At 68.0% G+C, this 55889-nt stretch carries 51 protein-coding genes and 1 riboswitch (1 of these 52 only partly in view); of the genes, 27 read left to right on the forward strand and 24 right to left on the reverse strand.

Annotated elements, in window-relative coordinates; all coding sequences use genetic code 11:
- Nucleotides 1-86: 86 nt before the first annotated feature.
- From ACFU5V_RS08305 to gcvP, 5 genes are read right to left on the reverse strand one after another with little or no spacing between them, the layout of a single operon-like run.
- Nucleotides 87-1469, reverse strand: coding sequence for an L-serine ammonia-lyase (locus tag ACFU5V_RS08305; RefSeq protein ID WP_378698314.1), 1383 nt, complete (start codon nucleotides 1467-1469; stop codon nucleotides 87-89).
- Nucleotides 1470-1471: 2 nt separating this feature from the next.
- The gene (gene glyA / locus ACFU5V_RS08310) at nucleotides 1472-2740 is read right to left on the reverse strand and encodes a serine hydroxymethyltransferase (RefSeq protein ID WP_378698316.1); all 1269 of its coding nucleotides are present in this window, start codon (nucleotides 2738-2740) and stop codon (nucleotides 1472-1474) included.
- On the reverse strand, nucleotides 2737-3141 hold the full coding sequence (gene gcvH, locus ACFU5V_RS08315; RefSeq protein ID WP_378698318.1) for a glycine cleavage system protein GcvH: 405 nt from the start codon (nucleotides 3139-3141) through the stop codon (nucleotides 2737-2739). The genes glyA and gcvH overlap by 4 nt, the downstream gene beginning before the upstream one ends.
- Before the next feature lie 38 nt (nucleotides 3142-3179).
- The gene (gene gcvT, locus ACFU5V_RS08320) at nucleotides 3180-4295 is read right to left on the reverse strand and encodes a glycine cleavage system aminomethyltransferase GcvT (RefSeq protein ID WP_378698320.1); all 1116 of its coding nucleotides are present in this window, start codon (nucleotides 4293-4295) and stop codon (nucleotides 3180-3182) included.
- Complete coding sequence (gene gcvP, locus ACFU5V_RS08325; protein ID WP_378698322.1) at nucleotides 4292-7234, reverse strand: aminomethyl-transferring glycine dehydrogenase; 2943 nt, start codon at nucleotides 7232-7234, stop codon at nucleotides 4292-4294. The genes gcvT and gcvP overlap by 4 nt, the downstream gene beginning before the upstream one ends.
- A gap of 122 nt (nucleotides 7235-7356) precedes the next feature.
- Nucleotides 7357-7448: riboswitch (glycine riboswitch) on the reverse strand.
- 296 nt (nucleotides 7449-7744) lie between these two features.
- On the opposite strand from gcvP, the gene lipA reads away from it, so the two are divergent.
- Complete coding sequence (gene lipA / locus ACFU5V_RS08330; protein ID WP_378698324.1) at nucleotides 7745-8674, forward strand: lipoyl synthase; 930 nt, start codon at nucleotides 7745-7747, stop codon at nucleotides 8672-8674.
- 35 nt (nucleotides 8675-8709) lie between these two features.
- Nucleotides 8710-10080 (forward strand): dihydrolipoyl dehydrogenase, encoded by a 1371-nt coding sequence (lpdA, locus tag ACFU5V_RS08335; protein ID WP_378698326.1) that lies wholly within the window; start codon nucleotides 8710-8712, stop codon nucleotides 10078-10080.
- Nucleotides 10081-10101: 21 nt separating this feature from the next.
- On the opposite strand, the gene ACFU5V_RS08340 is transcribed toward lpdA, so the two are convergent.
- The 3 genes from ACFU5V_RS08340 to ACFU5V_RS08350 form a co-directional block, all read right to left on the reverse strand.
- Complete coding sequence (locus ACFU5V_RS08340; protein ID WP_378698328.1) at nucleotides 10102-11454, reverse strand: MFS transporter; 1353 nt, start codon at nucleotides 11452-11454, stop codon at nucleotides 10102-10104.
- A gap of 151 nt (nucleotides 11455-11605) precedes the next feature.
- Nucleotides 11606-13099 carry a flavin-containing monooxygenase gene (locus ACFU5V_RS08345; protein WP_378698330.1) on the reverse strand — a complete coding sequence of 498 codons (1494 nt, stop codon included), beginning with the start codon at nucleotides 13097-13099 and terminating at the stop codon, nucleotides 11606-11608.
- 41 nt (nucleotides 13100-13140) lie between these two features.
- Nucleotides 13141-14022, reverse strand: a complete 882-nt coding sequence (locus tag ACFU5V_RS08350; RefSeq protein WP_378698332.1) for an SDR family oxidoreductase — start codon at nucleotides 14020-14022, stop codon at nucleotides 13141-13143.
- 76 nt (nucleotides 14023-14098) lie between these two features.
- On the opposite strand from ACFU5V_RS08350, the gene ACFU5V_RS08355 reads away from it, so the two are divergent.
- From ACFU5V_RS08355 to ACFU5V_RS08385, 7 genes are all read left to right on the forward strand, one after another.
- On the forward strand, nucleotides 14099-14746 hold the full coding sequence (locus tag ACFU5V_RS08355) for a TetR/AcrR family transcriptional regulator (protein ID WP_378698334.1): 648 nt from the start codon (nucleotides 14099-14101) through the stop codon (nucleotides 14744-14746).
- A 96-nt stretch (nucleotides 14747-14842) separates the two neighbouring features.
- Nucleotides 14843-16120, forward strand: coding sequence for a hypothetical protein (locus ACFU5V_RS08360; RefSeq protein WP_378698336.1), 1278 nt, complete (start codon nucleotides 14843-14845; stop codon nucleotides 16118-16120).
- Nucleotides 16121-16286: 166 nt separating this feature from the next.
- Nucleotides 16287-17639 (forward strand): MFS transporter, encoded by a 1353-nt coding sequence (locus ACFU5V_RS08365; RefSeq protein WP_378698338.1) that lies wholly within the window; start codon nucleotides 16287-16289, stop codon nucleotides 17637-17639.
- 18 nt (nucleotides 17640-17657) lie between these two features.
- Nucleotides 17658-18419: an IclR family transcriptional regulator gene (locus ACFU5V_RS08370; protein ID WP_095862047.1), complete on the forward strand. Its 762-nt coding sequence runs from the start codon at nucleotides 17658-17660 to the stop codon at nucleotides 18417-18419.
- 171 nt (nucleotides 18420-18590) lie between these two features.
- Nucleotides 18591-20324 carry an FAD-dependent oxidoreductase gene (locus tag ACFU5V_RS08375; RefSeq protein ID WP_378698341.1) on the forward strand — a complete coding sequence of 578 codons (1734 nt, stop codon included), beginning with the start codon at nucleotides 18591-18593 and terminating at the stop codon, nucleotides 20322-20324.
- A 1-nt stretch (nucleotide 20325) separates the two neighbouring features.
- The gene (locus tag ACFU5V_RS08380; RefSeq protein WP_378441280.1) at nucleotides 20326-20634 is read left to right on the forward strand and encodes a YciI family protein; all 309 of its coding nucleotides are present in this window, start codon (nucleotides 20326-20328) and stop codon (nucleotides 20632-20634) included.
- The gene (locus tag ACFU5V_RS08385) at nucleotides 20631-21383 is read left to right on the forward strand and encodes an SDR family NAD(P)-dependent oxidoreductase (protein ID WP_378441282.1); all 753 of its coding nucleotides are present in this window, start codon (nucleotides 20631-20633) and stop codon (nucleotides 21381-21383) included. Before ACFU5V_RS08380 ends, ACFU5V_RS08385 begins: the two co-directional genes overlap by 4 nt.
- Before the next feature lie 5 nt (nucleotides 21384-21388).
- Here the strand turns inward: ACFU5V_RS08385 and ACFU5V_RS08390 are convergent, their stop codons facing one another.
- The 3 genes from ACFU5V_RS08390 to ACFU5V_RS08400 all read right to left on the reverse strand — a co-directional run bounded on the left by ACFU5V_RS08390 (nucleotide 21389) and on the right by ACFU5V_RS08400 (nucleotide 24352).
- Complete coding sequence (locus ACFU5V_RS08390) at nucleotides 21389-21847, reverse strand: hypothetical protein (RefSeq protein ID WP_087559920.1); 459 nt, start codon at nucleotides 21845-21847, stop codon at nucleotides 21389-21391.
- 47 nt (nucleotides 21848-21894) lie between these two features.
- Nucleotides 21895-23286, reverse strand: coding sequence for an MFS transporter (locus tag ACFU5V_RS08395; RefSeq protein WP_378698344.1), 1392 nt, complete (start codon nucleotides 23284-23286; stop codon nucleotides 21895-21897).
- 139 nt (nucleotides 23287-23425) lie between these two features.
- On the reverse strand, nucleotides 23426-24352 hold the full coding sequence (locus ACFU5V_RS08400) for a LysR substrate-binding domain-containing protein (protein ID WP_378698346.1): 927 nt from the start codon (nucleotides 24350-24352) through the stop codon (nucleotides 23426-23428).
- A gap of 122 nt (nucleotides 24353-24474) precedes the next feature.
- Between ACFU5V_RS08400 and kdgD the strand changes: the two genes are divergently transcribed.
- Genes kdgD through ACFU5V_RS08415 form a run of 3 tightly spaced genes read left to right on the forward strand, consistent with a single transcriptional unit; the run spans nucleotide 24475 to nucleotide 28256 of the window.
- Entirely contained in the window at nucleotides 24475-25389 is a 915-nt protein-coding gene (kdgD, locus tag ACFU5V_RS08405; protein WP_378698348.1) for a 5-dehydro-4-deoxyglucarate dehydratase, read from the forward strand.
- A 2-nt stretch (nucleotides 25390-25391) separates the two neighbouring features.
- Nucleotides 25392-26996: an aldehyde dehydrogenase (NADP(+)) gene (locus tag ACFU5V_RS08410; RefSeq protein WP_378698350.1), complete on the forward strand. Its 1605-nt coding sequence runs from the start codon at nucleotides 25392-25394 to the stop codon at nucleotides 26994-26996.
- Nucleotides 26997-27047: 51 nt separating this feature from the next.
- Nucleotides 27048-28256: a mandelate racemase/muconate lactonizing enzyme family protein gene (locus tag ACFU5V_RS08415; protein WP_378698352.1), complete on the forward strand. Its 1209-nt coding sequence runs from the start codon at nucleotides 27048-27050 to the stop codon at nucleotides 28254-28256.
- Between the two features lie 61 nt (nucleotides 28257-28317).
- Here the strand turns inward: ACFU5V_RS08415 and ACFU5V_RS08420 are convergent, their stop codons facing one another.
- The 4 genes from ACFU5V_RS08420 to ACFU5V_RS08435 all read right to left on the reverse strand — a co-directional run bounded on the left by ACFU5V_RS08420 (nucleotide 28318) and on the right by ACFU5V_RS08435 (nucleotide 34486).
- A complete protein-coding gene (locus tag ACFU5V_RS08420) occupies nucleotides 28318-30189 on the reverse strand; it encodes a glycosyltransferase (RefSeq protein WP_378698354.1) in 1872 nt (623 codons plus the stop codon).
- Entirely contained in the window at nucleotides 30186-32105 is a 1920-nt protein-coding gene (locus tag ACFU5V_RS08425) for a hypothetical protein (protein WP_378698356.1), read from the reverse strand. Before ACFU5V_RS08425 ends, ACFU5V_RS08420 begins: the two co-directional genes overlap by 4 nt.
- Nucleotides 32102-33325 carry an NAD-dependent epimerase/dehydratase family protein gene (locus ACFU5V_RS08430; protein WP_378698437.1) on the reverse strand — a complete coding sequence of 408 codons (1224 nt, stop codon included), beginning with the start codon at nucleotides 33323-33325 and terminating at the stop codon, nucleotides 32102-32104. Before ACFU5V_RS08430 ends, ACFU5V_RS08425 begins: the two co-directional genes overlap by 4 nt.
- Nucleotides 33326-33565: 240 nt before the next feature.
- Nucleotides 33566-34486: a DUF389 domain-containing protein gene (locus tag ACFU5V_RS08435; protein ID WP_378698439.1), complete on the reverse strand. Its 921-nt coding sequence runs from the start codon at nucleotides 34484-34486 to the stop codon at nucleotides 33566-33568.
- 354 nt (nucleotides 34487-34840) lie between these two features.
- Between ACFU5V_RS08435 and ACFU5V_RS08440 the strand changes: the two genes are divergently transcribed.
- A complete protein-coding gene (locus ACFU5V_RS08440; RefSeq protein WP_378698359.1) occupies nucleotides 34841-35299 on the forward strand; it encodes a SulP family inorganic anion transporter in 459 nt (152 codons plus the stop codon).
- 58 nt (nucleotides 35300-35357) lie between these two features.
- On the opposite strand, the gene ACFU5V_RS08445 is transcribed toward ACFU5V_RS08440, so the two are convergent.
- From ACFU5V_RS08445 to ACFU5V_RS08455, 3 genes are read right to left on the reverse strand one after another with little or no spacing between them, the layout of a single operon-like run.
- Nucleotides 35358-36290 (reverse strand): enoyl-CoA hydratase-related protein, encoded by a 933-nt coding sequence (locus tag ACFU5V_RS08445; protein ID WP_378698361.1) that lies wholly within the window; start codon nucleotides 36288-36290, stop codon nucleotides 35358-35360.
- A gap of 52 nt (nucleotides 36291-36342) precedes the next feature.
- Complete coding sequence (locus tag ACFU5V_RS08450) at nucleotides 36343-36654, reverse strand: DUF202 domain-containing protein (RefSeq protein WP_378698363.1); 312 nt, start codon at nucleotides 36652-36654, stop codon at nucleotides 36343-36345.
- The gene (locus tag ACFU5V_RS08455; protein ID WP_378698365.1) at nucleotides 36651-37046 is read right to left on the reverse strand and encodes a YidH family protein; all 396 of its coding nucleotides are present in this window, start codon (nucleotides 37044-37046) and stop codon (nucleotides 36651-36653) included. The genes ACFU5V_RS08450 and ACFU5V_RS08455 overlap by 4 nt, the downstream gene beginning before the upstream one ends.
- Nucleotides 37047-37130: 84 nt before the next feature.
- On the opposite strand from ACFU5V_RS08455, the gene ACFU5V_RS08460 reads away from it, so the two are divergent.
- The 5 genes from ACFU5V_RS08460 to ACFU5V_RS08480 all read left to right on the forward strand — a co-directional run bounded on the left by ACFU5V_RS08460 (nucleotide 37131) and on the right by ACFU5V_RS08480 (nucleotide 42606).
- Nucleotides 37131-37655 (forward strand): MarR family winged helix-turn-helix transcriptional regulator, encoded by a 525-nt coding sequence (locus ACFU5V_RS08460; RefSeq protein ID WP_378698367.1) that lies wholly within the window; start codon nucleotides 37131-37133, stop codon nucleotides 37653-37655.
- A 149-nt stretch (nucleotides 37656-37804) separates the two neighbouring features.
- Nucleotides 37805-39151 carry an MFS transporter gene (locus ACFU5V_RS08465; protein WP_378698369.1) on the forward strand — a complete coding sequence of 449 codons (1347 nt, stop codon included), beginning with the start codon at nucleotides 37805-37807 and terminating at the stop codon, nucleotides 39149-39151.
- 5 nt (nucleotides 39152-39156) lie between these two features.
- Complete coding sequence (locus tag ACFU5V_RS08470) at nucleotides 39157-40374, forward strand: CaiB/BaiF CoA transferase family protein (RefSeq protein WP_378698371.1); 1218 nt, start codon at nucleotides 39157-39159, stop codon at nucleotides 40372-40374.
- The gene (locus tag ACFU5V_RS08475; protein WP_378698373.1) at nucleotides 40371-41564 is read left to right on the forward strand and encodes an acyl-CoA dehydrogenase family protein; all 1194 of its coding nucleotides are present in this window, start codon (nucleotides 40371-40373) and stop codon (nucleotides 41562-41564) included. The genes ACFU5V_RS08470 and ACFU5V_RS08475 overlap by 4 nt, the downstream gene beginning before the upstream one ends.
- A gap of 52 nt (nucleotides 41565-41616) precedes the next feature.
- Nucleotides 41617-42606, forward strand: a complete 990-nt coding sequence (locus ACFU5V_RS08480; protein ID WP_378698375.1) for a LysR family transcriptional regulator — start codon at nucleotides 41617-41619, stop codon at nucleotides 42604-42606.
- A 120-nt stretch (nucleotides 42607-42726) separates the two neighbouring features.
- Here ACFU5V_RS08480 and ACFU5V_RS08485 read toward each other — a convergent pair whose 3' ends face one another.
- Nucleotides 42727-43806: an Lrp/AsnC family transcriptional regulator gene (locus ACFU5V_RS08485; RefSeq protein ID WP_378698377.1), complete on the reverse strand. Its 1080-nt coding sequence runs from the start codon at nucleotides 43804-43806 to the stop codon at nucleotides 42727-42729.
- Between the two features lie 111 nt (nucleotides 43807-43917).
- On the opposite strand from ACFU5V_RS08485, the gene ACFU5V_RS08490 reads away from it, so the two are divergent.
- From ACFU5V_RS08490 to ACFU5V_RS08500, 3 genes are all read left to right on the forward strand, one after another.
- Nucleotides 43918-45219 (forward strand): MFS transporter, encoded by a 1302-nt coding sequence (locus ACFU5V_RS08490; protein ID WP_378698379.1) that lies wholly within the window; start codon nucleotides 43918-43920, stop codon nucleotides 45217-45219.
- A complete protein-coding gene (locus ACFU5V_RS08495) occupies nucleotides 45216-46517 on the forward strand; it encodes an amidohydrolase (protein WP_378698381.1) in 1302 nt (433 codons plus the stop codon). The genes ACFU5V_RS08490 and ACFU5V_RS08495 overlap by 4 nt, the downstream gene beginning before the upstream one ends.
- A gap of 141 nt (nucleotides 46518-46658) precedes the next feature.
- On the forward strand, nucleotides 46659-46862 hold the full coding sequence (locus ACFU5V_RS08500) for a three-helix bundle dimerization domain-containing protein (protein WP_378430184.1): 204 nt from the start codon (nucleotides 46659-46661) through the stop codon (nucleotides 46860-46862).
- An 18-nt stretch (nucleotides 46863-46880) separates the two neighbouring features.
- On the opposite strand, the gene ACFU5V_RS08505 is transcribed toward ACFU5V_RS08500, so the two are convergent.
- Together ACFU5V_RS08505 and ACFU5V_RS08510 are read right to left on the reverse strand one after the other, a co-directional pair.
- Nucleotides 46881-47546, reverse strand: coding sequence for a zf-HC2 domain-containing protein (locus tag ACFU5V_RS08505; RefSeq protein ID WP_378698383.1), 666 nt, complete (start codon nucleotides 47544-47546; stop codon nucleotides 46881-46883).
- Nucleotides 47536-48081, reverse strand: a complete 546-nt coding sequence (locus ACFU5V_RS08510) for a sigma-70 family RNA polymerase sigma factor (protein ID WP_378698385.1) — start codon at nucleotides 48079-48081, stop codon at nucleotides 47536-47538. Before ACFU5V_RS08510 ends, ACFU5V_RS08505 begins: the two co-directional genes overlap by 11 nt.
- Nucleotides 48082-48303: 222 nt before the next feature.
- On the opposite strand from ACFU5V_RS08510, the gene ACFU5V_RS08515 reads away from it, so the two are divergent.
- Genes ACFU5V_RS08515 through ACFU5V_RS08535 form a run of 5 tightly spaced genes read left to right on the forward strand, consistent with a single transcriptional unit; the run spans nucleotide 48304 to nucleotide 51544 of the window.
- Nucleotides 48304-48795: a hypothetical protein gene (locus tag ACFU5V_RS08515; RefSeq protein ID WP_378430187.1), complete on the forward strand. Its 492-nt coding sequence runs from the start codon at nucleotides 48304-48306 to the stop codon at nucleotides 48793-48795.
- Nucleotides 48779-49900 carry a catalase family peroxidase gene (locus ACFU5V_RS08520; RefSeq protein ID WP_378698386.1) on the forward strand — a complete coding sequence of 374 codons (1122 nt, stop codon included), beginning with the start codon at nucleotides 48779-48781 and terminating at the stop codon, nucleotides 49898-49900. Before ACFU5V_RS08515 ends, ACFU5V_RS08520 begins: the two co-directional genes overlap by 17 nt.
- A complete protein-coding gene (locus tag ACFU5V_RS08525; RefSeq protein WP_378698388.1) occupies nucleotides 49890-50489 on the forward strand; it encodes a cytochrome b in 600 nt (199 codons plus the stop codon). The genes ACFU5V_RS08520 and ACFU5V_RS08525 overlap by 11 nt, the downstream gene beginning before the upstream one ends.
- A gap of 27 nt (nucleotides 50490-50516) precedes the next feature.
- Entirely contained in the window at nucleotides 50517-50846 is a 330-nt protein-coding gene (locus tag ACFU5V_RS08530) for an ArsR/SmtB family transcription factor (RefSeq protein WP_378698390.1), read from the forward strand.
- The gene (locus ACFU5V_RS08535) at nucleotides 50846-51544 is read left to right on the forward strand and encodes a cation transporter (RefSeq protein ID WP_378698392.1); all 699 of its coding nucleotides are present in this window, start codon (nucleotides 50846-50848) and stop codon (nucleotides 51542-51544) included. Before ACFU5V_RS08530 ends, ACFU5V_RS08535 begins: the two co-directional genes overlap by 1 nt.
- An 18-nt stretch (nucleotides 51545-51562) precedes the next feature.
- On the opposite strand, the gene ACFU5V_RS08540 is transcribed toward ACFU5V_RS08535, so the two are convergent.
- Genes ACFU5V_RS08540 through ACFU5V_RS08550 form a run of 3 tightly spaced genes read right to left on the reverse strand, consistent with a single transcriptional unit; the run spans nucleotide 51563 to nucleotide 54652 of the window.
- Nucleotides 51563-52774, reverse strand: a complete 1212-nt coding sequence (locus tag ACFU5V_RS08540; protein ID WP_378698394.1) for a CoA transferase — start codon at nucleotides 52772-52774, stop codon at nucleotides 51563-51565.
- Between the two features lie 25 nt (nucleotides 52775-52799).
- Nucleotides 52800-53807 (reverse strand): MaoC family dehydratase, encoded by a 1008-nt coding sequence (locus tag ACFU5V_RS08545; protein WP_378698396.1) that lies wholly within the window; start codon nucleotides 53805-53807, stop codon nucleotides 52800-52802.
- The gene (locus tag ACFU5V_RS08550) at nucleotides 53804-54652 is read right to left on the reverse strand and encodes an HpcH/HpaI aldolase/citrate lyase family protein (RefSeq protein WP_378698398.1); all 849 of its coding nucleotides are present in this window, start codon (nucleotides 54650-54652) and stop codon (nucleotides 53804-53806) included. Before ACFU5V_RS08550 ends, ACFU5V_RS08545 begins: the two co-directional genes overlap by 4 nt.
- A gap of 181 nt (nucleotides 54653-54833) precedes the next feature.
- Between ACFU5V_RS08550 and ACFU5V_RS08555 the strand changes: the two genes are divergently transcribed.
- Nucleotides 54834-55889: the 5' portion of an acyl-CoA dehydrogenase family protein gene (locus ACFU5V_RS08555; protein ID WP_378432148.1), read on the forward strand. It continues 96 nt past the right edge of the window; 1056 of the gene's 1152 nt are visible here — the first part of the coding sequence; the start codon lies at nucleotides 54834-54836; the stop codon falls past the right edge of the window.

A 55889-nucleotide genomic window follows, 5' to 3' on the forward strand; every position in this document is an offset into this window, starting at 1 on the left:
TCCCTCCCTCCCTTTGCTGTTTCTTTGCCCCCCCCCCCCACCGTACCTTTTTTCTCGGCACCACCACTCCCCCCCCCCCCCCCGCGTCAGCATTCGACGAGGTTCACCGACACGTTGACGGCCAGACCGCCGGTGGACGTCTCCTTGTACTTCGAGCTCATGTCGGCACCGGTGGCCCGCATCGTCTCGATCACCTGATCGAGGCTGACGCGGTGGGTGCCGTCGCCGCGCAGTGCCATCCGGGCGGCGTTGATCGCCTTGCCCGCCGAGATGGCGTTGCGCTCGATGCACGGAATCTGCACCAGCCCCCCGATGGGATCGCACGTCAGACCGAGACTGTGTTCCATCGCGATCTCCGCCGAGTTCTCCACCTGAGCGGGGGTGCCGCCGAGGATCTCGGCGAGACCGGCGGCGGCCATCGACGCCGCGGAGCCGACCTCGCCCTGGCAGCCCACCTCGGCCCCGGAGATCGAGGCCCGCTCCTTGTACAGGGATCCGATTGCGCCTGCCGCCAACAGGAATCGCACCGACGTGCCGTCCGGATCCGCCTTCCCCGCCGGGGTGTAATGCAGTGCGAAGTGCAGCACCGCCGGGATGATGCCGGCCGCGCCGTTGGTGGGGGCGGTCACGATCCGCCCACCGGACGCGTTCTCCTCGTTGACGGCGAGGGCCACCAGATTCACCCAGTCCTCGGCGAACGCAGGATCACGGTGGGGGTCTTCCGCGTTCAGTCGCTCGTACCAGCCGCGGGCGCGTCGGCGCACCTGCAGATTGCCGGGCAGGTACCCGTCCCTGCTGATTCCGCGTTGCTGACACTCGACCATCACGTCCCGGATGTGCAGCAGTCGCGCCCGGACCTCCGACTCGGGCCGCAGAGCCCGTTCGTGCTCGAGCATCACCTCGCTGATGCCGAGTCCGTAGTGCTCGCTGAGTTCGAGCAATTCGCGCGCCGACCCGAACGACAACGAGTTCGCACCGGCGCCGACGGACACCGCCGGTTCGGCGCCGGTGACGACGAACCCGCCGCCGATCGAGAAGTACGTCTGCGCGTGCAGTTCGCGACCGTCCGCCCCGGTGGCGGTGAGCGTCATGCCGTTGGGGTGAAAATCCAGCACCGTCAACGGATGCAGCACCATCTCGTCCTCGGCGAGCGGGATGTCGACCGTTCCGGCGACGCGGATCCGCCGACTCGCTCGCACCGCAGCGAGCCGCGTCTCCATCTCGTCGGTGGCGATGGTCTCCGGCCGATACCCCTCGAGACCGAGGAGGATCGCCGACATGGTTCCGTGCCCCGCGCCGGTTGCCGCCAGCGAACCGTACAGGTCGACACGGACACCGGCGACGTCCCCGAGGTAGCCGAGTGCGCCGAGGTCGTCGACGAACGTCCCCGCCGCCCGCATCGGCCCGACCGTGTGTGAACTGGAGGGGCCGATGCCGACGGAGAAGAGGTCGAAGACGCTGATGGTCATCCCTACAGCTCCGGGTAGAGAGGGTATTTGTCGGCGAGCGCACGCACCTGGGCCGCGAGTGCCGACGTGTCGGCACCTTCGGCGGCGACGAGGGCCCGGGCGATCAGGTCGGCGACCGTCACGAAGTCGTCCCGGCCGAAACCGCGCGCCGCGAGTGCCGGCGTGCCGATGCGCAGGCCGGACGTCACCATCGGCGGCCGCGGGTCGAACGGAACGGCGTTGCGGTTGACGGTGATTCCGATCGCGTCGAGGCGGTCCTCGGCCTGCTGCCCGTCGATGTCGGCGTCCCGGAGGTCGACGAGGACGAGGTGCACGTCCGTGCCTCCGGTGAGGACGCTGATTCCGGCTTCCTTGACATCGGGGCGGCTGAGGCGCTCGGCGAGTACCTTCGCCCCGTCGAGGCAGCGTTCCTGGCGTTCCGCGAACTCGGGTTCGGCGGCCATCTTGAATGCCGTTGCCTTACCGGCGATCACGTGCTCGAGCGGGCCGCCCTGCTGGCCGGGGAAGACCGCCGAATTGATCTTCTTCGCGATGGCCGCGTCATTGGTCAGGATGATCCCCCCGCGGGGCCCGCCGAGCGTCTTGTGCGTCGTCGACGTCACGACGTGCGCGTGCGGCACCGGGGACGGGTGATATCCGGTGGCCACGAGGCCGGCGAAGTGGGCCATGTCGACCATCAGGTAGGCGCCGACCTCGTCCGCGATCTCCCGGAACCGGGCGAAGTCCAACTGACGCGGGTAGGCCGACCAGCCGGCGATGATCAGCTGCGGCCGGTGCTCACGCGCGGCCTTCGCGACCTCGTCCATGTCGATGAGATAGTCCTTCTCGGACACCCCGTACGCGGCCACGTTGTAGAGCTTGCCGGAGAAGTTCAGCCGCATGCCGTGGGTGAGGTGGCCGCCGTCGGCGAGGGACAGGCCGAGGATGGTGTCGCCCGGCTTGATCAGCGCGTGCATCACCGACGCGTTCGCGGTGGCGCCGGAATGCGGTTGCACGTTGGCGTATTCCGCGGCGAACAGGGCCTTGACGCGGTCGATGGCGAGCTGCTCGATCGAGTCGACGTGCTCGCAGCCGCCGTAGTAGCGGCGCCCCGGGTAGCCTTCCGCGTACTTGTTGGTCAGCACCGAGCCCTGCGCCTGCATGACCGCGAGCGGCGCGTGGTTCTCCGACGCGATCATCTCCAGGCCGGTGCGCTGACGGTCGAGTTCCTTACCGATCAGCGCGGCGACGGCCGGGTCGAAGTCCGCAAGGTCACGGCTGAGGACGCTCATGCGTTCGCTCCGTTCTTCTCGGCGTACTCGGCGGCGGTGAGGAGCTCGCCGGCCGCGGACGGCTGGACGGCGAACAGCCAGCCCTCCCCGTACGGGTCGGAGGTGACCAGGCCGGGGTCGTCGACGGCGGCAGTGTTGATCAGGGTCACCCGGCCGCTCACCGGCGGGTACAGCTCGGAGACGGTCTTGGTGGACTCGACCTCGCCGCACGATTCGCCGGCGACGATGGTCGTCCCGACCTCGGGCAGATCGACGAAGACGAGTTCGCCGAGCGAGTTGACGGCGACGGACGTGATGCCGACGCGGACGGGCTCGTCGGGCAGCTCGGCGCCCGGTTCGATCAGGACCCATTCGTGGTCGTCGGTGTAGCTGCGGTCGTCGGGGAAGGCTGCTGAAGACATGGCGGTACCTTTTTCGGGGCCGAAGGGAGTGGGAGGGTTCAGGAACGGCGGTAGAACGGCGATGCGGTGACCACGAACGGTTCCTTCTTGCCGCGGATGTCGACGGTCAGCTCGGTGCCGGGCTCACGGAACGCGATGTCGACGAACGCCAGCGCGATCGGATGTCCCAGCGTCGGGGACAGGGCGCCGGACGTGATCGTGCCGACGGCCGCTCCGCCGGTCGCGTCGTGAACGGTGTATTCGGCGCGGGCGGCGCGGCGTCCGGTGCCTGCGAGACCGACGAGCACCCGCTGCGGGGCCTGCTCCGACAACGTCTGCAGGGCGTCGCGGCCGACGAACGCCTTGTTCAGCCGGACCACCTTGCCGAGGCCGGCCTCGTACGGGTTCGTGTCGAGGGTCAGTTCGTGCCCGTACAGCGCCATTCCGGCCTCGAGCCGCAGGGTGTCGCGGCACGCGAGACCCGCGGGGACGCCGTCCCGCTCCGTGGTGGCGGCCAGCAGTGCACGCCACAACGCCACGGACTGCGCGTTCGGCACGTACAGTTCGAAGCCGTCCTCGCCGGTGTAGCCGGTGCGGGCCAGGAGGACGTCGATGCCGGCGACGACCGCGCGGGTGACCGCGTAGTACTTCAGTTCCGCGACGGTCTCCACCTGCGGGGCGGGGACGAGGGACTGCACGATGTCCTGGGCCGCCGGTCCCTGCACGGCGATCAGCGCGGTCTCCGCGGACTGGTCGTCGACGTTCGCCGAGAAACCGTCGGCGCGCGCCGCCAGTTCGCGGTACACGGCCGGGGCGTTCGCAGCGTTCGCGACCACCAGGAAGTGCTCGTTGGCGAGTCGGTAGACGACGAGATCGTCGATCACGCCGCCGTCCGCGTTGCACAGGAGCGAGTACTTGGCCCGCCCGACACCGATCTTCGACAGCTCGCCGGCCAGCGCGTAGTCCAGCAGTGCGCCGGATTCCGTTCCGGTGACGGCGATCTCACCCATGTGCGAGAGGTCGAACAGTCCGGCGGACGTGCGGACGGCGTGGTGTTCGGCGAGTTCGCTGTCGTATTTCAGCGGCATCTGCCAGCCCGCGAAGTCGGTGAAATGCGCTCCGAGAGCGCCGTGCTCGTCCAGGAGTGGGGACGCGGGTGTCGTGGTGACGGTCATGCGAAGGCCTCCTCGAGGGCCGGGGAATCAATGTCGGTGGTGTTCTCGAAGGCCTCGGGCGCGGGGCACGAGCACACGAGGTTGCGGTCGCCGTGCACGCCGTCGATGCGGCGCACTGGCGGCCAGTACTTGCCGGCCCGCAGCGACGCGACGGGGAAGGCGGCCAGGTGCCGCGGGTAGGGCAGATCCCAGTCGTCGGCGGTGACCTGATCCGCGGTGTGCGGGGCCTGACGCAGCGGGCTGCGTTCGAGCGGCCACACGCCCTCGCCGACCAGGTCGATTTCGCGGCGGATGGAGGTCATCGCCTCGATGAAGCGGTCGAGTTCGGCCAGGTCCTCGGATTCGGTGGGCTCCACCATCAGGGTGCCGCTGACGGGGAACGACAGGGTGGGGGCGTGGAAACCGTAGTCGATCAACCGCTTTGCCACGTCCTCGGCGGTCACGCCGGTGGCCTTCGTGACGGGTCGCAGGTCCAGGATGCATTCGTGCGCCACCAGACCCGAGGGCCCGGTGTACAGGACGGGGAAGTGTGCGTCGAGCGACTTCGCGACGTAGTTGGCGGCCAGCACCGCGGACTTGGTGGCCTCCGTCAGCCCGTCCGGGCCCATCAGCGCGATGTACGCCCACGTGATGGGCAGGATGCCGGCGGAGCCGTAGTTCGCCGCCGATACCGGAGTGCCGAGTTGGTCTCCGCCGAGCGGGTTGCCGGGCAGGAACGGCGCCAGATGCTTGCGCACCGCGACCGGTCCGACACCGGGGCCGCCGCCGCCGTGCGGGATGCAGAACGTCTTGTGCAGGTTCAGGTGCGACACGTCGCCGCCGAACTTCCCTGGCTGGGCCAGGCCGACGAGCGCGTTGAGGTTGGCGCCGTCGACGTACACCTGGCCGCCGGCCTCGTGCACGAGATCGCACACCGTCCGCACGTCGTTCTCGTACACGCCGTGGGTGGACGGGTAGGTGAGCATGATCGCGGCGATCGTGCCCTCGTGCGCGGCGATCTTCGCGCGCAGGTCATCGAGATCGATGTTGCCGTTCTCCGCGGTCGCGACCACGACCACCCGCATGCCCGCCAGCACCGCGGACGCGGCGTTGGTGCCGTGCGCGGACTGCGGGATCAGGCAGATGTCGCGTCCGTGGTCGCCGCGGCTGTCGTGGTAGCCGTTGATGGCCAGCAGCCCGGCCAGTTCGCCCTGCGATCCGGCGTTGGGCTGCAACGACACCCGGTCGTATCCGGTGATCTCACCCAGCCACCGCTCGAGGCCGCGGATGAGCTGCAGGTAGCCGCTGGTCTGTTCGACCGGGGCGTACGGGTGGATGGACGCGAACCCGGGCCAGCTGATCGGCTCCATCTCCACGGCGGAGTTGAGCTTCATCGTGCACGAGCCGAGCGGGATCATGGTGCGGTCGAGCGCGAGGTCCTTGTCCGACAGGGCGCGCAGGAAGCGCAGCATCGCCGTCTCGGACCGGTGCTCGTGGAACACGGGGTGCTGCAGGTAGTTCGACGTGCGCAGTAGCGACTGCGGCAGCGCGGAGACGGTTCCCGCCTGGGCTCGCGCGCCGAACGCGGCGAGGACGCGGTCCACGATCTCGTCGGTGGTGCACTCGTCGCAGGCGACCGCGACGTGGTCCGCGTCGACCAGCCTCAGGTTGATGCCGGCGCGGTCGGCGCGGTCGACGACGTCGCGCGCCCCGGCCGGAACGTGCACCAGCACGGTGTCGAAGAAGCTGTCGTGGACCACCGAGTGTCCCGCCGTGCGGAGGCCGCCCGCGACGGACGTGGCATGTCCGTGGACCCGAGTCGCGATGGCACGCAGCCCTTCCGGGCCGTGATAGGCGGCGTACATGGCGGCGACGTTCGCGAGGAGCGCCTGCGCGGTGCAGATGTTGCTAGTCGCCTTGTCGCGCCGGATGTGCTGTTCGCGGGTCTGCAGCGCCAGCCGGTAGGCCGTCTTCCCGTCGACGTCGACGGACACTCCGACGAGCCGGCCGGGGAGCATCCGCTCGAGTCCGCCGCGCACGGCCATGTACCCGGCGTGCGGCCCGCCGAAGAACAGCGGCACACCGAAACGCTGGGCGGATCCCACCGCGATGTCGGCGCCCTGCTCGCCGGGCGGCGTCAGCAGCGTCAGCGACAGCAGGTCGGCCGCGACCGTGGTCAGCGCGCCGCGCTCCTGGGCGGCGGCAATGAGCGGGGCCAGGTCGCGCACGTGGCCGCTGGCGCCGGGCGCCTGGAACACGACGCCGAACAGGTCACCGTCCGGAAGTCCATCGGTCAGCTCGGCCACCTCGACGTCGATGCCCACCGACTTGGCCCGGCCGCACACCACCGCGAGGGTTTGCGGCAGACAGTCGGCGTCGACGACGACCCGGTTGGTCCCCGACTTCGCCTTGTTCGCGCGCCGCATCAGCAGCACCGCTTCCATCACCGCGGTGGCCTCGTCCAGCAGGGACGCACCGGCGAGGGGCAGCGCCGCCAGGTCTTCGATGACCGTCTGGAACGTCAGCAGCGCCTCGAGCCTGCCCTGGGAAATCTCCGGCTGATACGGCGTGTACGCGGTGTACCAGGCCGGCGACTCGAGCATGTTGCGGCGCAGAACTGCGGGCGTGATGGTGTCGTGGTAACCGAGGCCAATCATCTGGACGCGGGTCTCGTTGCGCTCCGACAGCGTGCGCAGGTCGGACAGCACCTGCTGCTCCGACCGTGCCACCGGCAGGTCCATGGCCTCCGAGCTGCGGATCTGATCAGGCACCGCGGCATCGACGAGCTGATCGAGCGTGTCGTAACCGAGGGCGCCGAGCATGCGCTGGGTGGCGGAAGCGTCGGGGCCGATGTGGCGTGACGGAAAATCGCTGGTGAGAGGCGCGCTGCGATGCGCGTGGCGGGATTCGACTGGCACGAGGTGACTCCGGTTTCGTTGAGTCCGGACCGCACCGGACATCGACAAGGGGGCACCTCCCCGCTCTGTCCTGAAACCTGAGAGTTTGGGCGCACCGCATGCGCGGCGTGCTCTTCACCTTCGGTAAGTACCGGCCTGCGGCCGATTCTGTTCTCCAGAGTTGCCTCTACGCTGCGGTACTGGGGCCTGAGAGATTCCCGGGGAGGAAGTTGCTCCTACGGCGCCTCCGACAAGGAGGTTCTCCCGCTGCGCGTCAACGGCGTATTCAGTTGTGGTTGGCCAAACAGTACACAGGCGTGACGGGTTTGTCTCCCCAGGCTCCGTCCCGGTCGCCGAGCGGGCGACGATGTTGCCAAAACGCCTCGTCGTTTGGCATCCTCGAGTGATCCTCGCTCGGACGTGACCGCACACGCCGATCGGTGAGAGCCCAGACAGCCTCGAGTGCAACGGTTGTCGTCGTGTGCTCGCCCTCCCACTTACTGTTCCCCGGTGCCGCGCTGCCCGAGGGATTCGCAAACCGACCGGTTTCGTCCGGTCATAGGAGTTCCCTACATGACTGCGCACCCTGAGGGCCGCCGCCTGCTCCGCCTCGAAGTCCGCAACGCCCAGACCCCGGTCGAACGCAAACCGTCGTGGATGAAGGTGCAGATGCGGACCGGCCCCGAATACCGTGATCTCGCCGCCCTCGTCGAACGCGAGAGCCTGAACACCGTGTGTCAGGAAGCCGGATGTCCCAACATCTTCGAATGCTGGGAGGACCGTGAGGCCACGTTCCTCATCGGCGGTAGCCAATGCACCCGGCGGTGCGACTTCTGCCAGATCGACACCGGCCGTCCCGCGGCCCTCGACCGGGGAGAACCCCGGCGGGTCGCGGAATCGGTGCAGACCATGGGCCTCCGGTACGCCACCGTCACCGGCGTGGCGCGCGACGATCTGCCCGACGGCGGCGCCTGGCTGTACGCCGAGACGGTCCGGCAGATTCACGAACTGTGCCCGGGCACCGGGGTCGAACTGCTGATCCCGGATTTCAACGCCGACGCCGCACAGCTGCGCGAAGTGTTCGACACCCGCCCGGAGGTACTCGCGCACAATGTGGAGACCGTTCCCCGGATCTTCCGTCGCATCCGGCCTGCCTTCACCTACGAGCGTTCCCTCGACGTCATCACGCGGGCCAGGGAGGACGGCCTGATCACCAAGTCGAACCTGATCCTCGGGATGGGGGAGACCACGGACGAGGTGATCCAGGCACTCCGGGACCTGCATGCCGCCGGCTGCCAATTGGTCACGATCACCCAGTACCTGCGGCCCTCGGCCCGGCATCATCCGGTGGAGCGGTGGGCGAAACCGGAGGAGTTCGTGATGCTCGACGGGGTCGCCCGCGAGATCGGATTCCTCGGCGTTCTGTCCGGGCCGCTCGTGCGGTCGTCCTACCGGGCGGGCCGCCTGCACGCCGAAGCGGTCGCCGCGACCGCTGCACTCTGATGTCGATTCCCTTTCCGTTCCCTCAAGGAGTTCCCATGTCCCGATCTGCAGATGTCGTCATCCTCGGCGGCGGTTCCGGCGGCTATGCGGCCGCGATCCGTTCGGCCGAACTGGGCCGTTCGGTCATTCTGATCGAAGAGAACGAACTCGGCGGCACCTGCCTGCACCAGGGGTGCATTCCGACCAAGGCGCTGCTGCATTCCGCCGAGGTCGCCGACAATGCCCGCACCGCCTCGCGGTTCGGGGTCGACGTCACGTTCGGCGGGGTCGACCTCGAGAAGGTACTGAGCTACCGGAACACCGTCGTGACCCGCCTGCACAAGGGCCTGCAGGGCCTCGTCGACTCCCACGGCATCACCGTCGTCAACGGTCGCGGACGGCTGGTCGGACCCAACGGTGTCGAGGTCGACGGCGAGCTGATCACCGGCGCCGCCGTCGTACTGGCGACGGGCTCGTCCCCGAAGACGTTGCCGGGCATCAGCATCGGCGGCAGGGTCGTCACCAGCGAGCAGGCGCTCGTGCTGCCGACGGTCCCGAAGAAGGCGATCATCCTCGGCGGCGGCGTCATCGGAGTCGAATTCGCCAGTGTGTGGGCGTCGTTCGGCGCGTCGGTGACGATCGTCGAGGCGATGCCCAGACTGGTGCCGAACGAAGACGAGACGGTCTCCAAATATCTCGAACGGGCGTTCCGTCGTCGCAAGATCGCTGCGAAGACCGGGGTGCGGGTCACCGAGGTGGCGCAGGACGAAGACGCCGTGACCGTCACCCTCGACTCCGGCGATGTGCTCGACGCCGACGTCGTGCTGGTCGCGGTGGGCCGCGGTCCGAATACCGCCTCGATGGGGTACGAGGAGACCGGCGTCGTCCTCGACCGGGGATTCGTGGTCACCAGCGACCGGCTGCGCACCACGGTGCCGAATGTCTTCGCGGTCGGCGACATCGTGCCCGGCCTCCAACTCGCGCACCGCGGGTTCCAGCAGGGCATCTTCGTGGCGGAGGAGATGTCCGGACTCCGTCCGGACGTCATCGACGAGACCGGCATTCCCCGCGTCACGTACTCCCACCCCGAGGTCGCGTCGGTCGGGTTGACCGAGACCGCGGCGCGGGAGAAGTTCGGCGAGAACGTCCGGACGGTCGTCTACGACCTCGCCGGCAACGGCAAGAGCCAGATCCTCGGGACGTCGGGGGCGGTCAAACTCGTGGTGACGCCGGACGGCGTCGTGGTCGGTGTGCACATGGTCGGCGACCGCGTCGGCGAACTGATCGGCGAGGCGCAGCTGCTGTACAACTTCGGGGTCGACTCCGCCCAGGCGGCGAAGTTCGTGCACGCCCACCCCACCCAGGGCGAGGCCCTCGGCGAGGCACTGCTGGCGGTGGCCGGCAAACCGCTGCATGTCCACGCCTAGGCCCTCCGGGCCCGTGAGTGGTTAGCGAGTCTCTGCACTCGTTAACCACTCACGGGTGGCGGAGCCGCCGGTCTTCTCGAATCGCAGTCGCGACACGGCGATTCCGGCGAGCAGGAAGGACACGGCGACGAGGATGTACAGCTGCGTCGGCGACCAGTTGCGGTCGAGGAGGGCGCCCGCGACGATCGGGGACGCGATGGCGCCGACGCGTCCGACGCCGATGCCCCAGCCGACTCCGGTGGCGCGGACGGCCGGGGAGTAGACCGACGGCGTGATCGCGTACAGCCCGGCGATGCAGCCGTTGGCGAAGACGCCGATGAGGGCGCCGAGCCCGAACGCGACGACGATGGACGCGGTGGCGGGAACGAAGACGACGAGGAGCGCCCCCGCGATCGCCAGGTACGCGATGAGCACCCGCTTCAGGGCGAACCGCGCCGACAGAGCGCCGAGCAGGGTGGCGCCGAAGATGCCGCCGAGGTTGAGGAGCACGCCGCCGGTGACGCCCTGGTTCGCGGACATGCCCGCCTCGACCAGCAGTTTCGGCGTCCAACTGGTGACGAAGTAGAAGCCGAACATCGCCGTGAAGAACGCGAACCACACCAGGAGCGTGCTGCGGCGCCGCTCCGGGGAGAGGAGCACGCGCACCGCGAATCCGGCGTCCGCAGCGGCGGCGGCGCGCGGTGCGGGCAGTTCGTCGAGGGGCCGCTGACCGGCCCGCCGCGCGAACGCGTTGATCCGGTCGAGGGCATTGGCCGGGCGACGCACGAGCAGGAAGTCGATCGATTCGGGGAGTCGCGCGTAGACGACGGGGATGATCACGGCCGTACACAGGCCACCGAACAGGAACACCGAGCGCCAGCCGAGCGAGTTCTGCAGCACGACGGCGATGACGCCGCCGAGGGTGGCGCCGACGGCGTAGCCGGTGGAATTGAGGCTCACGGCCAGCCCGCGCCAGCGGTTCGACGCGTACTCACTGGCAATGACGTTGCTGCTGGCGAGGATTCCGCCGATTCCGACCCCGGTGAGCGCGCGGAGCAGACCGAGTTGCATCGCGTTCTGGCTGACCGCGGACAGCAGCATGCCCGACGACGCCAGCGCCAGGCACAGCAGGATCATGGCGCGGCGACCGATGGTGTCTGCCCACGGCGCCAGGAACAGCGACCCCGCGGCCATGCCGAACAGCCCGGCACTGAGCAGGAGACCGACGACGGAGCCGGACAGCTCCCACTCCTGCGACACCGACTGCGCGGTGAACGCCATGACGAGGACGTCGAAGCCGTCGAGCACGTTGAGTAGACCGCAGATGGCGACGGCGCCCCATTGGTAGCGCGTCATCGGACTGCTGTCGATGCGTTCGCGTAGGTCGAATTGCATGCTCGGGACCTGCTCTTCCTCGGAGGTGGGCTGTGATGTGGCTCACGACCCACTTACCGTGGCGGACAGGTCACCCGTTTCCAACTCCGATTCCGAATGTCGGAAGACACGACCCGTGAGTACTTGTCAACCGCGGGCGGTTAACAAGTACTCACGGGCGGAACACCATCGCGTCGTCGACGATCTTGCCGTGCCGCAGTGTCACCAGGTCGCGGAAGTAGTTCATCCGGAGCCGCCACGGCGCTTTCGACCCCTGCTTCGGGAACGACTCCACCGACCGCAGCACGTAGCCGGCGGCGAAGTCGAGGAACGGCTCCTCGTCGACTGCGCTGTCCCGTTCCGGGGAGCATTGCGCGAATCCGTTCGCGTCCATGTGCGTGAGCAGCCGGCAGACGTATTCGCACACCAGGTCGGCCTTGAGCGTCCAGGACGCGTTGGTGTAGCCGATGACGAACGCGAAGTTGGGCACCCCGCTGAGCATCATCCCCTTGTACGCCATGGTCTCGGTGAGGTCGATGTCGCGGCCGTCGACGGCGAGAGTCATGCCGCCGAACGCGAGCAGGTTCAAACCCGTTGCGGTGACGACGACGTCGGCGCGCAGCTCGTCGCCGGACTTCAGCGTGATCCCGGTTTCGGTGAACGTGTCGATGTGATCGGTCACGATCGACACTTCGTCGTTGCGGATGGAGCGGAACAGATCCCCGTTGGGCACGAGGCACAGTCGCTGATCCCACGGGTTGTAGCGGGGCGTGAAGTGCTTGTCGATGTCGTAGCCCTGCGGAAGCCACTTCTCCTGGAGTTGCCGGATGCGGCCCTTCATGAATTCCGGGTACCGCCGGCACAGTTGGTAGATCGCCGTCGCCACCGACGCGTTCTTGAGCCGTGTCAGCGCGTAGGCGAGCCGCGTGGGCAGGTGGCGCCGTAACTTGTTGGCCAGCTTGTCTTTGGCGGGCATCGAGATGATGTACGTGGGCGAGCGCTGCAGCATGGTCACGTGCGCGGCCTCGGCGGCCATCGACGGTGCCAGCGTGACCGCGGTGGCCCCGCTGCCGATGATGACCACCCGCTTACCCGCGTAGTCGAGGTCCTCGGGCCATTTCTGCGGGTGTACGACTTGCCCGGCGAACCGGTCGATGCCCGGGAACTCGGGGGTGTAGCCCTCGTCGTAGCGGTAGTACCCGCTGCAGGACATCAGGAAATCGGCGGTGAACCGGAGCGTCTCACCGGTGTCGGTGCGCTCGGCGTCGATCGTCCAACAGCCGTTCGCGGTCGACCACTCGGAGCGAACGACCCTGTGCCGGAACCGGATGTTCCGGTCGATCCCGTGCTGGGCTGCCGTGTCCTTGACGTACTCGAGGATCGAGGGGCCGTCGGCGATCGACTTGTCGTTCTCCCACGGCCGGAAGCGGTAGCCCAGCGTGTACATGTCGGAATCGGACCGAATACCGGGGTAGCGGAACAGGTCCCACGTGCCGCCGATCGACTCACGGCTCTCCAGGATTGCGTACGACCGGCCGGGGAAGTTGTCCTGCAGGTGGTATGCGGCACCGATCCCGGACAGTCCTGCCCCGATGATCAGCATGTCGAGGTGTTCGACGGGCGCTTTCGCGTCTGCGGTGTCGGCGGCGGTATCGGTGTGTGACATGAACACTCTCTCGCTGGGTGGGAAGGGTGGCTATTTCGGGTCTACGGCGACACGTCGAGAGCGACATTACGTGCGCTGGTGGAGCGACCGAGCTTCGCGACCTCTTCGTCCATCAGCGGAAGGATCCGGGGGACGGGCGGTAGCAGCGTGCGATCCCCGATCCGCGACGTCACCACCGCCTTCAGCCAGGCGAACGCCCCGACCCACCGGGGCACGTAGATCCGGCGCTTCCGCTTGGCGAGGCCGTCGACGAACGCGTCGACGCAGCGGTCCACGGACGTCGTCTTGCCGAGCGGTCCCGGCAGCGTGGCGAGGAACTGGTTGAACGAGGCGAGATCGGTCTTCGCGTCCTGGACGAGCGGGGTGTCGATCCACGACATGTGCGCCGAGCCGACGGTGACGCCGCGGTGCGCGACTTCGAGACGCAGGGCGTTGGCGAAATGTTCGACGCCGGCCTTGCTGGCGTTGTAGGCGGTCAGACCGGCGACGGGCGCGAACGCGGCGAGCGAGGAGACGACCAGGATGTAACCTTTGCGTTCGATCACGGACGGCAGTGCGGCGCGGACGGTGTGGAAGACACCGAGGATGTTGATGTCGATGACCCGCTTGAACGTGGCGGGATCGACCTGCGTCACCGAGCCGAAGCTGGCGATGCCCGCGTTCGCGAGGACGAAGTCGATGCCCCCGAACTTCGCGACTCCGGAGTCGACGGCCTTCTGCATGGCGGGCAGGTCGCAGACGTCGGCGGCCACGGCGAGCGCGACGTCGTCACCGAGTTCGGCGGCGAGGGCTTTCAGTGGTTCGGCGTCCAGGTCGATCAGGATCAGTGCGACGCCCTTGCGGGCGAGGGCACGGGACGTTTCGGCTCCGATGCCACGCGCGGCGCCGGTGACGAGTGCGACTTTGTTCCTGAGCGTGGGCATGGGATCTCCTGGCATGTGATCTGGCACCGTTCAGTGTCAGTTTGTATCTGGAACTGTGCGGTGTCAATATTGGGGAGTGAGTTCGCCCAGGCTCGACGGGACGGGCCGCACCTACCGCGGTGCGGGCCCTCGACAACGTCAGGAAGAGCGCCGCGCGCGTCTCGTCGACGCCGCCGTCGAAGTGTTCGGGACCAGCGGATACCGGTCCGCGACCGTCGAGAAGATCTGCGCGACCGCCGGGCTCACCAAGCGCTACTTCTACGAGTCGTTCGACGACAGCGAGGCCCTGCTACTGGCGGCGTACGCGAGCGTGACCGACCGACTCCGGGACAGCGTTCTGCGCGGCGCGCGGGACGGGGGCGCCGATCTGGACGCCAGGGTTCGCGGGGCGCTGACCGCGTTCTTCCGGTCCGTCGCCGACGACCCGCGGATCCCGCGGATCGCGTTCCAGGAGGTCCTCGGTGTCGGCCCGGACGTCGACGCCGCCTACCGCCGCGTCACCCGGTCGTTCGTGGACGCCGTGCTCGTCGTCATCGGTCCGGCCGTCGACCGCACCGCGTTCCCGGAGTTCCACCTCCGCACCCTCGCGACCGGCCTGGTCGGGGCGGTGCTGATGATCGCCCAGCAGTGGGTGCTGTCGGAGAACCCTCAGCCGATCGAGACGGTCATCGCCAGCGCGCACACCATTCTCTCGGCCGTCCTGGGTGAGCTCGGACCCACGTGAGTGGCGTCGTGTGCCGGGGCACTCCTTAGCGCTCACGTGGGGGTGGATCCGGGCAAACCCCTGACGCCATCACATATATGTTGTTAAATACCTGACATGCCCGGTGCTGTGCACTGCCAATCGACTGGGGTCCGCAACACGACGATCCGCGGGGTGCTCGTCGCGTTGCTCGGGGTCCTCGCGTTGGCCGGTCCGGCGCCGAACGTCGCGCACGCCGCCGGTTACGCGGGCCTCCTCGACATCACGCCCGCGAACGCGGCGGCGGAGTCGATCGGCGGGCTCGACCCCCGGCTCCCCACCGACTCCGCCGCACTCGGTGCCGCGCTGGCCGCCGCCCGCTCCGACGGCATCGCACCGAGGAGGTATTCCGCCCTGCTGCAACAATATTGGCTGGCGCGCGGATCCGAGGCGTCCGGCATCGACCTCGCCGGGTGGGATCCGAACGCCGGGCTGATCGCCAACGCGGCGGTGGTCGACCGGGTCTACGAGAACTACGGCCGCTATCAACTCCAACGCGCCGAGCTCTATTGGTCCGGTATGGCCGGGCTGGCGGGAGGCTCGTTCGCCGCCGGCTTCTGGGACCTCGACCTCGGCCGGACCGTGCTCGGAGTCGACGCCGTCCACGCGCTCGGCAACGCCGTCGCGTCCACGATCCGCGGTCTGTCCGGCGAGGCGATGACGCTCCTGCCGCCGGACCCGAGAACGCTCGCCGCCGTCGGTCCGGCGATGACGGCGGGCGACCTGGACTGGTACCAGAAACGCCTGCTGATGATGCAGAAACACATCTACTTCGACATGGTGCCCATGCACGAGGCGTACCTGAACGACTGCAGGGGTGCCGTCGAGGAGATGGCCGCCGCGGGACTGCTCGACGAGAACGCCGAGATCGCCTGGGACGGCATCTTCTCCGGCACCCCGGCGGGATACGCGGACGCCCTGTTCCGGATGGCGTCGCGTGAGCAGAATCAGATCATCGCCGACCAGTGGGACGTCACTGCGGCGGCGCGTGACGGTGTCGGCCGGGCGCTCACGTACGCCACGACCGTCGCGGCGCAACCCTCGGTTCCCGGCGCGCGCGCACCGGGGCAGGTCACGCCGATGTCGATCACGGGCGACGTCGCCGGCGCGGACTACCGTCTGCGGACACCCCTGCCCGGCTTCAACTGGGCCGACCGCGCACCGCGCTGGGAGTACATCGTCAGCGACATCGCGTCGTCCTACCAGCGGCTCGCCGAGGGTCGTCCGGGCGAGCTGCGCGCTCTGCTCGCCATCCCGTTCCGCGACTTCGTCGAGGGCCAGCGCGTGCTGCGGCGGATGCCCGACCTCGCCCGCGACATGAGCACGGGCTGGGAGTTGTCCCCTGCGAACCCCTAGCTTTCCCGGACGAACGGGACGCTCGTTCGATCTGACGCAACGGGCGTCCCGTTCGTCCGGGACAGCACGGCGCGACCTTTCCAATGGATGGATGTGACGTTGCGCACGCGCGGCCGCGGTTGGCACGTTGAGTCACACCACGCCAGGCCCGATCGCAGGAGAGTCGATGAACGTATCCGCCGTGACGCACGACAGCCCGACACACGCGCCACCCGTCGAGGTCGCGAAGACGCCGAAGAAGGCGGCGCTCGCGTCGTTCCTCGGCAGCGCGCTCGAGTACTACGACTTCTTCATCTACGGGTCCGCCGCCGCCCTCGTCTTCGGGCACACGTTCTTCCCGGCCGGCAACGACGCGATCGGCACGGTCGCCGCGCTCGCGACGTTCGGCGTCGGCTACGTGGCCCGGCCGGTCGGCGGAATCGTGCTGGGCCACTTCGGGGACAAGCTGGGTCGTAAGAAGATTCTGTTGCTGACGCTGCTCATCATGGGCCTGTCGAGTCTCGCGATCGGGTTCCTGCCCACGTACGAGCAGATCGGCATCGCCGCGCCGATCCTGCTGGTCCTGTGCCGCCTCGCGCAGGGATTCTCCGCGGGCGGTGAGGCGGCGGGCGCCAGCACGCTCACGCTCGAGCACTCACCCGAGGGGCGGCGGGCGTTCTTCACGAGTTTCACGATGACCGGCTACGCGGCCGGGATGGTTCTCGCGACCCTCGTCTTCATCCCGGTGGCCGCGCTGCCGAAGGATCAACTGGACAGTTGGGGCTGGCGAATCCCGTTCTGGTGCAGCGCCGTGATGCTCGTGGTGGCCTACTTCGTGCGCACCAAGCTCGACGAGACTCCGGTGTTCGAGGAGTCGCGTGAGCACGCGGAGGTGCAGAAACTGCCCGTCGTCACCGTGGTGACCACCCAGTGGCGGGACGTCCTGCGGATCGCGCTGTGCTCGCTGTTCGCCGTCGGGCAGACGGTGTTCACCGTCTTCGGGCTCGCCTACGCCACCGGACCCGACGTCGGCATCGACCGCACCACGATGCTGTGGGCGTCGTCGGCGTCGATCGCAGGTTCCATCGTCGCGATACCGCTGCTCGCCACGCTGTCGGACCGCGTCGGACGCCGCCCCGTCTGGATCACCGGCACTCTCGGATGCGGTGTGACGATCTTCGGATACTTCTGGGGCATCTCGGTCGGCTCCGTTCCGCTGATCTTCGGCGCCGCGCTGCTCACGATGACGCTGTTCTACTCGATGGTGAACGGCTTGTGGCCGAGCTTCTTCACGGAGATGTTCGCGGCGCCCGTGCGCTATTCCGGTTTCGCCGTGGGCACGCAGATCGGTTTCCTCATCGCCGGTTTCGCCCCGGCGATCGGCTGGGCACTGCTGGGCACCGGGGTGAACGCGTGGGTGCCGGTCGCGGTGTTCACGGCACTGTGCATGCTGGTCTCGTCCGTCGCCGCCTTCACCGCGCGCGAGACGTACCGGGTGCCGCTGGCCGAACTCGGGCGTCCGTCGACCTCGCGGGAGTAGCCGGAGGACAATGGGGCGATGTCACGGACACCGACAGGAGAATCGGTCACTGCCCGCGTCGTGAGGGTCTTGTCTTCCTTCGACGCGGACACACCGTCCCTGTCGGTGTCCGACATTGCGCGTCGATCCGACCTCCCCGTCGCGACGGCGCACCGCATCGTCGGCGAACTCGTCAAGTTCCGCCTCCTCGAGCGCAACGACACCCGCATCAGCATCGGGGTCCGGATGTGGGAGCTGGGGTCCCGCGGTTCGCACACGCTCAGCCTGCGCGAGGCGGCGATGCCGTTCATGGAGGATGTGAACGCCGCGATCAAGCAGCACACCCAGCTGGGCGTCCTCGACGGCAACGAGGTGCTGTTCGTCGAACGGCTCTCCACCCGCGGGTCCGTCGTCAACGTCACCAAGATCGCCGGACGGCTGCCGGTGCATGCGTGCTCGTCCGGTCTGGTTTTGATGGCGAACGCCTCCCGCGACGTGCAGGACGAATTGCTGTCGCAACCGCTCGAACGGTACACCGACGCCACCGTCACCGACCCCGACCAGATGCGACGCCTCCTCGCCGAGGTACGGCACCAGCACTTCGCGGTGGCCGCCGGTCTCATCACCCCGGGTGCGACGGGAGTCGCTGTGCCCGTGCGGGACAGCGACGGTGGCAAGGTGATCGCCGCCCTGTCCGTCGTCATCCCGCACGATCAGGCGAACCCGCAGTCGGTGGTGGCGGCTCTGACGACGGCGTCGCGCGGCATCACGCGGGCGATGACGCGCGGATCGCGGCACTGATCAGAAACCTTTCCATCCATTGGAGTCGGTCTGTGACCCGAGTCTCGACTCGGTCAGAGTGGGTGACACGAACACACCGCCACCGATCGCACGGTGTTCCTTCAAATATGCTGCACAGCAGTGTCTTTGCGTGCCGCGATCGAGTGCCGACTCTCCAGGGAAGGTCCACATATGAGCTCGAAATCCGTCAAATGCGACCTGTTGGTCATCGGGTCCGGGGCCGCGGGCATGGCCGCCGCGCTCAAGGCCGCGAGCGAAGGCCACAGCGTCATCGTCGCCGAGAAGTCGAAGTGGCTCGGCGGCACCACCGCCATCTCGGGCGGCTGGGCGTGGGTGCCGGGCAACAAGCAGGGAGTCGCGCAGGGCGACACCCGTCAGGAGATCGAAACCTACATCCGGGCACTCGCCAAAGACTGCTACAAGGCCGAGATGGCCGACACCTTCCTCGACGAGGTCCCCGAGGCGATCGACTGGCTCGAACGCGACACCGACGTCGAATTCGTCTATCCGGAAATGGCTCCGGATTACCAGATGGACGCCCCGGGTGCGAAGCCGTCGGGGCGCGCGATCTCCGGCAAGGTCGTCGACGCGCGCACGCTCGGCGAGAATCGGCTGCGGTTGCGTCCCTACCTCGACACGTACACCGTGTTCGGGTACATGCCCGAGGTCGGACCCGACATCGCGCAGTTCCTGCACGCCAACCAGTCGTGGAAATCGTTTGCCTACGTGTCGAAGAAGCTCCTCAAGACGTGGGTCGAGACGGTGTTCTGCCGACGGTCGTTCGACCGGACCAACGGCAATTCGCTGATGGTGCGGATGGTGTCGTCCGCCGCGAAGCTCGGCATCCGGATGTGGACCGAGACACCCGTCACGAAGATCCTGCAATCGGAGAACGGGGTCGTCACCGGCGCCGTGCTCGGGGGAGTTCACGCGGCAACGGTGGAGGCGCGGCTCGGAGTCGTCATCGCGGCAGGCGGCTACTCCTCGGACGCCGCCCTGCGCGCCGAGTACTGGGGTCATGATCCGCACGGCGACAACCACTTCACGCCTACCGTCGGGCACGACGGCGACAACGTGCGCCTGGCCGCGCCGCTCGGCGGGCACGTCGACACCGACGTCCACGAGCCGGCAGCCTGGGCGCCGGTCACGGTGTTCACCGGTCTGCGCGGACAGCAGCGGATCTTCCCGCACCTGCGTGCGTTCGGGCTTCCCGGACTGATCGCCGTGAACCGCAAGGGTGAACGCTTTGCCAACGAGTCGAGTTCGTACCACGACTTCGGCATGGCGATGATTCAGGAGAACGCCGGCCAAGACGAGACGTTCGGCTTCATCATCGCCGACTCGAAAGCCATGAACAAGTACGGAATCGGCTACGCGAAGCCGCGGCCCATCCCGCAGGGCTATTTCAAGAAGACCGGATTCCTCCACAAGGCCGACACGGTCGAGGAACTCGCTCGAAAGATCGGTGTCGACGCCGCCGGGCTGAAGAAGACCCTGTCCGAGTTCAACGCGGGCGCCGCCAAGGGGGAGGACCCCAAGTTCAATCGCGGATCCAACTGGTTCCACCACTTCAAGGGCGACATGGAGCACCAGCCCAACCCGAACCTCGAGCCGCTCGACAAGGGGCCGTACTACGCGGCGAAGATCGAGATGGGCGACCTCGGCGCCTACTCCGGCCTCGCCGTCGATCGGCACAGTCAGGTCCTCGACGACGACAACCAGCCGATCCCCGGTCTCTTCGCGGCCGGTTCCGCGGCGGTCAGCATCTTCGGCGGCGGATACCCGGGCTACGGCGCCAACATCGGGCCCGCCCTCGTCTTCGGATACACCATCGGCCGGGACGCCGAGATCCTCGCGTCGCTGCGCAGCGAATCCACCACACCGACCGTCCTGGAAGAGGTCTGACGTGCCGTTCTACCTCGTCCGCTACGCATACACCGGCGACACCGCCGGCCGGGACACACATCGTCCCGAACACAAGAGTCACCTGCAGGCCGCCGCCGACCACGGACTCATCCTCGGGTCCGGACCGTTCGCCGCGGGAGAAGATCCCGGCGCCGCCATGGTCTACGAGGCCGCGCACCGGCAGGACGTCGTCGACGTCGTCGAGGGCGACCCGTTCCGGACGCACGGATACGTCGCGTCCTACGACATCACCGAATGGATTCCGATGATCGGCCCGTGGGCCGTCGCAGCAGTGGGAGGCAGGTCATGACAGGTCGAGTGGCAGGGAAGGTCGCCGTCGTCACGGGGGCGAACGGTGATCTCGGCGGCGCGACCGCCCGGATGCTCGCCGAGGAAGGGGCGCGGGTTGCCGCGCTCGACCTGAAACTCCCGGGCGCACCGTGGGATTCGGAGTCGATCACGCCGTTCGCCGTCGACGTCACCGACGAGACCAGTGTCGCCGACGCCGTCGCAGCGATCGTCGAAACCGTCGGCGTCCCCGACGTTCTCGTCAACTGCGCCGGCATCATCGGCAGGCCTGCACCGTCGCACGAGGCGTCGGTCGCCGAGTTCGACCAGATCTTCGACGTCAACGTCAAGGGTGTCTGGCTGATGACCAAACACGTGGTGCCCCACATGATCGGCCGGAAGAAGGGCAGCATCGTGAACTTCTCGTCGATCCACGGGCTGACCGGAGGCTCCAACGTCCCGCTGTACCACGCGTCGAAGGGCGCGGTGCGGCTGCTGAGCAAATCCGACGCCGTCACGTACGGGCCGGACGGGATTCGCGTCAACTCGATCCACCCCGGGTCGATGCGAACGGCGATGAGCCGGCGGTCCGCGGAGGGCAGCGCACTCGGGCCGGAGGAGTACTACCGCCAACTCGTGTCGGGTAACCCCCTCCCGCGGCAGGGTGAACCCGACGAAATCGCGTACGGGGTGCTCTACCTCGCCTCGGACGAGTCCGGCTTCACCACCGGCACCGAACTCGTCGTCGACGGTGGCTACACGGCGCACTGAGGCCGTCAGCCGAAGTGCCGCGCCAGACGCCGGTGCCGGTGCCCGAAGAACGCGCCCAGTACGCGGGCGAGCACCGGCGTCAGCGGCACCAGCGGAAGCCTCGGTTCGAACGTGATCCGGTCGTGGACGCCGGTGCTGCCGTCGTCGAACGGCCTGAGCGTGCGTTCGTGCTCCCACCGGCGCATGCTGAGCATCGTCGACTTCTCGTGGAACCGCAGGCCCGGTTCCAGCTCCGCGATGGTCAGATCGTCGTAGTCGAACGGGACCAGCCCGAACAGTCGCAGCCACGCCCGGCCGAGCGGTTCACCGACCGCGACCGAGTCGATGCTGATCGACTCCTGGCCGCGCGGGATGCTCATCGTCATCCACGGACGCATCTCGTCGTTGATCCCCTCCGGATCGACGACCCTCGCCCACACCTGCCCGATCGGCGCGCCGACGACCGAGCTGCGTTCGATGATCACCGCCCCATCATCGTCGCCTCGCACGACGGGATGCAACGGGCTCGCCGTCAGTGCCGCCGCAGGGCGCGCTTGCGGTCGGCGCGGGCCTGCATCTCGGCGAGGTCGAGGCGCTTGATCGGGCCGACGACGACGATGTACGAGACGACGGTCAGCAGCGCGCACACACCCACGTAGACGAGGGCGAGTTCGAAGGAGCCGTAGCTGTCGACGATATAGCCGATGACGATCGGTGTGGTGATGCTGGCGACCGATCCGAAGGTGTTGAAGACGCCGCCGCCGAGGCCGGAGATTTCCTTCGGCGAGATGTCGGCCATGACGGCCCAGCCGAGCGCGCCGAGGCCCTTGCCGAAGAAGGACACGCACATCAGGACGACGAGGAGCCAGGAAGCCTCGACGAAGTTGCAGCCGATGATCGCGGTGGCCAGTAGCAGACCGGTGATGATGGGGGTTTTGCGAGCCCTGGTCAGGGACCAGCCCAGGCGCAGCAGCGCATCCGAGATCAGGCCACCGCTGATGCCGCCGACGAAACCGCAGATCGCGGGGAGGACGGCGATGAATCCCGCCTCGAGGATGCTCATGCCTCGTTCCTGGACGAGGTAGACCGGGAACCAGGTGAGGAAGAACCAGGTGATGGTGGTGATGAAGAACTGACCGACGAACACGCCGAGCGTCATCCGGTTCGTCAGCAGGAGTTTCATGTAGCGAAGCTGATCGGATCCGGCCTGCTGTTTCTGGCCCGGTTGGTCCATGTCGACCAGCGCGCCACCGGCTTCGATGTACTCGAATTCGGGCTTCTTCAGGCGCGGGTGCCTGCGGGGGCTGTAGACGACCTTCGTCCAGATCAATCCGAGGGCGATGCCGATGCCACCGATGACGGTGAAGACGTGCTCCCAGCCCAGCGCGGTGACGAGCCACCCCATGATCGGGGCGAAGACGACGGTCGAGAAATACTGCGCGGAGTTGAAGATCGAGGCAGCGGTCCCGCGCTCCTTGGCCGGGAACCAGGCGGAGACGATCTTGGAATTGCCGGGGAAGGCAGGGGATTCGGTGAGCCCGACAAGGAAGCGGAGGCCGACCAGCAGACCCACCGCCGTGCCCATGCTGAAGCTGCCGAGGAAGCCTTGCAGGACGGTGAAGGTCGACCAGGTCACGATCGCCCAGCCGTACACCTTCTTCGCGCCGTAGCGGTCGAGAAGCCAGCCGCCCGGAATCTGCCCGATCAGGTACGCCCACCCGAAGGCGGAGAAGATGTATCCGAGGGTGACCGAGCTGATACCGAATTCGTCCTGGATCGAGTCGCCGGCAATCGAGATGGTCGCGCGGTCTGCGTAGTTGATCACGGTCACCGCGAAGATCATCGCCAGGATCGTGTATCGGACCTTGCCGATCTTCAAGGTCGAGGCGATGGTCGACTCGTCGACCGAGCGACTGAGGGTCATGACTGAGGGCTCCTTCGGAGGGGCGTGAAGAATGGTGCCGGCGAATGGACCGTGTCGTGAGTCACATGCGCGAATGAACCGAATGTACAGACGCCGACGTATGCGCGTCCAAGCCCGAAATCGCATCAAGTCATCCAAGTTAGGTATCGGACTCGGCGCCTAGTGGAGCCTGGTCAGCGGGCGTCCCGGCAACCAACTTCGAGAGCAGGCGCGCCAGGGCCGGATTCTCGTTGTCGATCCGCCACACCAGGTCCAACTCGACCTGGGCGGGACGCGGGGTGGTCAACGGCCGGTATGTGACACCGTCGAAGTGCATCTTGCTCGCCGATTCCGGCACGAGGGCGAGACCCCAGCCGAGATTGACCAGGGCGAGCATGCTGTGGAACTGGTGCATGTACTGGACGACGACGGGGGCAACCGAGGCCTCGTGGAACACCGACGACAGCAGTTCGAAGAAGTACCGCGACTCGATGGGCGTGTACATCACTATCTCGACCCCGTGCAGGTCGGTGACGTCGATCGGCCTGGTCAGGCCGGCCAACTCGTGCCCGACGGGAATGGCGACGACGAGCGGTTCACGCAGCAGCGGGTGCGAGGCCAGGTCGGGCCGCGTCACCGGTGGACGGACCAGACCGAGGTCCAGCGAGCCCTCCGACAGCGCCTCGAGCTGATCCATGGTCACCAACTCCCGCAGTTCGACCTCCACGTCTTCGATGGTCGCCTGGGCGGAAGTCAGCACGGTCTCGAGGCCCGAGTAGACGCTGCCGCCCGTGAATCCGACCCGGAGAATGCCCGTCCGGCCCTGGGACGTCTTGCGCACCGACAGCGCGACACGTTCGGACTGCTGCAGCAGTCTGCGGGCATCGGCCAGGAACGCCTTGCCTGCCGGAGTGAGTTTGACCGCCCGGCTCGAGCGGTCGAAGAGCAGGACATCGAGGTCCTTCTCGAGGAGCTGGATCTGCCGGCTCAGCGGTGGCTGTGTCATGCGCAGCCGATTCGCGGCCCGCCCGAAGTGCATTTCCTCGGCGACGGCCACGAATTGCGTCAGCTGATTGAGAGAAAACATCCGATACCTTTCCTGTATCAAATGATTCTTAAGAAGTGTTGGACTTGAATAGTACCTAGTTCCTAGCCTTGTGGATCAGTGCACACGAAGCGCACGATTGTCGATGAGGAGACCCACACGCCATGACCACCGCCTCGCCCCAGGAGATCGCCCGCAAGCTCGGCTCCGGTCTGTTGTCGTTCCCGGTCACGCACCTACGCGAAGACGGGTCGTTCGACGAGGCGGCCTACCGCGAGAACATCGCCTGGCTCAGTCAGTTCGACGCCTCCGGGTTGTTCGCCGCCGGTGGCACCGGCGAGTTCTTCTCCCTCACCCCGGCCGAGGTCGAGCAGGTCGTCACCGCCGCGGTCCGGGAAGCCCCCGAAGGCCTGCCGGTGATCGCCCCCGCCGGCTACGGCACCGCGACCGCGGTCGAGATGGCCCGGTCCGCCGAACGCGCAGGCGCGCACGGAATCCTGCTGCTTCCCCCGTATCTCACCGAGGCCAGCCAGGACGGTTTGGTCGCGCACGTCAAACAGGTCTGCGCCGCCACCGATCTCGGTGTCACCATCTACTCCCGCGCCAATGCCGTCTACACCGAGACGGCTGTCGCCGAACTCGTCGACAGCTGCCCGAACCTGGTGGGGTTCAAGGACGGGGTCGGCAACATCGAGCAGATGACCCGCATCTACGCGGGCATCGGGGACCGCCTCACCTACGTCGGCGGGTTGCCGACCGCGGAGATGTTCGCTCTGCCGTATCTGGCACTCGGTGTGACGACGTATTCGTCGGCGATCTACAACTTCGTCCCGCAGTTCGCACTCGACTTCTACAACGCCCTCCGCAGCGGAGACAACGCGTTCGTCGTCAACGCCCTCAACGAGTTCGTGATCCCGTACTGCAACCTGCGCAACCGCAAGGCCGGGTACGCGGTCAGCATCATCAAGGCCGGCATGAAGGTCATCGGCCGGCCCGCCGGCCCCGTCCGCAGCCCGCTCACCGACCTCGATGACGTCGAACTCGCCGAACTCGCCGACCTGATCAAGAAGGTGAGCTGATCGTGACCGCCTCGCACACAATCGAACTCACCGGAGTCTCTCTCATCGGCGCGGACGACATTCCCGGCACCCGGTCCCCGTTCCAGGCCACCGACCCGGCCACCGGCGCCGCACTCGAGCCGACCTACCACGAGGCCGACGAGGCGGCTGTCGCGAGGGCCGCCGAACTTGCCTGGGAGGCCTTCGGCAGCTACCGGCACACCAGCTTCGAGCAGCGAGCCGCGTTCCTCGACACGATCGCGGCCGAACTCGACGACCTGGGTTCGGTGCTGATCGACCGGGTCCATGCCGAAACCGGTATCCCCGCCGCGCGGGTTCAGGGTGAACTCGCCCGCACCACCGGCCAGCTTCGGTTGTTCGCGGCGGTGGTCCGGGAGGGCAGCTGGACCGGCGCACGACTCGACACCCCGAACCCGGACCGCACGCCGTTGCCGAAGCCGGACCTGCGTCAGCGCAAGGTGCCACTCGGCCCGGTCGCCGTGTTCGCCGCCAGCAACTTCCCGCTCGCATTCTCGGTCGCCGGCGGCGACACTGCCTCCGCGCTCGCCGCCGGGGCGCCGGTGATCGTCAAGGCGCACTCGGCGCACCCCGGTACCTCGGAACTGGTCGGGCGGGCGATCCGCAACGCGGTCCGCGCTCACAACCTGCCCGAGGGCACCTTCTCCCTCGTGTTCGGCCCGGGTCAGACCATCGGCATCGCGCTCGTCACCGACCCGCGCATCCGTGCAGTGGGATTCACCGGGTCGCAGCAGGCCGGGATCGCCCTCACCGCAGCCGCGGCGGCGCGCCCGGTGCCCATCCCGGTATACGCCGAGATGTCGAGCATCAACCCGGTCTTCGTCCTGCCCGGTGCCCTCGCCGACCGGGCCGAAGAACTCGGCTCAGGTTTCATCGCGTCGATGACGACCGGTGTCGGTCAGCTCTGCACCAGCCCCGGCCTCGTCTTCCTGGTCGATGCTCCCGGCGCTGACCGGTTCGTCCGGGCGGCTTCCGACGCTGTGCGGGCCGCCACGCCGGCGCCGATGCTCTATCCCGGCATCGCGACGTCGTTCGCCGACGGCGCCCGCCGACTGACGGCGAACGAGAACATCGACACCGTGGCTGTTGCCGACACCGCTCCCGCTCAGGCCGGGTGCTCCGGGGTGCCGCAACTGTTCGTCACGACCGGCGAGCAATTCCTCGACGACCATCAGCTCCAGGACGAGGTCTTCGGCCCGGCTTCGGTGATCGTCCGAGTCGCGGACGTGGCACAACTGACGGCGATCATCGACCGCCTGGAGGGGCAGCTGACCGCCACGATTCAGGCCGCCCCGACCGATCACGCGCACGCGCGCGTCCTGGTCGACCGGCTCGAACTCATCGCCGGCCGCGTGCTGTTCAACGGGTGGCCCACCGGTGTCGAGGTCGGCCACGCCATCGTGCACGGCGGGCCGTTCCCCGCCACCACCGCGCCGTCGACGACCTCCGTCGGCAGCCGTGCTATCGAACGTTTCCTGCGCCCGGTCGCCTACCAGAACGTTCCCGAGGAACTCCTCGCCGACGAACTGCGCACCGGCAATCCACTCGGCATCTGGCGGCGCATCGACGGCGCCGTGACGCAGAGCTGACCGAACGCTCACAACCCCGGCAACGACGCCACCCCTGAAGGAGAATGACCGATGTCCAACAATTCCCTCGCGAGCCGGCCGACCAGCGCGCTGGCAGCACCCGACGCCGCGATCAAGGCACTGGCGGCCGGTGCGGCCACGCTCGACCGTATCGAGTCGGTGAAGCTGTCCTCGATCACCCTTCCGTTGAAGAACCCCATCAGCGACGCCAAGGTGCTCACGGGCCGGCAGAAGCCGATGACCGAGGTCGTGTTCCTGTTCGCCGAGATCCGCACCGAGCAGGGCCACGAGGGCATCGGATTCAGCTACTCAAAACGAGCCGGTGGCCCCGCCCAGTTCGCCCACGCGAAGGAGATCGCGCCGGTCCTGATCGGTGAGGACCCCAACGACATCGCCAAGATCTGGACCAAACTCGTCTGGGCCGGAGCCTCCGTCGGTCGCAGCGGCGTCGCCACCCAGGCCATCGCCGCCGTCGATATCGCACTGTGGGACCTCAAGGCCAAACGCGCCGGTCTGCCGATCGCCAAACTGCTCGGCTCCCATCGTGATTCGGTGCAGACCTACAACACGTCCGGCGGTTTCCTCCATACTCCGATCGAGCAGGTTCTCGAGAACGCGTCGGCCTCGCTGGCCAGCGGCATCGGCGGCATCAAGATCAAGGTCGGCCAGCCCGACTGGAAACAGGACATCGCCCGCCTGGAGAAGGTCCGCGAACACCTCGGCGACGAGGTCCCGCTGATGGTGGACGCGAACCAGCAGTGGGACCGCCCCACCGCGATGCGGATGGGTCGAATCTTCGACAAGTTCAACCTGATCTGGATCGAGGAACCCCTCGACGCCTACGACGCCGAAGGCCATGCGCACCTCGCACGCAGCCTCGACACGTCCATCGCCACCGGTGAGATGCTCGCCAGCGTCGGCGAGCACGTGCGCCTGATCGAGGCCGGTGCGGTCGACATCATCCAGCCCGATGCACCGCGTATCGGTGGCATCACCCAGTTCCTGAAGCTGGCCACCCTCGCCGAGCAGAAGCACTTGCAGCTCGCGCCGCACTTCGCGATGGAAATCCACCTGCACCTCGCCGCGGTCTACCCCTACGAGCCCTGGGTCGAGCACTTCGACTGGCTCGATCCGCTGTTCAACGAACACCTCGAAATCCGGGACGGCCGCATGCACCTGTCCGACCGTCCAGGCCTCGGCTTCACCCTCAGCGACCAGGCTCGGGCCTGGACCGTGGGATCAGCCGAGTTCGGCAAGTAAGCACAGACCCGCCGGGCGGCGAAGTGAATCGTCTTCCCTCGCCGTCCGGCGTCGCACCGGATCAACCCCCGGCACGTCGCGGCTGCCGGCGACGGCTGCGGGCAATCGGGATGGTGTCGGGGAGCCGGGGGTGCATGGGTGGGTAGATGAGCGTGAGTACCGCGGCGAGGGTGAAGTAGCTGCGTAGCACGCGGAAGCAGAGGTAGGCGGGGATGTACTTGACCGAACTGGGTTGCCAGATCAGGCAGACGATCACGGTCATGATCATGGACATGCCCAGCAGTGTGGCGACGATCGGCTGCCAGCGCATGGAGGTGAACGTCGAGTGGAACGCGAATCCGGCGATCGCAGCGTAGATGAGCAGCGGCGCGAGCATGGCGCGGCGGGCGGCGTTGACCAGGTTGAAGGGTAGGACGAAGGTGCCGATCATGGTGCGCCGGTCCAGCAGGATCGCCCGATTGCGGGCGGCGAGGTGGTAGATGCTGCGGAACCATCGAGTGCGTTGCTCGCGCAGATGCGCGTAGGAGGCGGGTGTTTCGCTGTAGTACACGGCCTGGTAGTCGGCGACGTTGTGGTACCCGGCGGCCGCGAGTCGCATGCAGATGTCGGTGTCCTCGCCGTTCATCCCCTGCACCATGCCACCGACGCGCAGCACCGGTTTGCGGCGATAGACGGCGAACATGCCGGGAATGCCCATCACGCCTTGGTAGCCGTCCAGGGAAACTTGGAAGAAGCCGTGCCGCATGTAGACCTCGACGAGACGGCACTTGTCGATCCACGTCTCGTGCCTGGCGGGCATCGGGATTCCGCCGACGCAGCCGACATTCGGGTTCGCGAAGTGTCGCATCGCGGTATCCAAGCATCCGGGGCCGATCATGGTGTCGGCATCGATGCGGACGACGAATTCCTCCCTGATGTGTTCGAGCCCCATATTCAGGGCGTGGGCCTTACCCGGGGTGGGGCACTCGAGGACCTCTCCGGTGATGTGGGTGCAGTCGGCGATGGCCGATTCGGCGACGTGGTGGGTTGTGTCGGTGGAGGCGTTGTCGACGACGTAGAGGTGGATGCGATCGGGGTAGGTTTCTGCGCCGGTGTCGACGGAGGCGATGGTGTCGGCGATGCTGTGCGCTTCGTTGTGTGCCGGCACGAGGATGGCGAGGGGCGCGGTGAATTGGTGGCGGCGTGACTTGTTCAGGGCCCGGACCCCCAGCACGGCGGTGGAGGCGGCCAGGATCTGCTGCATGAGGAACACACCGGCGCCGAGGCCGCCGAGGATCGCCCAGTCCTTCAAGACGTCGACGACGTGGCCGAAGGCGTGCAGCGCGATGACCGCACCCGCACTTGCGAGCACCAGGCAACCGGCCAGCGCGAAGAAGGCGGCAGGGGGGATGCGGGGGGCGAGGGGAAGCGGACCCTGCGGGGGAAGCTGCGCTTGCCGAAGGACGGTGTGCGGGAATATCGCCAGTGCGAGGAGCCCGGAGATCATTTGCACGCCGAACACGGAGATCGAGATGATGCCGGCGTTGTGGAGCGCCCACGCCACGGTGTCGACCACCACGCAGAACGCGAGGAACTTGCCCAGCAGCGACAGCGCGAGATAGAGGCGGCGCCACAGGTTCGAGTACGCCCGCAGCGCATAGGTGAGGAAGAAGATCACCAGGAACATCCGGAGCGGGAACTGGACGTCACCGCGGCCCTCGGACAGGAGGACCAGGTCCTTCGGCGCGTCCAGCACGTCGGAGTGCGCGAGAAACATCCGCCCGCACATCGCCAGGATGGTGATCCCCACGAACGTGATGAGGAACCCGTTGGTGCCGCTGGCGGGCCGGTCGACGGCGTAATCGGCCGGCGCGCTGTCCACCGACCGGAAGTGACCGGCGATCGCTTCGGGCTCGTGCACGGGTTCGTGCGCGGGGTGTGCGACATCGGTCATCTCGGCAGGTCCTGGCGCAGCGGTGCGCTCGGGGCGACGGTGCCGTCACCGTTGACGGCGAAGCTGCCTTGAGGTGTCACCACCAGCGCGTTCTCCCGACCGAAATCCGGAAGTTGCGTCGTTCCGATGGTGCCGACGTACTGGATCGTCAGTCCGGGGGCGCCGCTGGTGCTCGTGACCGTCCCCACCAGTAGCCCGTCGTCGAAAGCAGGAATGTTCAGCACGGACGCCTCCGGCCCGGAGACGATGCGGCCGTCCTGGATTCGGACGAGGGGGTTCACCTCCGGGCTCTGCCCGACGAGGATGAACGGTGCACCTGGCGCCGGTTGGGTATTCCAGCGAAACTCCGGATTGTATTGCGCGGGAACGAACTTCGTGAGCGTCGGCACGACGGCGTTGAGCTGAGTGATCGGGTCTACATTCCGGGATTGCGGAAGGTAGATGCCGAAGCCGGGGGCCAAGCCGCGTGGCAGGGCCGTGAAGCCGGCGCCGGGATCGGTCCCGAGTTCGAGGGCCGAGCCTGCCTGCAGCTGGATCGGGTAGCTCGTCACGCGCACATCGCAGCCGCCCAGGTCGCGGTCGCGCTGCACCGACAGTGTCAGGGTGTTCTCGAGCAGTGCGTCCTGCGGTGGTAAAGCGATGGTCACCGCGCCCGCCGTCGGGTTCAACGCGCGGCTGTCGACGAGGTGCCCGTTGAGGTCGGCGTTCAAGATCCAAGTGAGGTCGGGCGGCGATGCGGGGAGCGCCATCTCGACGCGAACGGCCTGCGGCAGGCGGCCGCCGGGCAGGTCGGCGAGCGAGTAGCCGATGCGCCAGCGCCGGGTCTCGGTGATCTGACCGACGGACATGTCCGCACCCAGCGCCTCGAGGGACACCTGGTCGCCGGTGAGCTGCGCGAAGGTCACCGCCCGCGGATCCTGACCGGCCGAATCGGCGGTGGTCACGGTCGGCTCGGTCAAGTAGGTGGAGATCAGGGAGCCTTCGGGTGAGGTGACGCCCACGACGGCGGTGTCGTCGACGGTGCCGACGGCGACACCGTCGCCGGTGTCCTCCGAGGGCGACCAGCCGACCTGGTCGTTCAATGTGGTGGTGGGGCCGACGAGGATCGCGTTGTCGACGTCGGAGTCGGGGAGGGTGTCCGCGAATCGGATCTGGTGGCCCGCCCTGGTCAACGCCATCCCCAGTTGCGCTGCGGTGGTGCGCCACGGGTCGCCCTGATCGGCGAGGACCACGGTGAGTTGACGGTCCCAGGAGACCACGGCGTCGCGGACGGTGTGGATCGGCTCGTCGAGCGCGGCCTCCACGACGGTGGCCGGGTCGAGGTGGATCTGCATCCCTGCCGAATGGTCGGGTGTGCAGGTCTCATCGTGCCTGGTGCCGTTGGCGCGGATCTGAATACGGACCTGCCCGTCGTCGGCGATCTGGTCGGGGACGTCGACGTAGGCATCGATCCCGGTCTCTCCGGTGGGTAACTCGTTCTCGTACACCTGCTGACCGTCCATGCTCACGCTGAGGAAGACGGTGCTGTCGGCTGCGATCTGCGAGGTGCCGGTCAGATGCAGGCGGGTCTCCTCGCGCGCGGAATCTGCCGGAAGCGTCACCAGATAGCTCGTCGACGGGGAATCGTCGGTCAGCCAGACGCCGTCGGCGTGCCCGGACCCGGCCAGGGTCTTCGTGAAATGCCGATCGGCGGGCACGTCCAGGCTCATGTCGTCCGCGTCCTGGGTGAACCACGACGGCTTGGTAACGAGGAACGCCAGCAAGACCACCAGCGCGATCCCGAGCAGCCACCACGCCGAACGCGGCACCGAACGGCCACGCTCTCCGGCGAAATAGTCCGGCTTGTCCGGCCCCGACTGTTCCGACTGTTCCGACGGCTCCGGGGCGGAGTCGCCGGACGCGTCGTCCTCACTCACGCGCTCTGCTCCTCGGCCGCGGACCTACGACTTTCGTTCCAGTACGACCGGCACGGAATGCGGGAGACGTCGATCCGCCCGGCGTAGGTGCGGGCGATGTCGACCTCGGCCGACAGCAAACCCGAGTCGAGTCTGACCGGGGCCAGACCCAGCCCGAGCAACCGGTCGTTGCGTGCCGCGAGCTGGTTCTCGTCGGCCTCCTGCCGGGGGTTGGTCACGCGGTCCACGTCGGCGCCGACCGTTCGCGCGACCAGCTCCGCGAGATCGGACACCCGATGCGTCTCGGTCATCTGATTCATCACTCGGACCTGGTCGCCGACCTGGGCGCCCGACTCCACCGCCAGCCGTATGCAGCGCACGGTGTCGTGGATGTTGATGAAGGCCCGCGTCTGGCCGCCGGTCCCGTGCACGGTCAGTGGATATCCGATGGCCGCCTCCACGAGAAAGCGGTTCAGCACGGTGCCGTAGTCGCCGTCGTAGTCGAACCGATTGACCAGGCGCGGATCACGTTCGGTCTCAACGGTTTGCGTGCCCCACACGATTCCCTGATGAAGGTCGGTCACGCGCACACCGTCGTTGCGCGCGTAGAACTGGAACAGCAACTGATCCAACGACTTCGACAGGTGGTACACACTGCCCGGCTGCGTCGGATACAAGATGTCACGACTGTGCATCTCCCCGTGACGATCCGGGTAACTGACCGTGAGGTACCCCTCCGGCAGATCCACGGGGACCGTCTCGTAGCCGTACACCCCCATGGTCCCCAAATGGACGACGTGGATGTCGATCCCGGACTGGACGACCGCAGTCAGCAGATTGTGAGTGGCGTTGAGATTGTTGTCGATCGTCTGCCGCTTGTGGGAAGGCGACTTCATCGAGTACGGGGCCGACCGCTGTTCGGCGAAATGCACCACCGCATCCGGGCGCACGGCGGTGAGGAGTTCGATCATCGCGTCGTAGTCGTGGGCGACGTCGAAATCCGCGAAAGCGATTCGGCGGCCGGTGACCTCGTGCCACGCCTCGATACGATCGGAGAGCGAACGGATGGGTGTCAGCGACTGCACTCCGAGTTCGTCGTCGGCTCGCCGGCGAACGAAATTGTCGACGATGGTCACCTCGTGCCCGCTCGCCGACAGGTGCAGCGCACTCGGCCATCCGCAGAACCCGTCCCCACCCAGCACCGCTACCCGCGTTGCGCCCCTCCTTCGTCTGCACGACATCTCGGCCCGGCAGCGGCGTCCACTGAAGCCGCACGCCGAGCATTCGCCGAGCATCCGCCCAGCATTCGCCCGGCGTCGTTTCCTCCGCATCACCCGTGAGGGGTGATTCGGGAACCGGAGGCTCGTCGGGACTGGTCACGCACCACGGACCCGGGCACGACCTCGAACGGGCCGTCGATGTCGCACAGGACCGTGCCGTCCGCGGTCCTGGCGGCATTCGGCTACCGATATGCGAGATCCTCATTCAGCGGTCATCCGCGAACCCACGGTGTGGACGACCGACAGGCGGGGATGCCAGGGCACGAGCGCGTCGACGGACTCCTCGAGTGCGCTGATCGGGGGAAGCTCCTCCGGGGCGAGGACAGCGACGGTCGCGGTATGACCCTGCCAGGACACGTCGGTCACCTGGGCCCCCGGCACGTCCTCGAGCCATTGCTGCGCCGCTGTCGCGATCTGCCCGGCCCACAGCGACGCCAGTGAGTTGACCACCATCGGGATGGCCACGGTCACCAAGGCTGCGGCGAGGACCGTGTAGGCCCGACCCCGACCGCGGCCTCGATTGTTGCCCGCCGTCGTCTCGACCTCGGCCGCGTACCCCGCGGCGACGAACACGACACTGGCGGTGATGATCATCGCCAGGACGTTCGACGCGAACAGTACGGCCGCGCCCGCCGCGAGGGCCGGTGCCCCGGAGCCGAGGCAGACCCCGACCACCGCCAGCGGGGGGACCAGGGAAATCGCGATGGCAACGCCGGGCAGTACGTCGCCGACGTCCCGGCGTGCCGCCGCGATGGCGCCGACCAGGCCCGTGGCGAGGGCGGCCGTCAGATCCATCAATGTCGGTGACGTACGCCCGAGCACCTGTGAGTTGGTGAGCACGTCGGTGGTGTTGGGCACCAGTTGGACGATCCCGGCCCCGAGGGCGACGACGAGCACCGCGCCGAGCACCACGACGAGGAGACTTCGCCCGATCAGCGAGGCCCGCCCGGTGGTGATTCCCAACCCGACACCGAGGATCGGCGTCGAGAGCGGCGCGACGATCATGGCACCGATGACCGTCGCGGTGGAGTCCGCGACGACGCCGGACACCGCGATGAGCGCCGACAGGGTCAACATCACCCAGAACGCGGACCGTTTCGCCGCGCGATCACCGGTGAACATGTTGAAGCGCTCGTCGAGCTCAGCCGACGTTCGACGTTGCGTATCCGGAACCAACTTCACGGATCCACTCCTGTCCGGAGCCGTCGCCGTGCGACGGCATGGTGCGACCTGCATGCCCGGCCTTCTTCGATACTGGCGGTCACCGACCGTTCGTGGCCTCACCCGATGCGGATGAAGCGGGCGGCGGCGGAATGTCTCGTGCTGACCGAACCGGAGTTTCCCCACCGCCAGGAGGGTGCTGGGCATGACCACGCCGTCGGTGCTGGTGCTGCTGACCTTCGTCGCCGGGGCGGCCGTGATCCTCGCCGGGGTGCTGCGGCTGGGCCGGTACACCCGTTTCTGTCGCATTCGGTCATGACCGGATTCCTGGTCGCCGTCATCGTTCTGGTCCAGGGTGCGGGAGTCGCGGAGGCTGTTCCGAATCCCGACAGCTCACGATCCGAACCCAACCGGAACTTCACCGGTCAGGTTATCGGCAACGTCCCGGCCGCGGTGTTCCGCGGCATGCCGGTCGGAGGCGCGGTGAGCCAGACCGCGCTCAACAGCGCCGCGGGAGCACGAACGCGCTGGTCCGCCATCTGGAGCAGCGGATTCACATCCCGCATCGCCCTCGCCGTGACGTTCGTTTCCACGCTCCTGCTTCCGGTCACCGGGGCCGAGGGGATCGGCGTCTCGTTCTCGCTGGTTCTGCAACTCAATCAGGAAGCGATGGGCCTCAAAGTGGTACGCCTCCGTGTGCTCGCCCGTTCACAGGCACCGCTCTCGACATTGATCAGATCGACGGCGCAGCAGCGACGGCAGCTGCCTGCGTGATGGTTTCAGACATGGGACGGGCTTCGAACGGCGAAGGGGGAAGAGAGGGGGCGCCGCGTCAGTGGCCGGTAAACGCGGGCCGGCGCTTGTTCACGAACGCGTCGGCGGCCTCGCGGGCATCATCGGAATGGAAGCACTGCACCATCCGGTCCGTCTCGGCGAGCAGATAGTCGCTCAGCGATGTGGTGGAGGTCTGCAGTAGGTTCTGCTTCATCGCACGCAGGGCGAGAGGCGCCGACGCCGCGAGCCGCTGTGCCAGGGACCGGGCTTCGTCGTGGAGCGCCCCGGCGCCGGTCACCGCGGTGACCAAACCGAGATCCAGTGCCGCCTGCGCGGTGAGTTTGCCCGGAGTCAAGAACAATTCACGGGCTCGGGCGCCACCGAGCATCCGGGTGATCAGCCAGACGCCTCCGAGGTCGCCGGACAGCCCTGCATTCAGGAAGGCCGTATTGAAAACTGCTCGCTCGGAGGCAATTCGGAAGTCCGCGGCGGCCGCGAGTGACAATCCTGCTCCGGCGCAGGCTCCGTCGATCGCAGCGATGGTGACCTGCGGTAGGTGATGGAACCGGTGAAGGGTGGCACAGACCTGCCGCAGTCGGGCGGTGTCGGTCACGGTCGAGTCGCCGCGCAAGGTGCGGGAGCCGGCGGGGGCGGCGAGGTCGGCGCCCACACTGAAATCGATGCCCTGCCCGGACAGAATCACCACGCGCACGTCCGGTGAACACGCCAGATCACTGATTGCCGAGCCCAGTTCCTCGAAGACTGTGAAGGACACCGCGTTACGCCGGTCGGCATTGTCGATTACCACAGTTGCCGTGGCGTTCTCGACTGTCACGTGAACACGACCGGTCATGGAGTCCTCCTCGAATGGTGGCGCCTCTGATCCAGCGCGCTTGCCATTGAAGGACGCCGGAATGACTACGTCAAAGTCCGAAAACCACCCGAACCGACTGCAATCGCTTATTGGTCTGCTCTCGGCGTACTCGCGCACCGGCACGATGCTCCGCACGGCGCCGGAACCACCGGGACCGGCACCGCCACTGTCACGTGTGCAGCATTCCGGCGACGGAGACCCCGGCCCCCAGGACGGCTGTGAACGCCACGACCGACGCAGTACGCAGCAGGGTGGGCCAGGTGTCGTCGACCGAGCACGCCCGTGCGGATCCTTTCGGGAAATGTCGAATGCCGAGGTAGCCGACGACGAGGCTGTTGACCAGGGCGCCGAGCGCGAGCACCGGTGCGCCCAGGCGGTACGCCGCGAACCCGATCGCCGCGGACGTCGCGAGCACCGACAGGCCGGTGCGCTGCCACGCCAGTGCGGTGCGCTGTGGTTGGAGACCCGGGTCGGGTGTCATCGCGAGTTGACGGTGGTGACGACGGCGAACACCGCCAATCCGACCGAGAGGGCGACAAGTCCTCCTGCCAGCCACGCGAGGGGGATCGGTGCGGGGAGAGGCTGCTGTAGTCGCAGGGCGCGCTCGTTGCGCCTCCACGACCACAGGGCGACGGCCGCGAGAATCCCGCCGGTGCCGCACGCGAGGATCGCGACCAGATGAACGACCAGGTCGGCACCGGTCACGCTGGCCAAGGTAGTGAGGGTGATGCCGCCGGCGACCAGTGCCAGGGCAGTCCGAACCCAGGCCAGTGCAGTTCGTTCGTTGGCCAGCGAGAAGCGGACATCCGGTTCCTCGCCCACGGAGTAGACGGCGACCGGACGGCGTCGGGGAAGGTCTACGTCACTGTTCATGAGTGTTCCCTGCAGGTTGGGGTCGGTGTCGGTGGAATAATGATTCTGACACCTGATAGTCCTGTAACAGAAGTAGGTTAACGGATGGATGACAGTCGAGCGATTCCGCTCTCCGCCGAAGGGGCCGGGAGCGGGGAGGGATGGGCCCTCACCGAGGTCATCACGCGCTTGCGGAGGGCCTTGCGGTCGAGCGTCCGCGAGGACTTCGCCTGGGAGTCGTTGCCGATGGCGCAGGTCGAGTTCCTCCAGCGACTCTCCTCCGAATCAGGTTTGCGGATCGTCGAATTGGCGCGGAAACACCGAATGGCCACCAACACCGTCAGTGCCCTCGTGCAGCAGATGGTCGAGGCCGGTCTCGTTGTCCGCTCACCCGATCCCCGGGATCGCCGGGCCGTGCAAGTGGAGCTGACCGGCGCCGGCCGCGAACGCCTCGACGCGTGGATGCGGGCGAACGAGCGGCGCATCTCCTCTGCGTTCGAGCGCCTCGATGCGGACCACCGTACTGCGATCGGCGCCGCGTTACCTGCTCTCGCGGCCCTGGCGGAACTCCTCGACACCGAGGAATCACAGGCACCGGACGGACCGTCACGTGAAGGTGCGCGCCCGTGACCTGAGGGTATAGGCAAATCCGTACGGTCCGACCGCGTTCTGCTGGTTGATCGGTACCGGGCGAACCGATCTGATGAGGGCATGCACCCTGTGGTTCCAGCCACTACCGGTGGTGCCCTCAATCAGCCGAGATATTCCCGGAGGTCGTCATGGTGACTACGCAGTCCCGCGAACGCGACATCGGTCAGCGCTCCAAGGGAGCCGCCGATCGGCGCGCCTGGGGCATCGTCCTCTTCCTGTTCCTCTTCTTCACCCTGAATTTCGCCGACAAGGCGGCGGTGGGCCTGGCCAGCAAGCCGATTCGTGAGGATCTCGGTATTTCGGCCGGCCAGTACGGGTTGCTCAGCAGTGCTTTCTTCTGGCTCTTCGCGATCGGCGCGGTGACGTTGTCGGCAGTTCTGCGGAAGATCTCGTACACCTGGGGCGCCGCCCTGTTGATGGTGACGTGGATCGTGAGTATGGCCCCGCTGACTATTCCGACCTCGTTCGGGGTTCTCATCGCCTGCCGAATTGCGTTGGGGTTCTTCGAAGGGCCCGCACATGCACTGTGCCAGTCGATTGTCGCCGATCGGTTCGCCCCGGACAAGCGCGCGACGGCCGGCGCCGTCGTCAATGCCGGTTCCTCGGTCGGCCCGCTGATCGCCGCGCCCACGTTGACGTGGGTGATCCTGACGTGGTCGTGGCACGCCGCCTTCGCAGTCCTCGTGGTGACCGGTGTGGTGTGGCTGATCGGCTGGCTCTGGTTCTCGGACCGGTTGCCGTTCCGCAAGCCCGAGCCGAAAACCGGCGGCGGCACGAAGGTCGATGACCCCAACGCCGATATCGTGGTGCCCTTCCACCGCTTGCTGATGCTGCGAAGCTTCTGGGGACTGGTGTTGCTGTCGTTCGCCGGGTACCTGATTTCTTCGCTGAAGGTGTCCTGGCTGCCCGCCTACATGAACGAAGGGCTCGGATATTCCGCGAGCACGGTGGGAACGCTGGTGACCATCCCGTACGTCGTCGCCGTCGTCGTTCTGTTGAGCGCGGGCATGCTGTCGGGCCGGCTGCTCCGCGCAGGCCGCTCGTCGCGGGTGGCCCGCGGCTACCTCACGGGCGCGTTCCTGCTGTTCGGCGGCCTGTCGATGATCGTCTTCAGCCAACTCGACCCCGGGCCGGTGCAGTTGGTGTTCGTGATCTGCGCGTTCGCGGTCAACAGCGTGGCCTTCTCGGTGGCGTTCGCCGGGGCATCGGATTTCCTCCCCGCGCACCAGCGGGTGGCGTTCTTCGGGTGCATCATCGCTGCGTACAGCGTCGCGGGGATCGTCGCGCCGTATGCCCTCGGGCTCATCGTCGAACACGCGGCCACCGCGGCCGCCGGATATTCGGCCGGCTTCATGTTCGTCGGCGGCGTGGTGTGCGTCCTCGGCATCGTCGGTGGCGTGATGCTGAACCCGGAGAAGGCCCGCACCCAACTCGAGCGCATGACGGCCGAGTACGCAGGCAGGGACGGGCGGTGAGTGTGATGGGTGGACCGCTTTCAGGCATCCGAGTCCTCGACTTCGGCCAGTACATCGCCGGTCCCAGCGCGGCCCAGACCCTCGCGGATCTCGGTGCGGACGTGATCAAGGTCGAGAGCCTGCGCGGCGATCAGGCCCGCGGTATCGGAACGTTCGGTGAGGCGATGGTCCGCGCCTACAACCGTGACAAGCGGAGCATCGGAATCGATCTCGCGCGACCCGAGGCGAAGACGATTCTGCATCGGCTGCTGGCGCAGACCGATGTCCTGGTGCAGAACTTCCGGACCGGCTCCGCCGACCGACTCGGCCTCGGACCCGACGAATTGCGCAGCCGGTATCCGCGCCTGATCTACGCCAACGTGACCGGATTCGGATCCCGCGGACCGTCCCGGCACCGGCCCGGCCTCGACATCGCGGCCCAAGCGGAGTTCGGGTTGATGCACGCCACCGGCGAGATCGACGGTGACCCACAGCGTCTCGGCCTTCCCGCCGCGGACGTCACCGCGGCCAATGCCCTCGCGACCGGGATTCTCGCGGCGCTCTACGAGCGGCAGTCGTCCGGTCGGGGCGCGCACGTGGAGACCTCGCTGATGGAAGCGGTGCTGTCGATGCAGGCCGCGTCCTGGGGGGAGTACACGCTCACCGGTCGTGCGCCCCGGCGCAAGGGAAACGGCCAGGCGCACGCAGCACCTGCGGCCGATGTCATCCGGGTCACCGATGGAATGATCGTGCTGTCCGCGTACACGGCCGAAAAATGGTCCGCGCTCTGCAATCTCGTCGGCAGACCCGACATGATCGACGACTCGCGGTTCATCGACAATCCCGCGCGGGTATCGCACCGGTCCGAGATGCTGGCCGCCCTCGACGAGGCGCTGGGGGGTATGACCCGGGACGAGGCGGTCGCCCTGTTGCAGTCCGCGCACATCGTGTGCGGCGCGATCCGTTCGTTCGACGACCTCGCCGAGGACGACGACGTCCTCGCCTCCGAGATCCTCGTCGACGTCGCCGATCCCGGCGGGACTTCGTTCACCAGCCCCGGCCTGGCCTTCACGCTCGACGGCCACCGTCGCACCGTCTCCACGTCCGCGCCCGCGGTCGGGTGGGACACCGTCTCGGTACTTCGCGACCTCGATTTTCAGGAAGACGACATCACCGCGCTGATCGACGGTGGCGTCGTCACCGCCTCCCGCGCCACTCTCACCTCGGAAAGGGTTTCCTCATGATCGACCCGGACATCCTCGGCTACGACTTCCCGACCTACCTGAAGACGATCGCCGAGTTCACCGAGAACGAACTCGTCCCCGCCGAGAACGAGATGGTCGAGGCCGGTGAGGTCCCCGCTCGCCTCCTGAACCGAATGGCCGCGCTCGGACTCTTCGGCATCTCGATTCCGCGCGCGTACGGCGGTCTCGAGTGGACGATGGAGCAGCAGGTGCAGCTCACGTTCGAGTTCACGCGCGCGTCCTGCGTCTACCGGTCACGCTTCTCGACGGTGATCGGACTGTGCTCGCAGGCAATCCTCGACCACGGCACCGAGGAACAGCGCCGACGGATGCTGCCTGCCATGGCGGCGGGCGAACTGGTCACCGCGTTCGCGCTCACCGAGGAACACGCCGGATCGGACGCGGCGCACCTGAAGACCACGGCCGAGCGTCGCGGCGACGTCTACGTGTTGAACGGGAGCAAGCGATACATCACCAACGCGGCGTGGGCCGACGCGTTCATCGTCTTCGCCCGCACCGACACGTCGGATCCCGGTGCGGGCGGGGTGTCGGCGCTCATCGTGGACGCGACCTCGCCGGGGGTGCGGACGGCCTTGCCGGCCATCATGAACGGGCACGCGGAAGCGCCGGTGGGGGAGATCTCCTTCGACGGCGTGGAGGTTCCCGCGGAGAATCTGCTCGGAGGGGTCGAGGGCAGGGGCCTGACGATGGCATTGCGCGGCATCAACCATGCACGTCTGCACGTCGCCGCGACCTGTGTCGGGCAGACGACCCGCATGCTCGAGGACACGGTGGCCCATGTCAACGGCCGCAGGCAGTTCGGTGCTCCTCTCGCCGAACTCGGTGCGGTGCAGGCCACGCTGGGTGAAAGCTTCGCGGAACTCGAGGCGGGGCGCGCCCTCACCGTCGACAGCGCACGGTCCTTCGACAGCGGCGAGATCCCGCGCCACCGCATCGCCGCAGCCAAGCTGTACAACTCCGAGATGGCGAGCCGAGTCGCCGACCGCTGCGTCCAACTGCTCGGCGGCGAGGGAATCGTCGGACCGCACGCTGTCCCGCGGATGTGGCGTGACGTGCGAGCCCTGCGCATATACGAGGGCTCGTCACCGGTGCACCAGCGAAACCTGGCCAAGGCGATGATCCGCCAGGTGGCGGCCGACGGCACGCTGCCGAACTCGTACCGAGTCTGACTCGAGGACGGAGGCACTCGTACCGGCCGCCCGTCGGGGGAATGATGAGGACATGGACATCCGCCAACTCGAGTATTTCCTCGCCGTCGTCGAGCACGGCGGAGTCAACCGGGCGGCCGGACACCTCCATGTGGCGCAGGCGTCGCTGTCGCAAGGCATCCGTCAGCTCGAACGGGAGCTGAAGCTGACCCTGTTCCATCGAACCGGCCGCAATCTCGTCCTCAACCCGGCCGGGCAGCTGCTTGTCGAACCCGCACGCAAGGTGCTCGACGACCTTCTCGCGGCCCAGGACATCATGCGGGGTGCTCGTGAACTCCACGTCGGGTCGATCACCATCGGAACGATGCCCGAGATGTCGAGTGAGGCGGTGGCGGCGTGGAGCGGAACCTTCACCCGGCTCCACCCCGACATCCGCATCGATCTGTCGGAGTACGCGAGTGCCGCGGACCTGTGCGACGAGGTGCTCACCGGTCAGTGCGAGTTGGGATTCACGACCTTCCCCGTGCCGACCGACAATCTCGAAACCGTCCAACTCGGTGTTCAGCGGTTGCTCCTGGTGCGGCCACCGGGAACGCCGGCCGACGGCGAGACTGCGCCGTTCGATCTCGCGCGTCTCGAAACGATCCCACTGGTGACGAGCAGCTCGGCACTGCGGGAAAACGACATTGTCGCAACGATATTGCGGCGCGAATCGGTGGTTGCCCGGATCAGCGCCCGGGTTCCGGACCGGCACGCACAGCTGACGCTGGTCCTCAACGGTTCGGCCAGCGCATTCCTTCCTTTGCGGATGGCCACGGCAGCGCACCGGTTGGGCGCCCACGTATCGGAGACACGGCCGGCGATCCGGACGCCGTTCGGCATCGTTCACCGGCCCGGAGCGCTGAATCCGGCGGCGAAGAGCTTCGTGATACAGAGCCACGCAGACCTGGCGGAGTGGAACAGGCTGATCGCCGAGCATCAAGAATCCGGCGCCTCGCTACTCGAGGCAGCGCTGCTCGCCGACGACGAAATCCACGCCCGAAGGGACAATCGGGAGGTCTGACCGTCTGCCACCTCGTACGAACTGCGATGTGCTGACGGGTGGATGGCGTTGGCGGCGGTTATGCGGGGTTCTCGCCAGTGGGTCGTGACCTCGGCGGTGCGGCCGAATCCATCGTGGTCCCTACATCTCCAGCGGGATGTGCTCGGCGGCGGTGCCGTCCGGGTGGAGCAGCTGACCCATGCGTTTGACGGTGCGCAGGGTCACGGTGCGTGCTGTGATGGTCAGGCCGGGAATCCGCTCACCGAAGTGACCCTCGAGCCGGGCGGTCTCCTCCGCCGAGCGTGACCACACCGACACGAGAAGGTTGCAGTTTCCGGTCACCGCTGCGCACAGGCGCACGTCGGGGAGGGCGGAGAGCTCGCGCGCGGCGTCGTCGAGACGATCGGCAGGCACATTCATCCGGTAGGTGGCGAGCAGCCGCCAGCCCGCGAGCTGCTGGGCGAAGTCGCAGCGGAAGAGGATCTCGCCCTGACGGATCATCCGCTGCAACCGGCGTCGCGCGGTCGGCTCGGCGATGCCGGTGACGGCGGCGAGGTCGGCGTAGCTGCGGCGGCCGTCGCCACCGAGTGCCCGGAGCAGGACGAGGTCCGGGCTCGAAGACGCATCCGGGTGCGTCCACGCCGGACGCGGGCCGAGCTGGGCGCGCTGGTCCCTGTCCAGTGCGCGCACGCGCCAACTGCTGCCCTCCCGGTACCCGCGCAGCGACACCCGGGTGTTCACCGACAGCGCCCCGTCGTGTGCGCCGAGGGTGTGACTCAGGAAGTGCGCGAGCGCGGCAGGCCCGCGCGTCACGACGCTGAGGAACAGATCGAAGTCTCCCGCCACCTGCTCGACGCTGAACACCCGCGGATCGGAGACGAGCTGGTCGGTCAGTGGCTCGATCGCGCCGGGACTGCAGCGGACTTCTACGTATGCGACGCAATGGTCGTCCGACGGCGCCGGATATGCGGTGACCCAGGACAGCCCGAGTTCCGTCAGGCGGTGCCAGCGGCGGGCCGCGGTGGTCGCCCCGATGCCCAGCGCGGTGCCGACCTGCGACCAGGGGGCACGTGGACTGGTCTGGAGGGCGTCGATCAGGGCCAGGTCCAGCTCGTCGAACGGTGGACGCCCACCTGTCGACGATGCGTCGTCGCCGCGCCGGCTGTCGGATTCCGGCGCATCCGACTGTGTGGTGACGGAATCCTGCGTTTTCGTTGTCACGACCCTCATGGTTCCTAGTCTTCACCCAGTGCGCGGCGGCCGTGTCGGAGGTGCCGAGGCGTCGACTTGGTCTGTCGGTGATTCGCCGACCCTGTCATCCCGGGAGAAACTGTGAAACATCCACCAGAAGCGCACCGCGCCAACGCCGATCGGACCCCATTGGACCGGGCCGCGCGAATCACGGTGACTCTTCTGTTCGCCGCGTGGGTCGTCGACTACATCGATCGCCTCGCGATCAACCTCGCGCTGCCCTCGATCGGCGCCGAGTTCGGTCTCGGCCACACCCAGCAGGGCATGGTCATCTCCGCGTTCTTCCTCTCGTACGCGCTGTGCCAGATCCCCGGCGGGCTGCTCGCCGACCGGTTCGGCTCCCGGCGAGTGGTCTCGTGGTCACTGCTCATCTGGTCCCTGTTCACCGCTCTGACCGGCACCGCCTGGGCGTTCGCCGTGCTGCTGGCGATTCGGTTCCTGTTCGGGGTAGGGCAGGGGGTGTACCCCGCGGCGGCCATGAAGGCGGTCGCCGAGCGCACCGCGCCGGGCCAGCGCATGACCGCGACCGGGTGGGCGCAGAGTTCCAACGCCTTCGGCGCGGTGCTCGCCCCACTCATCGCGGCACCGATCATCGCCCTGTGGGGCTGGCGGATGTCGTTCTTCGCGGTCGCCGGTCTGGGAGTTCTGGTGTGGGCGGCGATTCAACTGTGGCTGCCCGCCACGTTGCCGCAGTCCGGCGACACCGAGACCAGATCGGACCAGCCGGGCGGATTGCGGGCCGTGCTCGCCTCGGGCGTCATGTGGCGCTTCACCCTGATGTTCTTCGGATACGGCATCATCGTATGGGGCCTGAATTCCTGGATCCCGTCCTATCTCCAGACCGAGCGCGGCATCTCGCTCACGGGTTCCGGATTGCTGTCCGCGATCCCCGCCCTGGTCGGTGGCGTCGCGATCATTCTCGGCGGCAAGCTCATCGACCGTCTCGGCGGCCGGCATCGGGTGATCGTCGTCCCCGCGATGACGATCTGCGCGGTGAGCATCCTCTTCCTGAACCGGGTGACGTCGCTGACCGAATTCGTCGCGCTCCTGTCGCTGGCCACCGCGTCCGCCACGCTGTGCTACATGCCGATCTTCGCGATACCCATGCGCACCCTGCCTGCCGGTCTGGTCGGCACCGGGTCGGGGATGATCAACTTCGGCGGTCAGGCCGCCGGATTCGTCACCCCGATGGTGATGGGCGCGTTGGTCGATCGCTATTCCTACACCGCCGCGTTCGCCTTCCTCGTCGTCGGCGCCGTTCTCGCGGGCGCGTTCGCGCTGGGAACACCGCAGCGTCCCCACGCTTTCAGTGCAGCCCTTTCGCCCCGCGAGCCACAACGCCCGAACTCACCCAGCCACGACAACGTAAGGACACCACGATGACCGCATTTTCCCGGACCGTCGTTCTGCCTCCCGGTACTCCGGCCCAGGCCGGAGTGTCCGAATTGCTCCCCGCGCTCACCGACCTCTACCGCGATCTGCACGCGCACCCCGAATTGTCCATGCAGGAGAGCAGGACCGCGGGCATCGCCGCGGCGGTGCTGCGCGCGCAGGGCTGGGACGTCACCGAGGGCGTCGGCCGGACCGGCGTCGTCGGTGTGCTCCACAACGGCGACGGTCCCGTGGTGCTGCTGCGCGCCGACATGGACGGACTGCCGGTCCGTGAGGACACCGGCCTCGACTACGCCTCCACCGACACCGGGATCGACCCCGACGGGGTGACGGTGCCGGTCATGCACGCGTGCGGTCACGACGTGCACGTCACCTGCCTGCTCGGCGCCGCCGCGCTGTACGCCGCGGACCGCTCCCTGTGGCGCGGCACCCTCGTGGTGGTCTTCCAGCCCGGCGAGGAGACCGCGCAGGGCGCCCGGGCGATGGTCGACGACGGTGTCGTCGAGCGTTTCCCCCGTCCGGACGTGTGCCTGGGCCAGCACGTCGGACCGTTCCCTGCCGGCACGATCGTCACCCGCCCCGGAACGTTGATGGCTGCCGCCGACAGTTTCCGGATCCGGCTCTTCGGCCGCGGCGGACACGGTTCGGCGCCGGAGCACACCGTCGATCCCATCGTCATGGGCTCGGCCGTGGTGGGGAGACTCCAGGCGGTCGTGTCGCGTGAGGTGGCCGCCGGTGATTCGGCGGTGATCACCGTGGGCTCGTTCCACAGCGGCCACAAGGAGAACATCATCCCCGACGAAGCGGAACTCAAGGTCAACGTCCGCACGTTCGACCCGCAGGTGCGTGACCGGGTGCTGCCCGCGATCCGCCGCGTCGTCGATGCCGAGGCCGCCGCATCCGGGGCGCCGAAAGACCCGGAGTTCAGCCCGCTCAACGACTTTCCGCTGACGGTCAACGACGAGGCTGCCACCGAGCGGGTCGTCGCGGCACTCGCGGACGCCTTCGGTTCGGACCGGATGCTGCCGATGCCACGTCCACTCGCCGGCAGCGAGGACTTCGGGGTGTTCGCCACCGCCGCCGGATGTCCCTCCGTCTTCTGGCATTTCGGCGGGGCCGACCCCGCGGCGTTCGCCCACCTGGACCTCACCGCCACGGCGTCCCTGGCACTGCCCGAGGGAGTGCCGACCAACCACTCGCCGCAGTTCGCCCCGGTGATCGACCCGACCCTCGAGACCGGCGTCCGGGCACTGCTCGCCGCGGCGGCAGCCTGGAATGCGGCGAGCTGATCCGCGAAGCGCACCTCGCGCCGGCGGGCGTCGCCTATCTCACACTCACGCAAGTTCAACTTTCAACTTTAGTCGTGTGAAAATCGAGTGACACGGAGGTCGCGAGATGGAGTGGCCCCGGAAATTCTGAGGGGGAGAGGCATGTCCGTTGACGAAGAGCGACGTCAGGTCGAGTTGGTAGTCGACCGGCTCGCCGTGGAGCACGCCGGCGTGCCGCGCCACACGATCGAGCAGATCGTGCACGACGTGCATGCGGACTTCGACGCCGGGGTAGTACGCGATTTCGTTCCGTTGCTGGTCGAACGGTCCGCGAAGCGGAAGATCGCAGCTCTCACCAGCTTCTGACGCTCCATCTCCGCGCTGTCACGAGTGCAGCGGCGCCTGCAGTATGGCGGTGTCGTCGCCGGGTGCGCTGACGCCGAGCATGGTGGCGTCGGACATCGGCAGCGCCACGGCGAGGTTCATCGACATCTTCCGGTCGCCGCCGGCGATGAAACTTCCTGCGTTCATGCGGCTTCCGTCGGGTCGTTGCAGCCAGACGTTGTACGTGCTGCCCTGGGGGAGTCCGGTGACGTCGAGGCTGATCCCGGTTCCCCAGGCGCGGTTCTCCACCCGAGCGGACGCCTCCACGCCCGCGGCGGGCGCGGTGAACGCCACCGGCTGTCCGGGCGGGGTGGTCGGAACGAGGGTGCGGAGAAAAAATCCGCCGGTGAGCAGGCCGAGAGCGGTGACGGCGGCCGCGGCGACGACCGCGATCCGGCGGTGACGTTGCCGGCTGCGTTCGCGGTCGAGCGTCGCGAGGATCGTGCCGGGAAGTGCGGGGGACGGCGCCGGCGGCGGCTCGAGGAGCCGGTCGGGGTCCGCCTGCCCCAGGACCGAGGCCACCGGGGTCAGCTCGATCAACTCGGCCCGGCAGTCCGGGCATCCGTCCAGGTGGGCGCGTACCGCCACGGCTTCGTGGTCGTCGAGGCGCCCGAGCGCGTACATGCCCAGCATGGTGTGCATCTGTCGGCAGCGATCACTGGTCACCCTGCCACCCCATTTCTTCCAGTACGAGTTTCAGCGCCTTCAGCCCGTAGTACACCCGACTGCGCACGGTGCCCACGGGGATGCCGAGTTCCGCCGCGACCTCGCTGGTGGGCCGGTCGCGCAAGTGAATCTCGACGAGGACGACGCGATGCTGTTCGGACAGTCGCCGCAGAGCCTCCTCGACCTGCAGTCCCACCAGCAATTGTTCCAGCGGGCGCTCGGGCACCGGAACGTCGGGCGGCTCGGTGTCGGCGAGCCGGGGCCGGGAAGCCCGCGCCCGGCTCGCGTCGATCACCACGTTGCGGCAGATGGCGTACAGCCATGTCCGGACGGTGGAACGCTGCGGGTCGTACCGGTCCGCGCCGCGCCAGGCGCGAAGAAACGTCTCCTGGACCACTTCCTCCGCGCGTCCCCGGTCTCCGAGTGAGCGGTAGGCGAGGGCGAACAGTTCGCCGGCGTGATCGTCGTAGACGGTCCGCAGCACCGCATCGTCGGCCAAATTCCCGACCGACTCCTCCGCCCGCTTGCGCGACATGCGTAGCCGCACGACCTCACCTCCTGCAACACCGGAAATGTCGTCGGCCCGTCCGACGTCCGCCAGGGTGTACGGACGTGGGTGCCGCGGCGTTCACCTCGATTCTCACACCAGCGTCTTCGTGAAAGTTCGCGGCAGCCGTGAACGCGGCCGGGCGGCGGTCCGTACTCCCCGGCGTCGTCCGCGATCGGCGGGCGGCATCAGAGAGAGAACGGAGATCTGATGATCGCGAAGCGCACGATTGTCGCGGTGGCCTGCGCGGGCGCCGCGGTTGCCCTGCTGTCGGGCTGCAGCCAGGCGACCGAGACCCCGGCGGATGCGCCGGCGAGCGCTGTCCCGGACACTGCGTCGACGACCGGCGTATCGGATGCAGCGCCGACGCTCGGCACGCGGGAGACCGCGCTCGGCACCGTGCTGACCGACGGCGACGGCTTCACGCTCTACCGCTTCGACGAGGACACCGCCGACCTGGTGCGGTGCGTGGGCCCGTGCGCGGAGATCTGGCCGCCGACACCCGGCACGCCGTTGCCGCACCCGGATGCCGTCCTGCCGGGCACGGTGGGCACCACGACGCGCCCGGACGGCGTCGAGCAGGCCACCTATGACGGTCATCCCCTCTACCGGTTCGCGAAGGACTCCGCCCCGGGGCTGACGAGCGGCGACGGGGTCAAGGGCACGTGGCACGTGGTGACGGTCGATGCCGCGCAGGGGTGACGGGCACGAACCCTCGGCCGGTGGTCGTTCGGGCACTGCCGTCACCCGGCGCAGCGCCCTGATCGGTCTGGCGGCGGTCGGTGCGATCGCCGCCGTGGACGTCGGCGGGTTCCTGTTCGCCGGCGGCCGGCGCACCCCGCACGCCGTCACGCCGTCGCGGTTCGTCGATCGGTTCGAGCAGGTCTTCGGCCGGCACGAGGGGTTCCGGCGCAACCACGCGAAGGGGGTGAGTGCCGCGGGCTGGTTCACGGCGACCGGTGCCGGGTCCGCGGTGTCCACGGCGAGCGTCTTCCGGGCAGGCGGCCGCTACCCCGTCACCGGACGGTTCTCGTTGTCGGGCGGGCTGCCTACCGCCGTCGATGCCGCCGACACCGTGCGCGGTCTGGGATTGGTGTTCCGGTTGCCCGGGGGAGAGCAGTGGCGGACCGCGATGATCGACAGTCCGGTGTTCCCCGACCGCACGCCGGACGGTTTCCGTGATCGGCTGCTCGCCTCGAAGAAGGTCCCGGACACCGGCAAGCCCGATCCGGCCGCGATGGCGTCGTTCCTGGCACGCCATCCCGAGACGGCGGCGGCGATGGACATCATCCGGCGACAGCCTCGCACCTCCGGATTCGGGGACAGCACGTTTCACGGACTCAATGCGTTCCGGTGCACCGACCGATCGGGGGCCACGGTTCCGGTGCGCTGGAAGCTGGTGCCGGAGCAACCCGTCCGGCATCCCGGCGCCGAGGAAGGGTCCGGGCGCGACTACCTGTTCGACGCCCTCGTCCGGGAGGTCACGCGGGGACCCCTGCGCTGGCGGATGATCCTCACACTCGGAGAGGCGGGGGACCCGACGGACGATGCCACCAGACCGTGGCCTGCCGATCGGAAGTCCCTCGACGTCGGCACGCTGACCGTCGACGCGATCGACACCGAAGCGCCGGGCAACGCGCGGGACGTCAACTTCGATCCGCTCGTGCTGCCGAACGGTATCGAGCCGTCCGACGATCCACTGCTCAGTGCGCGGTCCGCGGTCTACGCGGAATCGTTCAACCGACGGTCCGGCGAGCCGAAATCGCCGAGTCGAGTCGACGTTTCGGAGGTTCCCGATGAGCGGTAGCACGACGGGCCGGCCGACCCGGTACGCGTTCACGTCCCGGTTGCTGCACTGGGCGATGGCGATCCTGGTGATCGCCCAACTCTTTCTCGGCGTCGCGATGGTGGCGTCATTGGACGCCTACCACCTGTTGCGGACGGTGCATCAACCGCTGGGGTTCGCGATCCTCGTCCTCGCGGTCGTGCGCATCGGCAACCGGATCGTGCACCGGCCGCCGCCGTTGCCCACCGGGATGCGGCCCGCCGAGCGGATGGTCGCGACCGGGTCGGAGTACCTGCTCTACGGACTCCTGGTGCTGCAACCGGTCACCGGGTGGGCGATGCTGTCGGCGGGCGGGTTCCCGATCGGGCTCACCGCGCAGCTGAGTCTGCCCGCGATCGCGCCCCGCGATCCGGATCTGTACTCAGTGTTGCGGCAGTCCCACACCGTGCTCGGGTACCTGCTGTTCGCCGCGTTCACCGCGCACCTGTGCGCCGTCCTGTTCCACACGTTCGTCCTGCGTGACCGGATTCTCGGCCGGATGACGATGGGGCGCCGACCGCGGCCCGCCGAGCAGCCGCAACGACAGGATCAAGAGTTCAGGGTTTCCTGAATACAGAAATCGCTGTATCGTCGGGTCATGGAGATGGTGATCCATCGCGACGCGCTGGCCCGGTTCGGCTACGCGCTGTCGGACACGACGCGCACGCAGATTCTGCTGAGCCTGCGGTCGGGGCCCGGGTATCCGTCCGAGCTGGCCGAACAGATCGGGGTGTCGCGCCAGATCCTGTCGAATCACCTGGCCTGCCTGCGTGGTTGCGGCCTCGTCGTCGCGGCGCCGGAGGGGCGGCGCACACGGTACGAACTGGCGGATCCGCGGATCGGGCGCGCGCTGGGCGACCTGATCGGCCTGGTGCTGGCCGTCGATCCGTCCTGCTGCCCGGACGCCGAGACGGACGGCTGCTGCTGATGGCGTCGGAACTCGGAATGCCCTCCACGCGTCCGGCTCTCACCGCGGGGCGGCGGCAGGTGCTGGGGCGGCGGATCCGGTGGTTCGTGGCCGCGACGATCAGCTACAACGTGCTCGAGGCCATCATCGCGCTGAGCGAGGGCGCGCGGGTGTCGTCGACCGCGCTGATCGGGTTCGGTCTCGACTCGGTCATCGAGGTGTCCTCCGCGGCGGCCGTCGCCTGGCAGTTCGCCGGCAAGGACCCGGAATCGCGGGAGCGGGTGACGCTACGGATCATCGCGTTCTCGTTCTTCGCGTTGGCCGTGTATGTCACGGTCGACGCGATCCGATCCCTCTTCGGCATCGGCGAAGCGGAGCACTCGATCGTCGGGATCACCCTGGCGGCGGTCAGTCTCGCGATCATGCCGGTGCTGTCGTGGGCACAGCGGCGCGCGGGACGCGAACTCGGTTCCCTCTCGGCGGTCGCCGATTCCAAACAGACCCTGCTGTGCACCTACCTGTCCGCCGTCCTGCTGGTCGGCCTGCTGCTCAACTCCCTGCTGGGGTGGTCCTGGGCCGACCCGATCGCCGCCCTGGTCATCGCCGCGATCGCCGTGAAGGAGGGAATCAACGCGTGGCAGGGCGACACCTGTTGCCCGGCGCCGGTCACCACCTCCGGTGCCGGCGGCGGCCGGACCTGCGACTGCTGCGACGACTGAAAGGACCCGACGACCGCGTCACCTCCCCCCGACGATGCCGCTGTCGAGGAGTTTGGCGACGTCGGAGTCGGAGCTGCCGAGAAGGTCGCGGAGGACGCTGCCGGTGTCGTCGCCGACGGCGGAGGCGGGTGCCACGGTGGCGTGGTGTCCGTCGAACGATGCCGGGTGGCCGGAGGCGAGGTAGGTGCCGATCCGCGGCTGCTCGAGCGGGGTGAACATCGGGTTGTCTTCGAGTTCCCCGGATGTCACGAGTTCCTCGAACGTGCGGTAGCGCTCGGCGAGGACGGACGTCTTCGAGAGTGCTTCGGACACTTCGGCCGCGGTGTGTTCGCGGAACCAGCGGGTGAACAGCGCGGTGAGGACGTCGCGGTGGGTGAAGCGGTCGGCTTCGCGCGCGAAGTCGGCGTCGAGTGCGGTGGCGAGTGCGTCCACGGCGGCGGTGGTTCCGGTGACGGCTACGAGGTCGCGGAAGTGCCGTGGGGTGAGTGCCACGATCATGAACCGGGCGCCGTCGCTGGTGGTGAAATCCGTTCCGTACGTGCCGTAGACGGAGTTGCCGGTCCCTTGCCTGCCGGTGCCGTTGATCTGCACCTCGGTGAGGTATCCGAGGGTGCCGGCGGTGGCGAGCGCGACGTCCTCGAGCGGCAGGGAGATGCGGGTGCCCTCGCCGGTGGCGTCGCGGTGGCGGGCCGCGGAGGCGACGGCCAGCGCGGCGTACAGCCCGCACGCCACGTCCCAGGCGGGGAGAACGTGGTTGACGACGCCGGCATGATCGGCGGGACCGGTGATGGAGGGGAAGCCGAGTCCGGCGTTGACGGTGTAGTCGACGCCGGGGGAACCGTCACGGCCACCGAGGATTTCGAGGGTGATGACGTCGGAGCGGAGCGCGCTCAGTGTGTCGTGGGAGAGCCAGTCACGACCTCCCGCGTTGGTGACGAGAATTCCGCCGCCCGCGCCGGGGGCCGCGACCAGTTGCTGGACGAGCCGCTGCCCCTCGGGGTTGCGCATGTCGACGGCCACGGACCGCTTGCCGCGGTTGAGGCCGGTCCAGTAGATGCTCTCGCCGTCGCCCGTGATCGGCCAGCGGTTGTAGTCGGCGGCGCCGCCGATGGGGTCGATCCGGATGACCTCGGCCCCCAGCTGGGACAGGGTCAGTCCGCACAGGGGCGACGCGATGAAACTGGAGACCTCGACGATCCGAAGTCCGGCGAGGGGAGTGTGGGCGGTCACGAGAGATGCTCCTTGTTGGTGGAGGTCAGGCCATGAGGGCGGTGAAGCGCCAGTCGAGGACGGGGACGTCGGACGCTGTGGCGTTGTGCGCGAACACCAGTGAACGCAGGTGCAGTATTCCGCCGCCGCCGGGCAGCTCCTCGGCGCTCTCGATCTCGAGTTCGCTGGTGAGGGTGTCGCCTTCGTGGACGGGTCCGGTGTGGTCGCAGGACTTCCAGCCGAGGACCGTGACGAGGTTCGGCAGGGCTCGCGTGGCCTGCCCGAGCGCGATGCCGATGGTGTGCCCGCCGTAGACGAGTCGTCCGTCGGCGCCGACCCGTTCGTCGTGGTGGGTGGCCGCGATGTTGAGGGTGAGGCGCGCCAGTTCGGGGGCGCTCGACACCACGTCGCCGCTGCTCCGCAGCACGGATCCGGCGAGGTCGGCCGAGAAGTGCTGTCCCGGAACCTTGTCGCGGTAGCGGGCGAGGTCCCAGCCCTCGGGGGCGGCGAACGACTGCTCCGACTGCGGCCCGATCGCGGACAGGTCGTCGGACTTGCGGACGCGGTCCTCGTCGGGGTTCTCGCTCAACGGGAGCATCGCGCAGCGGTAGAAGTCGAGGACGGTGCGGCCGTCCTGGTCGGTGGACGTCATCCGCAGAGCCGCCAGACCGGTGGGTTTGCGTCCCGGTTTCGCCGAGTTCTCCCGCAGTCCCACCACTTCGGTGCGCGTGTAGAGCGTGTCGCCGAGATGCGGGAAGTGATGGAAACGGAGGCCGCGGTAGAACAGGTTGGCCTTCACGTGGTGAGTGGCCAGCGTGGACTGTCCGATGGCGACGTCGGTGACGAGGCCGGGGTTCGCGACGGCGTCTGCGGACCCGGTGACGGCCCGGGACAGGTGCGCGTCGAGGGGCAGCCGCAGGCGGTCGCCGAGGATGGCTTGGTGGGCGGCGGCGAGGCCGCCGGTGAGGGTGACGGCGGGGGCGGTGTCGAATACCTGCCCGACCTCGAGTTCGTCGAAGTACGGGCCACCGACGTACGTCTGCGTGATCGTCACCGGGCACCTACCTGGGCGAGAACACGTCGTGCCGCGACAGCGACGGCCTCGTCGAGCATCTGCCCGTCGAGTTGCGCCGCCCCGGCGCCCGCGGCCTCGGCGGCGGCGAGTGCGTCGATCACGCGTCGCGCATCCTCGACCGCGGTGTCGGTGGGGGTGAAGGCCGCGGCGGCGGACTCGACCTGCGCGGGATGGATGACCCATTTTCCGTCGAACCCGAGCGCGCTGGTCCACGCGGCCGAGTGGCGGAACGCGTCGTCGTCGGCGATGCCGAGGAACGGGCCGTCGATCGCCTGGATGCCGGCGGCGCGGGCCGCGACGAGGATGCCGTCCTGGATCGGGAGCCAGTGCTCGGGGAGGGCGGAGCGGGACCGGCCGAGCGCCGCCCCGAGATCGGCGTAGCCGATGATGACGGACTCGAGCCGGGCGACCGCGTGGGTGATGTCGGCGATGTTCTGCACGCCGACTGGGGTTTCGACGAGAGCCTGCAGCCCGATGTCGGTACCGGCGAGAGCCTGATCGGCGCGGACCAGATCCTGCGCCGTCTCCACCTTGGGAACCACGATGCTCGTGAGCGCGGCGCCGAGGGAGGCGCACAGGGCGAGGTCGTCCTCCGTCCACGGCGTGGTCAGCGCGTTGATGCGGACCGCGACGGCCCGGGAGCCGTCCGATTCGAGCACGAGGCGGCGCACGAGGTCGCGGGCCTCGGCCTTCTTGGCGGAGGCGACGGCGTCTTCGAGGTCGAGGACCACCTCGTCGGCGGTCGACCGGAGCGCCTTGACGGCCTTGCGCTCGTCGGATCCGGGCGCCACCAGAACGGCGCGCCTGCGGGTGAGGGTCTGCACGATGCTTCATTCCTAGGGTCCGGGAGCCCGGGTCGGGCTGGATATGTACGGCCAGCCTGATGCGGCTGCGCTGCTGATGCTGGCAGCGACGCAGCGGTCATGTCAAGACCGATCGTTGACTTTAGGCAGACATTGTCGGATTATGGCCGTACAAATGTTGTGGAAAGTGTGAGGTGGATTCATGGCCAAGCTGAACGAGGAAGAGGCGTACCTGGTCGAGACGGTGCGCGCGTTCATCGATCGCGACGTGAAGCCGACGGTGCAGGCGGTGGAACACGCCAACGAGTACCCCGAGAAGTGGATCGAGCAGATGAAGCAGATCGGGATCTACGGTCTGGCGGTCCCGGAGGAGTACGGCGGATCACCGGTGTCGATGCCCTGCTACGCGCAGGTGACGCAGGAACTGGCCCGCGGATGGATGAGCCTCGCCGGTGCGATGGGCGGGCACACCGTCGTCGCGAAACTGCTGTCGCTGTACGGCACGGAGGAGCAGAAGCAGCAGTACCTGCCGAAGATGGCGACCGGCGAGATCCGGGCCACGATGGCGCTGACCGAGCCCGGTGGTGGTTCGGATCTGCAGGCCATGTCCACCACCGCCAAGGCGGACGGTGACGATCTGGTGATCTCCGGTTCCAAGACCTGGATCTCCAACGCCCGTCGGTCGGGGCTGATCGCGTTGCTGTGCAAGACCGATCCGCAGGCGACCCCCAAGCACCGGGGCATCTCCATCGTCCTGGTCGAGCACGGCCCCGGTCTGACGGTGTCGCGGGATCTGCCCAAGCTCGGCTACAAGGGTGTCGAGACGTGTGAGCTGTCGTTCGACGGGTACCGGATTCCGGCGTCGGCGATCCTCGGCGGCACCCCGGGCAAGGGGTTCGGTCAGATGATGAAGGGCCTGGAGACCGGGCGCATCCAGGTGGCGTGCCGTGCGCTGGGTGTGGCCACGGCGGCGCTCGAGGATTCCCTGGCCTACGCGCAGCAGCGGGAGAGCTTCGGGCAGCCGATCTGGAAGCACCAGTCGATCGGCAACTACCTGGCCGACATGGCGACCAAGCTGACCGCGGCCCGGCAGCTGACCTGGCATGCGGCGGAGCAGTACGACAGCGGCGACCGGTGCGACATGGAGGCCGGCATGGCGAAGCTGTACGCGTCGGAGGTGGCGATGGACATCGCCCTCAACGCCGTCCGGATCCACGGTGGTTACGGCTATTCCACCGAGTACGACGTGGAGCGCTAC

It is taken from the genome of Rhodococcus sp. NPDC057529, assembly GCF_042802055.1.
Taxonomy (GTDB): Bacteria; Actinomycetota; Actinomycetes; order Mycobacteriales; family Mycobacteriaceae; genus Rhodococcus_F.

Bases quoted from the DNA above. Each gene is read 5' to 3' on its own strand.
- ACFU5V_RS08305 (WP_378698314.1), bottom strand. From the start codon at position 1,469: ATGACCATCAGCGTCTTCGACCTCTTCTCCGTCGGCATCGGCCCCTCC.
- glyA (WP_378698316.1), bottom strand. From the start codon at position 2,740: ATGAGCGTCCTCAGCCGTGACCTTGCGGACTTCGACCCGGCCGTCGCC.
- gcvH (WP_378698318.1), bottom strand. From the start codon at position 3,141: ATGTCTTCAGCAGCCTTCCCCGACGACCGCAGCTACACCGACGACCAC.
- gcvT (WP_378698320.1), bottom strand. From the start codon at position 4,295: ATGACCGTCACCACGACACCCGCGTCCCCACTCCTGGACGAGCACGGC.
- gcvP (WP_378698322.1), bottom strand. From the start codon at position 7,234: ATGTCCGGTGCGGTCCGGACTCAACGAAACCGGAGTCACCTCGTGCCA.
- lipA (WP_378698324.1), top strand. From the start codon at position 7,745: ATGACTGCGCACCCTGAGGGCCGCCGCCTGCTCCGCCTCGAAGTCCGC.
- lpdA (WP_378698326.1), top strand. From the start codon at position 8,710: ATGTCCCGATCTGCAGATGTCGTCATCCTCGGCGGCGGTTCCGGCGGC.
- ACFU5V_RS08340 (WP_378698328.1), bottom strand. From the start codon at position 11,454: ATGCAATTCGACCTACGCGAACGCATCGACAGCAGTCCGATGACGCGC.
- ACFU5V_RS08345 (WP_378698330.1), bottom strand. From the start codon at position 13,099: ATGTCACACACCGATACCGCCGCCGACACCGCAGACGCGAAAGCGCCC.
- ACFU5V_RS08350 (WP_378698332.1), bottom strand. From the start codon at position 14,022: ATGCCCACGCTCAGGAACAAAGTCGCACTCGTCACCGGCGCCGCGCGT.
- ACFU5V_RS08360 (WP_378698336.1), top strand. From the start codon at position 14,843: ATGCCCGGTGCTGTGCACTGCCAATCGACTGGGGTCCGCAACACGACG.
- ACFU5V_RS08365 (WP_378698338.1), top strand. From the start codon at position 16,287: ATGAACGTATCCGCCGTGACGCACGACAGCCCGACACACGCGCCACCC.
- ACFU5V_RS08370 (WP_095862047.1), top strand. From the start codon at position 17,658: ATGTCACGGACACCGACAGGAGAATCGGTCACTGCCCGCGTCGTGAGG.
- ACFU5V_RS08375 (WP_378698341.1), top strand. From the start codon at position 18,591: ATGAGCTCGAAATCCGTCAAATGCGACCTGTTGGTCATCGGGTCCGGG.
- ACFU5V_RS08385 (WP_378441282.1), top strand. From the start codon at position 20,631: ATGACAGGTCGAGTGGCAGGGAAGGTCGCCGTCGTCACGGGGGCGAAC.
- ACFU5V_RS08395 (WP_378698344.1), bottom strand. From the start codon at position 23,286: ATGACCCTCAGTCGCTCGGTCGACGAGTCGACCATCGCCTCGACCTTG.
- ACFU5V_RS08400 (WP_378698346.1), bottom strand. From the start codon at position 24,352: ATGTTTTCTCTCAATCAGCTGACGCAATTCGTGGCCGTCGCCGAGGAA.
- kdgD (WP_378698348.1), top strand. From the start codon at position 24,475: ATGACCACCGCCTCGCCCCAGGAGATCGCCCGCAAGCTCGGCTCCGGT.
- ACFU5V_RS08415 (WP_378698352.1), top strand. From the start codon at position 27,048: ATGTCCAACAATTCCCTCGCGAGCCGGCCGACCAGCGCGCTGGCAGCA.
- ACFU5V_RS08420 (WP_378698354.1), bottom strand. From the start codon at position 30,189: ATGACCGATGTCGCACACCCCGCGCACGAACCCGTGCACGAGCCCGAA.
- ACFU5V_RS08430 (WP_378698437.1), bottom strand. From the start codon at position 33,325: ATGTCGTGCAGACGAAGGAGGGGCGCAACGCGGGTAGCGGTGCTGGGT.
- ACFU5V_RS08435 (WP_378698439.1), bottom strand. From the start codon at position 34,486: ATGTTCACCGGTGATCGCGCGGCGAAACGGTCCGCGTTCTGGGTGATG.
- ACFU5V_RS08440 (WP_378698359.1), top strand. From the start codon at position 34,841: ATGACCGGATTCCTGGTCGCCGTCATCGTTCTGGTCCAGGGTGCGGGA.
- ACFU5V_RS08450 (WP_378698363.1), bottom strand. From the start codon at position 36,654: ATGACACCCGACCCGGGTCTCCAACCACAGCGCACCGCACTGGCGTGG.
- ACFU5V_RS08455 (WP_378698365.1), bottom strand. From the start codon at position 37,046: ATGAACAGTGACGTAGACCTTCCCCGACGCCGTCCGGTCGCCGTCTAC.
- ACFU5V_RS08460 (WP_378698367.1), top strand. From the start codon at position 37,131: ATGGATGACAGTCGAGCGATTCCGCTCTCCGCCGAAGGGGCCGGGAGC.
- ACFU5V_RS08465 (WP_378698369.1), top strand. From the start codon at position 37,805: ATGGTGACTACGCAGTCCCGCGAACGCGACATCGGTCAGCGCTCCAAG.
- ACFU5V_RS08470 (WP_378698371.1), top strand. From the start codon at position 39,157: ATGGGTGGACCGCTTTCAGGCATCCGAGTCCTCGACTTCGGCCAGTAC.
- ACFU5V_RS08475 (WP_378698373.1), top strand. From the start codon at position 40,371: ATGATCGACCCGGACATCCTCGGCTACGACTTCCCGACCTACCTGAAG.
- ACFU5V_RS08480 (WP_378698375.1), top strand. From the start codon at position 41,617: ATGGACATCCGCCAACTCGAGTATTTCCTCGCCGTCGTCGAGCACGGC.
- ACFU5V_RS08495 (WP_378698381.1), top strand. From the start codon at position 45,216: ATGACCGCATTTTCCCGGACCGTCGTTCTGCCTCCCGGTACTCCGGCC.
- ACFU5V_RS08500 (WP_378430184.1), top strand. From the start codon at position 46,659: ATGTCCGTTGACGAAGAGCGACGTCAGGTCGAGTTGGTAGTCGACCGG.
- ACFU5V_RS08510 (WP_378698385.1), bottom strand. From the start codon at position 48,081: ATGTCGCGCAAGCGGGCGGAGGAGTCGGTCGGGAATTTGGCCGACGAT.
- ACFU5V_RS08515 (WP_378430187.1), top strand. From the start codon at position 48,304: ATGATCGCGAAGCGCACGATTGTCGCGGTGGCCTGCGCGGGCGCCGCG.
- ACFU5V_RS08520 (WP_378698386.1), top strand. From the start codon at position 48,779: ATGCCGCGCAGGGGTGACGGGCACGAACCCTCGGCCGGTGGTCGTTCG.
- ACFU5V_RS08525 (WP_378698388.1), top strand. From the start codon at position 49,890: ATGAGCGGTAGCACGACGGGCCGGCCGACCCGGTACGCGTTCACGTCC.
- ACFU5V_RS08530 (WP_378698390.1), top strand. From the start codon at position 50,517: ATGGAGATGGTGATCCATCGCGACGCGCTGGCCCGGTTCGGCTACGCG.
- ACFU5V_RS08535 (WP_378698392.1), top strand. From the start codon at position 50,846: ATGGCGTCGGAACTCGGAATGCCCTCCACGCGTCCGGCTCTCACCGCG.